General features: G+C 55.4%; 56 protein-coding genes and 5 pseudogenes (2 of these 61 running past the window's edge). 25 read left to right on the top strand and 36 right to left on the bottom strand.

Translation table 11 applies throughout. From position 1 onward, the window contains the following. Window positions 1-275, top strand: a pseudogene (locus NDO75_RS06055) (PIN domain-containing protein) (it extends 142 nt beyond the left edge of the window). Between the two features lie 515 nt (window positions 276-790). Here NDO75_RS06055 and NDO75_RS06060 read toward each other — a convergent pair. From NDO75_RS06060 to NDO75_RS06075, 4 genes and pseudogenes are all read right to left on the bottom strand, one after another. Beyond that, window positions 791-1,363: a hypothetical protein gene (locus tag NDO75_RS06060; RefSeq protein ID WP_310905246.1), complete on the bottom strand. Its 573-nt coding sequence runs from the start codon at window positions 1,361-1,363 to the stop codon at window positions 791-793. Window positions 1,364-1,368: 5 nt separating this feature from the next. Next, window positions 1,369-2,259 (bottom strand): ABC transporter permease subunit, encoded by an 891-nt coding sequence (locus tag NDO75_RS06065; protein ID WP_310905247.1) that lies wholly within the window; start codon window positions 2,257-2,259, stop codon window positions 1,369-1,371. Continuing rightward, complete coding sequence (locus NDO75_RS06070; RefSeq protein ID WP_310905248.1) at window positions 2,256-3,212, bottom strand: ABC transporter ATP-binding protein; 957 nt, start codon at window positions 3,210-3,212, stop codon at window positions 2,256-2,258. Before NDO75_RS06070 ends, NDO75_RS06065 begins: the two co-directional genes overlap by 4 nt. A 66-nt stretch (window positions 3,213-3,278) precedes the next feature. Beyond that, window positions 3,279-3,374, bottom strand: a pseudogene (locus NDO75_RS06075) (integrase core domain-containing protein); the annotation flags it as partial. Between the two features lie 84 nt (window positions 3,375-3,458). Here NDO75_RS06075 and NDO75_RS06080 point away from each other — a divergent pair. Further along, window positions 3,459-3,857 (top strand): annotated as a pseudogene (locus NDO75_RS06080) (transposase); the annotation flags it as partial. A 43-nt stretch (window positions 3,858-3,900) separates the two neighbouring features. On the opposite strand, the pseudogene NDO75_RS27725 reads toward NDO75_RS06080, so the two are convergent. Further along, a pseudogene (locus NDO75_RS27725) lies at window positions 3,901-4,119 on the bottom strand (hypothetical protein); the annotation flags it as partial. After that, window positions 4,116-4,436, bottom strand: coding sequence for a helix-turn-helix domain-containing protein (locus NDO75_RS06085; protein ID WP_310905249.1), 321 nt, complete (start codon window positions 4,434-4,436; stop codon window positions 4,116-4,118). The pseudogene NDO75_RS27725 and the gene NDO75_RS06085, both read right to left, overlap by 4 nt. Window positions 4,437-4,604: 168 nt before the next feature. Between NDO75_RS06085 and NDO75_RS06090 the strand changes: the two genes are divergently transcribed. After that, a complete protein-coding gene (locus NDO75_RS06090; protein WP_310905250.1) occupies window positions 4,605-5,126 on the top strand; it encodes an ArsR family transcriptional regulator in 522 nt (173 codons plus the stop codon). 313 nt (window positions 5,127-5,439) lie between these two features. Next, on the top strand, window positions 5,440-5,832 hold the full coding sequence (locus tag NDO75_RS06095; protein ID WP_310905251.1) for a hypothetical protein: 393 nt from the start codon (window positions 5,440-5,442) through the stop codon (window positions 5,830-5,832). Between the two features lie 997 nt (window positions 5,833-6,829). On the opposite strand, the gene NDO75_RS06100 is transcribed toward NDO75_RS06095, so the two are convergent. Further along, a complete protein-coding gene (locus NDO75_RS06100; RefSeq protein WP_310905252.1) occupies window positions 6,830-7,117 on the bottom strand; it encodes a hypothetical protein in 288 nt (95 codons plus the stop codon). A gap of 352 nt (window positions 7,118-7,469) precedes the next feature. On the opposite strand from NDO75_RS06100, the gene NDO75_RS06105 reads away from it, so the two are divergent. Beyond that, a complete protein-coding gene (locus NDO75_RS06105) occupies window positions 7,470-8,243 on the top strand; it encodes a hypothetical protein (protein WP_310905253.1) in 774 nt (257 codons plus the stop codon). 169 nt (window positions 8,244-8,412) lie between these two features. On the opposite strand, the gene NDO75_RS27730 is transcribed toward NDO75_RS06105, so the two are convergent. The 4 genes from NDO75_RS27730 to NDO75_RS06120 all read right to left on the bottom strand — a co-directional run bounded on the left by NDO75_RS27730 (window position 8,413) and on the right by NDO75_RS06120 (window position 11,928). Further along, window positions 8,413-9,117, bottom strand: coding sequence for a site-specific integrase (locus NDO75_RS27730; protein WP_345784890.1), 705 nt, complete (start codon window positions 9,115-9,117; stop codon window positions 8,413-8,415). A gap of 234 nt (window positions 9,118-9,351) precedes the next feature. Beyond that, complete coding sequence (locus NDO75_RS06110; RefSeq protein WP_310905254.1) at window positions 9,352-10,098, bottom strand: hypothetical protein; 747 nt, start codon at window positions 10,096-10,098, stop codon at window positions 9,352-9,354. 508 nt (window positions 10,099-10,606) lie between these two features. Continuing rightward, window positions 10,607-11,002, bottom strand: a complete 396-nt coding sequence (locus tag NDO75_RS06115; RefSeq protein WP_310905255.1) for a cupin domain-containing protein — start codon at window positions 11,000-11,002, stop codon at window positions 10,607-10,609. A gap of 377 nt (window positions 11,003-11,379) precedes the next feature. Next, window positions 11,380-11,928: a cupin domain-containing protein gene (locus NDO75_RS06120; protein WP_310905256.1), complete on the bottom strand. Its 549-nt coding sequence runs from the start codon at window positions 11,926-11,928 to the stop codon at window positions 11,380-11,382. Between the two features lie 131 nt (window positions 11,929-12,059). Between NDO75_RS06120 and NDO75_RS06125 the strand changes: the two genes are divergently transcribed. The 3 genes from NDO75_RS06125 (at window position 12,060) to NDO75_RS06135 (ending at window position 15,108) form a co-directional block, all read left to right on the top strand. Next, window positions 12,060-12,746 carry a cupin domain-containing protein gene (locus NDO75_RS06125; RefSeq protein ID WP_310905257.1) on the top strand — a complete coding sequence of 229 codons (687 nt, stop codon included), beginning with the start codon at window positions 12,060-12,062 and terminating at the stop codon, window positions 12,744-12,746. Between the two features lie 401 nt (window positions 12,747-13,147). Then, window positions 13,148-13,807: a hypothetical protein gene (locus tag NDO75_RS06130; RefSeq protein WP_310905258.1), complete on the top strand. Its 660-nt coding sequence runs from the start codon at window positions 13,148-13,150 to the stop codon at window positions 13,805-13,807. 416 nt (window positions 13,808-14,223) lie between these two features. Further along, window positions 14,224-15,108 (top strand): type II CAAX endopeptidase family protein, encoded by an 885-nt coding sequence (locus NDO75_RS06135; protein WP_310905259.1) that lies wholly within the window; start codon window positions 14,224-14,226, stop codon window positions 15,106-15,108. Between the two features lie 321 nt (window positions 15,109-15,429). Here the strand turns inward: NDO75_RS06135 and NDO75_RS06140 are convergent, their stop codons facing one another. Beyond that, entirely contained in the window at window positions 15,430-16,179 is a 750-nt protein-coding gene (locus NDO75_RS06140; protein ID WP_310905260.1) for a hypothetical protein, read from the bottom strand. Window positions 16,180-17,034: 855 nt separating this feature from the next. On the opposite strand from NDO75_RS06140, the gene NDO75_RS06145 reads away from it, so the two are divergent. After that, window positions 17,035-18,369, top strand: coding sequence for a permease (locus NDO75_RS06145; RefSeq protein WP_310905261.1), 1,335 nt, complete (start codon window positions 17,035-17,037; stop codon window positions 18,367-18,369). 84 nt (window positions 18,370-18,453) lie between these two features. Here the strand turns inward: NDO75_RS06145 and NDO75_RS06150 are convergent. Both NDO75_RS06150 and NDO75_RS06155 read right to left on the bottom strand, forming a co-directional pair. Continuing rightward, window positions 18,454-18,702 (bottom strand): annotated as a pseudogene (locus tag NDO75_RS06150) (cationic amino acid transporter); the annotation flags it as partial. Window positions 18,703-18,815: 113 nt separating this feature from the next. Next, window positions 18,816-19,595 carry a formate/nitrite transporter family protein gene (locus NDO75_RS06155; protein ID WP_310905262.1) on the bottom strand — a complete coding sequence of 260 codons (780 nt, stop codon included), beginning with the start codon at window positions 19,593-19,595 and terminating at the stop codon, window positions 18,816-18,818. Window positions 19,596-20,111: 516 nt separating this feature from the next. Between NDO75_RS06155 and NDO75_RS06160 the strand changes: the two genes are divergently transcribed. After that, complete coding sequence (locus tag NDO75_RS06160) at window positions 20,112-20,273, top strand: hypothetical protein (RefSeq protein ID WP_310905263.1); 162 nt, start codon at window positions 20,112-20,114, stop codon at window positions 20,271-20,273. Here the strand turns inward: NDO75_RS06160 and NDO75_RS06165 are convergent. Next, window positions 20,237-20,866, bottom strand: a complete 630-nt coding sequence (locus NDO75_RS06165; RefSeq protein WP_310905265.1) for a glycosyltransferase — start codon at window positions 20,864-20,866, stop codon at window positions 20,237-20,239. The genes NDO75_RS06160 and NDO75_RS06165 overlap by 37 nt on opposite strands. 68 nt (window positions 20,867-20,934) lie before the next feature. Beyond that, entirely contained in the window at window positions 20,935-21,330 is a 396-nt protein-coding gene (locus NDO75_RS06170; protein WP_310905266.1) for a hypothetical protein, read from the bottom strand. Between the two features lie 220 nt (window positions 21,331-21,550). Between NDO75_RS06170 and NDO75_RS06175 the strand changes: the two genes are divergently transcribed. After that, window positions 21,551-21,715, top strand: a complete 165-nt coding sequence (locus NDO75_RS06175; protein WP_310905267.1) for a hypothetical protein — start codon at window positions 21,551-21,553, stop codon at window positions 21,713-21,715. Between the two features lie 54 nt (window positions 21,716-21,769). Here the strand turns inward: NDO75_RS06175 and NDO75_RS06180 are convergent, their stop codons facing one another. Next, window positions 21,770-22,507, bottom strand: a complete 738-nt coding sequence (locus tag NDO75_RS06180; protein WP_310905268.1) for a sugar phosphate isomerase/epimerase — start codon at window positions 22,505-22,507, stop codon at window positions 21,770-21,772. 352 nt (window positions 22,508-22,859) lie between these two features. Between NDO75_RS06180 and NDO75_RS06185 the strand changes: the two genes are divergently transcribed. Then, window positions 22,860-23,489, top strand: a complete 630-nt coding sequence (locus tag NDO75_RS06185) for a site-specific integrase (RefSeq protein ID WP_310905269.1) — start codon at window positions 22,860-22,862, stop codon at window positions 23,487-23,489. 28 nt (window positions 23,490-23,517) lie between these two features. Further along, window positions 23,518-23,673 carry a hypothetical protein gene (locus NDO75_RS06190; RefSeq protein ID WP_310905270.1) on the top strand — a complete coding sequence of 52 codons (156 nt, stop codon included), beginning with the start codon at window positions 23,518-23,520 and terminating at the stop codon, window positions 23,671-23,673. A gap of 689 nt (window positions 23,674-24,362) precedes the next feature. Here NDO75_RS06190 and NDO75_RS06195 read toward each other — a convergent pair. Beyond that, window positions 24,363-24,803 carry a hypothetical protein gene (locus tag NDO75_RS06195; protein ID WP_310905271.1) on the bottom strand — a complete coding sequence of 147 codons (441 nt, stop codon included), beginning with the start codon at window positions 24,801-24,803 and terminating at the stop codon, window positions 24,363-24,365. A 320-nt stretch (window positions 24,804-25,123) separates the two neighbouring features. After that, entirely contained in the window at window positions 25,124-26,362 is a 1,239-nt protein-coding gene (locus NDO75_RS06200) for an MFS transporter (protein WP_310905272.1), read from the bottom strand. Window positions 26,363-26,640: 278 nt separating this feature from the next. Here NDO75_RS06200 and NDO75_RS06205 point away from each other — a divergent pair, with 278 nt between their 5' ends. The 3 genes from NDO75_RS06205 to NDO75_RS06215 all read left to right on the top strand — a co-directional run bounded on the left by NDO75_RS06205 (window position 26,641) and on the right by NDO75_RS06215 (window position 29,218). Next, window positions 26,641-27,477, top strand: a complete 837-nt coding sequence (locus NDO75_RS06205; protein ID WP_310905273.1) for a CPBP family intramembrane glutamic endopeptidase — start codon at window positions 26,641-26,643, stop codon at window positions 27,475-27,477. Window positions 27,478-28,141: 664 nt separating this feature from the next. Next, window positions 28,142-28,732, top strand: a complete 591-nt coding sequence (locus NDO75_RS06210; RefSeq protein WP_310905274.1) for an Rrf2 family transcriptional regulator — start codon at window positions 28,142-28,144, stop codon at window positions 28,730-28,732. A gap of 3 nt (window positions 28,733-28,735) precedes the next feature. Continuing rightward, window positions 28,736-29,218 (top strand): hypothetical protein, encoded by a 483-nt coding sequence (locus tag NDO75_RS06215; RefSeq protein WP_310905275.1) that lies wholly within the window; start codon window positions 28,736-28,738, stop codon window positions 29,216-29,218. Between the two features lie 580 nt (window positions 29,219-29,798). Here the strand turns inward: NDO75_RS06215 and NDO75_RS06220 are convergent. After that, entirely contained in the window at window positions 29,799-30,434 is a 636-nt protein-coding gene (locus tag NDO75_RS06220) for a helix-turn-helix domain-containing protein (RefSeq protein ID WP_310905276.1), read from the bottom strand. A 178-nt stretch (window positions 30,435-30,612) separates the two neighbouring features. On the opposite strand from NDO75_RS06220, the gene NDO75_RS06225 reads away from it, so the two are divergent. The 3 genes from NDO75_RS06225 to NDO75_RS06235 are packed head-to-tail and all read left to right on the top strand — an operon-like array spanning window position 30,613 to window position 31,842. Further along, a complete protein-coding gene (locus NDO75_RS06225; protein WP_310905277.1) occupies window positions 30,613-31,191 on the top strand; it encodes a DUF4188 domain-containing protein in 579 nt (192 codons plus the stop codon). Window positions 31,192-31,193: 2 nt separating this feature from the next. Further along, complete coding sequence (locus NDO75_RS06230; RefSeq protein WP_310905278.1) at window positions 31,194-31,619, top strand: DoxX family protein; 426 nt, start codon at window positions 31,194-31,196, stop codon at window positions 31,617-31,619. Between the two features lies 1 nt (window position 31,620). Further along, on the top strand, window positions 31,621-31,842 hold the full coding sequence (locus NDO75_RS06235; protein ID WP_310905279.1) for an SDR family NAD(P)-dependent oxidoreductase: 222 nt from the start codon (window positions 31,621-31,623) through the stop codon (window positions 31,840-31,842). A gap of 411 nt (window positions 31,843-32,253) precedes the next feature. On the opposite strand, the gene NDO75_RS06240 is transcribed toward NDO75_RS06235, so the two are convergent. From NDO75_RS06240 to NDO75_RS06270, 7 genes are all read right to left on the bottom strand, one after another. Continuing rightward, a complete protein-coding gene (locus NDO75_RS06240) occupies window positions 32,254-32,994 on the bottom strand; it encodes a hypothetical protein (RefSeq protein ID WP_310905280.1) in 741 nt (246 codons plus the stop codon). A 49-nt stretch (window positions 32,995-33,043) separates the two neighbouring features. After that, window positions 33,044-33,718, bottom strand: coding sequence for a hypothetical protein (locus NDO75_RS06245; RefSeq protein ID WP_310905281.1), 675 nt, complete (start codon window positions 33,716-33,718; stop codon window positions 33,044-33,046). Next, complete coding sequence (locus NDO75_RS06250; RefSeq protein WP_310905282.1) at window positions 33,715-34,701, bottom strand: hypothetical protein; 987 nt, start codon at window positions 34,699-34,701, stop codon at window positions 33,715-33,717. The genes NDO75_RS06245 and NDO75_RS06250 overlap by 4 nt, the downstream gene beginning before the upstream one ends. Window positions 34,702-34,884: 183 nt before the next feature. Beyond that, on the bottom strand, window positions 34,885-35,796 hold the full coding sequence (locus NDO75_RS06255) for a hypothetical protein (protein ID WP_310905283.1): 912 nt from the start codon (window positions 35,794-35,796) through the stop codon (window positions 34,885-34,887). Beyond that, window positions 35,762-35,944 (bottom strand): hypothetical protein, encoded by a 183-nt coding sequence (locus NDO75_RS06260; RefSeq protein WP_310905284.1) that lies wholly within the window; start codon window positions 35,942-35,944, stop codon window positions 35,762-35,764. The genes NDO75_RS06255 and NDO75_RS06260 overlap by 35 nt, the downstream gene beginning before the upstream one ends. Next, complete coding sequence (locus NDO75_RS06265) at window positions 35,941-36,474, bottom strand: hypothetical protein (RefSeq protein ID WP_310905285.1); 534 nt, start codon at window positions 36,472-36,474, stop codon at window positions 35,941-35,943. Before NDO75_RS06265 ends, NDO75_RS06260 begins: the two co-directional genes overlap by 4 nt. After that, a complete protein-coding gene (locus NDO75_RS06270; protein WP_310905286.1) occupies window positions 36,471-37,469 on the bottom strand; it encodes an RAMP superfamily CRISPR-associated protein in 999 nt (332 codons plus the stop codon). The genes NDO75_RS06265 and NDO75_RS06270 overlap by 4 nt, the downstream gene beginning before the upstream one ends. Window positions 37,470-38,119: 650 nt before the next feature. Here NDO75_RS06270 and NDO75_RS06275 point away from each other — a divergent pair. Beyond that, the gene (locus NDO75_RS06275; protein ID WP_310905287.1) at window positions 38,120-38,350 is read left to right on the top strand and encodes a transcriptional regulator; all 231 of its coding nucleotides are present in this window, start codon (window positions 38,120-38,122) and stop codon (window positions 38,348-38,350) included. Window positions 38,351-38,624: 274 nt separating this feature from the next. Here NDO75_RS06275 and NDO75_RS06280 read toward each other — a convergent pair whose 3' ends face one another. The 5 genes from NDO75_RS06280 to NDO75_RS06300 form a co-directional block, all read right to left on the bottom strand. Continuing rightward, window positions 38,625-39,425, bottom strand: a complete 801-nt coding sequence (locus NDO75_RS06280; protein WP_310905288.1) for a hypothetical protein — start codon at window positions 39,423-39,425, stop codon at window positions 38,625-38,627. 315 nt (window positions 39,426-39,740) lie between these two features. Next, complete coding sequence (locus NDO75_RS06285) at window positions 39,741-40,265, bottom strand: hypothetical protein (protein WP_310905289.1); 525 nt, start codon at window positions 40,263-40,265, stop codon at window positions 39,741-39,743. A gap of 57 nt (window positions 40,266-40,322) precedes the next feature. Then, the gene (locus NDO75_RS06290) at window positions 40,323-41,117 is read right to left on the bottom strand and encodes a site-specific DNA-methyltransferase (RefSeq protein WP_310905290.1); all 795 of its coding nucleotides are present in this window, start codon (window positions 41,115-41,117) and stop codon (window positions 40,323-40,325) included. Next, window positions 41,114-41,785 carry a DNA methyltransferase gene (locus tag NDO75_RS06295; RefSeq protein WP_310905291.1) on the bottom strand — a complete coding sequence of 224 codons (672 nt, stop codon included), beginning with the start codon at window positions 41,783-41,785 and terminating at the stop codon, window positions 41,114-41,116. Before NDO75_RS06295 ends, NDO75_RS06290 begins: the two co-directional genes overlap by 4 nt. Window positions 41,786-41,890: 105 nt before the next feature. Next, a complete protein-coding gene (locus NDO75_RS06300; RefSeq protein WP_310905292.1) occupies window positions 41,891-42,949 on the bottom strand; it encodes a ParB/RepB/Spo0J family partition protein in 1,059 nt (352 codons plus the stop codon). Between the two features lie 140 nt (window positions 42,950-43,089). Between NDO75_RS06300 and NDO75_RS06305 the strand changes: the two genes are divergently transcribed. Continuing rightward, window positions 43,090-43,872, top strand: a complete 783-nt coding sequence (locus tag NDO75_RS06305; RefSeq protein ID WP_310905293.1) for a hypothetical protein — start codon at window positions 43,090-43,092, stop codon at window positions 43,870-43,872. Here NDO75_RS06305 and NDO75_RS06310 read toward each other — a convergent pair. Then, complete coding sequence (locus NDO75_RS06310) at window positions 43,867-44,076, bottom strand: hypothetical protein (RefSeq protein ID WP_310905294.1); 210 nt, start codon at window positions 44,074-44,076, stop codon at window positions 43,867-43,869. The two genes, NDO75_RS06305 and NDO75_RS06310, sit on opposite strands and share 6 nt — an antisense overlap. 472 nt (window positions 44,077-44,548) lie before the next feature. Beyond that, window positions 44,549-45,142 carry a hypothetical protein gene (locus tag NDO75_RS06315; RefSeq protein ID WP_310905295.1) on the bottom strand — a complete coding sequence of 198 codons (594 nt, stop codon included), beginning with the start codon at window positions 45,140-45,142 and terminating at the stop codon, window positions 44,549-44,551. On the opposite strand from NDO75_RS06315, the gene NDO75_RS06320 reads away from it, so the two are divergent. Further along, on the top strand, window positions 45,141-45,890 hold the full coding sequence (locus NDO75_RS06320) for a hypothetical protein (RefSeq protein ID WP_310905296.1): 750 nt from the start codon (window positions 45,141-45,143) through the stop codon (window positions 45,888-45,890). The genes NDO75_RS06315 and NDO75_RS06320 overlap by 2 nt on opposite strands. A 773-nt stretch (window positions 45,891-46,663) precedes the next feature. Here NDO75_RS06320 and NDO75_RS06325 read toward each other — a convergent pair. Both NDO75_RS06325 and NDO75_RS06330 read right to left on the bottom strand, forming a co-directional pair. Further along, window positions 46,664-48,010, bottom strand: a complete 1,347-nt coding sequence (locus NDO75_RS06325) for a hypothetical protein (protein WP_310905297.1) — start codon at window positions 48,008-48,010, stop codon at window positions 46,664-46,666. After that, a complete protein-coding gene (locus NDO75_RS06330) occupies window positions 48,003-51,647 on the bottom strand; it encodes an AAA family ATPase (RefSeq protein ID WP_310905298.1) in 3,645 nt (1,214 codons plus the stop codon). The genes NDO75_RS06325 and NDO75_RS06330 overlap by 8 nt, the downstream gene beginning before the upstream one ends. A gap of 257 nt (window positions 51,648-51,904) precedes the next feature. Here NDO75_RS06330 and NDO75_RS06335 point away from each other — a divergent pair, with 257 nt between their 5' ends. The 3 genes from NDO75_RS06335 to NDO75_RS06345 form a co-directional block, all read left to right on the top strand. Continuing rightward, window positions 51,905-53,137: a hypothetical protein gene (locus tag NDO75_RS06335; protein WP_310905299.1), complete on the top strand. Its 1,233-nt coding sequence runs from the start codon at window positions 51,905-51,907 to the stop codon at window positions 53,135-53,137. A 193-nt stretch (window positions 53,138-53,330) separates the two neighbouring features. After that, a complete protein-coding gene (locus NDO75_RS06340; protein ID WP_310905300.1) occupies window positions 53,331-53,972 on the top strand; it encodes a hypothetical protein in 642 nt (213 codons plus the stop codon). A gap of 488 nt (window positions 53,973-54,460) precedes the next feature. After that, window positions 54,461-55,985 carry the 5' end (the start) of a DUF4011 domain-containing protein gene (locus tag NDO75_RS06345; protein ID WP_310905301.1) on the top strand. The gene runs 3,134 nt beyond the window's last position, so the window shows 1,525 of its 4,659 coding nt (coding positions 1-1,525); it begins with the start codon at window positions 54,461-54,463; the stop codon falls past the right edge of the window.

Below are 55,985 nucleotides of genomic sequence, written 5' to 3' on the forward strand. Positions count from 1 at the left end.
TCGTGGAGAAATCCGGAATGGAACCGGATTGAGTGGCACAATCCATCGAACTCTTGTTCCAGCACATTGAGGTTGTTCCTGCCGACAACTTCTCTCCGGCTATTGAGCGAGCAGACGAGGCAATCGGAGACACTGACCCCGACGATGTACTGTACCTCGCGTGTGCGATCGCCCGCAGTGGGGCCATCTGGAGCGATGATTCTGACTTCGACGAACAGATCCTGGTCGATATGTACTCGACGAGTGACGTGATCAACTCATTTGACACACTCTAACTCGGCGGATCAGTCTCTCACGTTGTCTAAGTGGGAGTGCTCTCAACCTCGCAGACCGATATTAGCCTAGTGGTCAGCAGCTGCGTCGGATTGATCCTCGCCTCATCGAATACCCGATAGTTAGCCAGCAGTCTTATACTGTCACGCTGGCCCCGTTTAGCTGGCGAGGGGAAAGGATCTGGTCGAAGACCCCACCGCCTATCGATCCGCTCCGAGACATACCTCGCCGCTGCCGAGATCGTTCCAACGTGTAGCCAATCGCCATATTGTCACACACGGTCTCGGGTCCCACCCCTGGGACATACTAAGGGATGGGAGGTTGACGCCGACCTCTGTCGGCGTTTTCTGAAACTGAGGTTTATAGACAAAGCCGCGATCAACACCGACGATGTAACTCACCGATCGACAGAAGGACCTCATCATCGCCGTCGCATTGACCGAACTCAGCATCGCTTTCGTGAACCCGATCCCGAACTCGCCGACTGGTCGTGGCAGTTAGCCGCCGATCGACTCGTTTATCGGGAGGAGATCAGATATCCACCGATTCCAGCCGAGAGGACCGCGAGCAGTGACGCTGCAAGACGCAACAGTTGCGGCGTCGATCCAAGCGGGGGTGGTCCCCTCGAAACTTCCATCAGATCGTAGCGCATCACTGTTTTGCGGTGACTCTCAGCCCCTCCATCTCGTGCTTGATGTTCCTGATCGAACGGTTCGTCTGCCGTCGGAAGGGTAGCGTTCTCAGGGCGTTCGATCGCAACGTACCCGGGCCTTGTATCTGGCTTCTCCCGTCGAGTCTGCGACCGCTCCGCACCAGTCATGTAGTCGAATTCGGGCGCTCCCTGTCCCGGCGAGACGCGGTACATTCCATCGTTTTCGAGCGTCCGAACGTACAGTTCTTGCCCTCGATCGGAGAGATTCTCGTACGGAACGATCCTCACGCCCTCTTCTTCGAGTTTTTCCCGGCCGTCGAAGGTAATCGCTCTCGTGTCGTGGGTGAGCACTGCCTGAACGGGAAACAGCGAGGGAACTACGAACAGGGCGATCGCGAGAGCGATGAGCGCCGTTCCGATCGTAGTGCGTCGATCCATCGATCTCATTCCAGATCAGCTCGTTTGAATGACCAATAGCCGACAAGTAGCGGGACTACGAGCCAGAACGCGAGGATGACGAGAGAGAACTCGTCGGTAAGGTACACCGGAAGATTGAGATCGGTTGTCGCCGCTTGCCTGCTCGCACTCTCGGCCACGTTCGCTGCGCTATCGCGGAAGAGTCGCTGTTGCAGCCCATCGGGCAAGACGAGATTGATCGACTTCCGGTACGCCAGAAACGGGCTCGTATACTGAACCCCGTTGTAGAGATCCGGATTGCTCTCCATACCGAGTATGGACGTGTGAATCCCGCGAACCAGAGTTTTGATCTGGATCAGGGGGAAGACGTAGAGGATGACGAGGACGAAATACGCCGTTAGTGAACTGGCGATTGCTCGACTTCGCGTCGCCGCGGCCGCAGACACCGCGATGGCGATGCTCACGAACACCGAGCCGTAGATGATCGTCAACAAGAGCGTCCCGAGAATAACGCCGGCGGGGAACGCGCCGAATTTGGCCAGCAAAATGCTGCTCGCGGCGATGTACATGAAGATAACACCCGATGCGACGATCCCGAGGCGGCTTAGAAGCTTCCCAACGAAGACCTCCCGGCGGGTGTTCGGGAGTGACAACAAGAACTTGATGCCGCCGCCTTCGCGTTCCCCGGCGATGGCCATGTACGTCGCGGCCAGCGCGATGATCGGCAGCAGTACCGCCAGTAGCTGCGTCAACATCCGGAACGAACTCTGGACGGTTTCGATCCCGCTCAATCGGTAGCCCCGAGCGGTAAATCCGAGGAGGACCGCAATCAGCCCGAGGAGGATGGCGGCGGCCCAGAGCGTCCGGGACCGGCGGGCACCTTTGAAGTCCTTTTTTGCGACGGTGAGCGTGCTCATGCGGAGGCCTCTCGAGACGTTCGCTCCGCTTCGTCCGCACCTGATCCATCGCGTCCCCCGCTCGTATACCGGTTGAACAATTCCTCGAGCGAGGTCTCCTCGACGAAGATGTCGACCACGTCGGCTTGATCGTCGACCAATCTAACTACGTCTGCCTTGACGGACGAATCAGAGCAGTAGGCGGTCAGCGTCGTCTCCTCGACGACCACTTCCGCGACGCCGTCCAACGCTTCGACGGTGTTGACAGTCGGCTCTGCCGCGCACTCGAGTTCGATGCTGGACCGGCTGCCTGCTTTCTTTCGAAGTCCATCGAGCGTGTCCATCGCGACGAGTCGGCCGTCGTTCATCACGCCGACCCGATCGCAGACGGCTTCGACCTCCGAGAGCAGGTGACTCGAGAAGAACACGGTCGTTCCGTCGTCGGCCCGGTCGCGGAGAATCGAACGCATCCGCTGGATACCGTTTGGATCGAGACCCGCTGAGGGTTCGTCGAGAATGAGGAGGTCAGGATCGTCGACTAGCGCCATCCCGAAAGCGAGGCGCTGGGCCATCCCCGTAGAATAGCTGGCCGCCGTTCGGTCCGCGTCATCGTGGATGCCGACGGTCTCGAGTATCTCGTCTGGGTTGTCGTCAGCCGCCTTGGTCTCGATGGCCCACTCGACGTATTCGCGCCCGGTCAGGTACTCGTCGAACTCGTATCCTTCCGGGAGGACGCCGATACGCTTCCGAATCGCGTCGATTTCCGTCTGCGTATCCATCCCGAGGACCTCTGCGGAGCCGTCCGTCGGCCTGATGAAGTCAAGCAGCATGTTGATCGTCGTCGACTTCCCCGCGCCGTTGGGGCCGAGAAATCCGAATATCTCTCCGGTGTCGACAGTCAGATCTAGATCTTCGACCGCGACTGTGTCGTCACCGAATTGTTTCGTCAATCCGTTCGTCTGAATGGAGGGCATACTTCGACGTCGATATTATCAGTTTCATGTGTTAAAATCTTTGATAAGCAGTCCAAAGAGCACTGTCTAGTTCAGCACCTCCGTTGGCGTTTGTCCGGTGAGTGATTGGTGTGGTCGTTATGTGTTATAATAGTATACGAACTATTCAAGTCATTCTCTGACGCACGGCCAGTGCTCGATGAGCGGGAGGCCGAACAACGTACTGCACTAGTGGCGTTTCTGGCAATCTTCGTCAGAGAGATCAAGACACACATCGTGTTCGAGGACTTGACCCACATTCGGGAGAACATTCCCGAGGCGACGTGGTAACACGTCTGGGCGTTCCGACGCCTCTACGAGTACGTCGAATACAAGGCCGAAGAACACGGCGTCGAAGCCGTGCAGGTTGACCCGAGCAACACGTCGAAGCGTTGCTCGACGTGTGGATTTACCCACGACGACAATCGGTCGGGCGAGTCGTTCGAGTGTCAGAAGTGCGGGTATGAGAACCACGCCGACTACAATGCTTCCAAGAATATCGGTTTGCAGTATCTCCGTCGTCGGCAAAATGCAGGCGACGGAGGCGCACCCGTAGATGTGCGCTTGAATCGCGGGACGTTGAACGTAAGCGGGGAGTACGTACCCCCTGCCTCGGTTGAGGCATAGAACGGGAGTCCACGCGAAAGCCTCGGGGCTTGACCCCGAGGCGATTTACGTAGCTTTCCCTCGGTAGCCCGCCCGAGACGAAGTCATCGTCAGTGAGCGGGATAGCAACCGTCCGTCGCGTCGTCGTGGCCGCCGCATAGAGTGCTTCCTCGTCGTGGAACGGGTGTGTGCGATCACTTAGGCAAACGTATGGCCGGTAGTCGTGGTCTGCGAGAAGATCGGGGTCTTTTACTACTGCACCGCGCTCGTAGACGTCTGTCATTCCTCGTCGCCGTAGTAGTCGTCCGTCGTCGAAGCGGAGCTGGCATTCGTCTGTGCAGCGTAGGAGGCGAGACGGTCGTCCTCGGCGATGGCCCAGTATCGGCCGCGGTGGCGAACGAGGCCACGCTCCTCAAGACGGGAGAGTGCAGCGCCGACGCTTCCGCGCTTAATGTCGGTCTCTTCGTGGAGTTCCGTCTGCGTGAACGCCTGATCGCTGTGGGCCGCGAGGAATTGCAGCAGTCGATACGGATGCGTCCCTTCCTGGAGATCGAGTGCGTCTACGGGTTCTTCGTCGAACCGGTCGATACTGATTGGCATATGTAATAGAACGCAATATAACGCAATATGCCTGTGGGTGTAGGGGATGAGAAATCCGTTGGTATCGGCGGACAGCGGGAGAGTAGTCGTTCAACCCAGTCAAAAAGGCAGAGGTAAATTATCTTACTCGAAGGTAGCATTATTGCGTTGGATCTATTACTGGATGCCATGACCGACGAGAGTCCGGGTGTTGACGCCTGGACAGAACATACAACAGCGTTCGACCGTGTTCAATCGGTTGCCGCTACAGTCTCCAAACCACGTCCAGTATCGTATATCGCAGATGAGGCCCACGTCACGGAGAATACAGCACGAGACCATCTTGACCGGCTTGTCAACCTGAACGTGCTACTGAAGACAGAACGCGACGATAGCGCACTCTATTCCCCTGACCCACTCCATACACGGATACAAGAACTTCGAGACTTGCTCGACGAGCATGACCGCGACGGACTGATCGATCTAAAGATCGAGTTACAGTCCAAAATCGAAGACTGGGAAGCGGACTATAACGCGGACTCACCCGACGAGTTGCGTACCCGTGCCGCAGAGACGGAGACCGCTTCGCAGACGCGAGATTTCAAGAAAACCGCGAGTAACTGGGAACTCGCACTCTATCGGCTCTCCGTCTTTGAGGACGCGATCGAAAACTACGCAACGTACACCACGGACTTTCGGTCATCCGCGTAGCGCCAACAAATGGCTGACCCATACAATTCATCTGAAGCGTCTCATCGAGCGCTTCGTGCAATCCAGCAAGAGCTCGAACGGCATCCAATCGTTACTGCCGTACAGGGGTTCCCGGATGGCGAGTTCACAGAGCTACGGGCAGCCCTTGCGGTCGAGCGGTGGGAGATCGAACGTGAGAATGCAACAGCGTCCGCGGATCGTCCGGGATGTGGCCACGCACCGAATTCGTTGTTTGCCCGACCGATTTGGGCCTGTGAACACATCTGTAGACTCGCCAATTAACGCTTATCTCGATGGGCTGGGAAGGATCAATATGCTCCGAATGCTACTGTCTGCCATCGGTCTCGTAATGGTGGCGATTCCACGCAGGATCGTTGAAAATGCGGAGACATTAGCGTTCGAGAACCCAGAGGATGCCATACTCCGAGGATGGACCATCCCGATGGCCCGCCTCGAAGGGATCGGGTTCCTCCTCCTCATACGCCGGACGGGATTCCTCTCAGGTGTTGTAGGCGTGGTGATTGGCCTGTTTGGATCAATGGCGGTGGTTGCACCGCGGCGGTACCTGGATTTTGGGTTGTCGCTCGCTTACGAGAACCCAGACGACATCGCCGTGAAATCGTGGGTGCTCCCGGTGACACGGTTGCTCGGAATCACTGCGTTAGTGCTAACTGTCGTGTCGCAGCGCGGTGAGGGTGACAACTGATGCTACGGGGTGGCCATGTCATTGAATGCATGTCCGATATCACCACGTGACCGATCAGAACTTCACCGACCAGAAAGACGTCGGAAACCAATATTCAATCGGCCCATGCTATGAAGTGATGGCAATGTGCATTAGCAATATTGGACTAGACAACAATTGCTGAGGACAGGCTTCACAATTTTGCTCGATACGCGCTATATATTCAGCAGAATCTGTTCGAACTACCGAGTTACTGTCAAGAGCGACTTGCAAGATGTAGAGGATGAGTACAGCACGACGGCTTCGTTTCTTTCGCGCCGAAATCGGTGAACCACCCGCTCAATAGATCCTGCGAACTGAACACTGGCTACAGAAAGTACTTGTTCCTAGATTATTCAATATCTGCTTATGGTTAAGAAGCATCGTAGGTGGGTCAAACTAGCCATCTATCTAGTATCATTCCTATTTCTTTTGCGCCTGATATTGGCTGATCCTGCCCACCATTACGTCTGGAGGTTTGGAAATTGGACGGCAGGAAGTTTACCGGGATGTAGTGGAACAGGCGTACCGGGAATATGTGTCGTGATCGCTTGGCTATTAATCGAAGTGATTTACCCTGTCATCTTCGCAGGGATCGGTATCTTGATTGCTCACAAGGCTTGGGGAAGGATAGACAAATCAAAATGGTCAACTGCTGGAAGTTAGACTCCACTGGTAGACGATACTTGTCTCACCTGTACTTACCGCTGGTTCACGATCTTCTGTCCATCTCTCATCGAATTCTCGGACGCGATTTTTCTCCCTATGATTGCTTGAAACAGGTATCCAATATAGCGGGCGAGTAGCAGGCAGGCTCTCGTTCTTAAGCCCATCACCGACCCATCCGCTGAGAAAAACTCATGTTCCAGTACCTCTCAACACCCCAGAGAAGACACCAAGTCAGTACAGGTACAAGGAGTATCGACAGCGTAAGTGCAGTATTATATACTTCACGCGGTTGATTGATGATTTCTAATATCTAAACTAATCTGACGAATCCGAGGACGAGGATACCAGAGACTATGGAAGTGGGGAGTTTGAATTCAGGGTCGTACACAAACCAAACGCCAAATAGGGTGGTGATAGAACCAAAAAATGAGGCAAATAAGGATATGAATATAACTAGACCTGCCCAACCGCCATAGTTTGGGACCGTAAGCATCGATACAACAGTCTCTGTCCCGAGTCCTACACCATATAGCAGAAGTAAGGCGCCAAGCAGCGCCAATATAATCGGGGGTATGTCATAGCAAGTGAATGAAGCCATGAAGCAATGTTCTGCCAGTCTGGGTAAAGGCTTTATCGTACTAGTTGATACGTACATTCCCTATATTGAGCACAAGAACCGCTTTCAGGTCGTCTGAAATAATGCGACATCAGGTGCCACGTCCGTGTGCGAATAGAGCAAAAGCCTCGCTTATATATCAGAAAACTTTATATCCCGTATAAGATCATGTCCCATGAATCGTAGAAAAGTCCTTTCGGGAATTGCGGGGTCGTCTTTGGCAGTGTTTTCTGGCTGTTCTAAGTCGTCTAATGATAACTCTCTCAAATCTCCCTGTGGTGTACGAGTTTCCCTCTATCGCGTCAGTTTAGAACAAACAGCGAGAAAGATAGCGGTGGCGGAAGCAGAACTGAATAGGACACCCCCGGGCAGAGGGTCCCTTTTTCACCAAGTACTCGAAGGCCAGTCACCGACCATTGAGGTGGCATTTAATCCACCCCTCAGAGAAGAGCACTATTATGAATATTCGGACAAGTTCTACAGGATTACCAAGAACGTGGTGGGTGAAGGGGACGTTTCTGGGCCATCATATGGGGTATCAAGAAAGAAGGCCACTGGATCAGAAGATGATGTGCTACTGTTCACTGACTTACCTCAACACGATCAGTGGCGGATCAATGAAGTCCTGCGTTCTTCTCGACATGATTTGTTCACTGCAGGATATCTTAACGGAGACGATGCTGAGGAGTCGGTGTTCACTGCTGGGACTGACGAACTCTACATCTCATTAGATAGCAACACAGACTATGACATTATTCAGCTAAAACGGATTGATACGCAGACGATAACCGTGAGACAACTCACGTATTCAGCAACACTTGTTGCAGATCGTCCAGACTCATTTGCGAACTATATCTTACAACGACGAGGAATTGAAGTGTCTAATGATAAGATAGAAGAATTAGTTACAGATCTTAAAAAGGACGAGAGTGGAGCACTTCCAATCTGTAATGAGATAGGGAAAAACAAGGAGCATTTAGAGGCGTTAGAGAAGCTTAAGACGGCCAGAAACGAATCTGAAAGACCAAGAAAGTTGACTGGGGAGTACTACCTTCGTCATGAGGGAAACTGGTATCACATGTTTGTGGAGACCCGCACAGATCACTAACATTCAGGCTTATCTTATTCTTCAGAACGGTATCGGTGTTCTCTGTCCTAAACGGTATGTGCTTCACCTATACTGAGCGATCACCATCTTCGCAAATTGAGTCAGGTTTCGTGCGATATTCGCGCTGTGTATGCAGCAGAGGCCACAAGAATCGTGAGTGGGCTGTGAGTTATCGATGATGCGCTTGCCGGAGTGCATCTGCGGTCGCAGTTCCAGAAATCCGGATGTATTTCTGAGCAGTGGCGAGATCGCTCCACCCCATCAATGCCTGTAGTGGGACTGGCGCAACTCCCTGATAGGCGTGATAGCTCGCAGCGGTTGCCCGCAAACAGTGTGGGTAAACACGCCCTCGAAGATCGGCAGCCTCGGCTGCTTCGTTCACCCGCCTATTGATCGTCGAGCGCGAATGTGAAAACGAATCGTAGCGATTGGCGAAGCGTTCGATACACAATTCGAGACGCAACGACAGGTCGAAGGGGATCGCTCGCGCGGAGGAGACCGTCTTTGGGTGCCACCGGACCGCTACTGCCTCATACTCGGTGAGGTCGTCACAGTGGCTCGCTTCCTGGGCTGCTTGGCGACGACAGTACCCACAGGCACACGGCTCCTGCTGTGGAATCTGGAGAAGCTTCCGATCCCAGTCGAACCACGTGGTATGGAGATGTGAAATCTCGCCCCCACGCAGTCCAAGCCGACCTGCTACCAAACAGATGAACCGCGCTTGGAAATCACGGGGACTAGGTAACTCCGAACAGGCTTCGAGTAGCAACTCGAACTCTCGGTCGGAGAGTACATCTTCGTGAGAATGTCGTGTCGTCAACGCTCGTCGATGTCGTTTCGCCCATGTTGATGACTCAGACTGATGCTGTGTCATTACAGCCGGAAGTGTACACGGTTCCCAGAAAATTGTTCAAAAATGATATTGTTCGACGGTACTGAATAAAGAGGATGAGTGCAGCACGACGATCTCGTTTGTTTCACGCCCGACCTACTGAACCAGCCGTTCCGTAGATCTGCCTACTGAGTGGCTGGTTCAATCAGGCTCATTCGAAGCTTCTTGCTTTCTACGACACGCTACCGTATTCCGAAGGCCCAAAATAAACTCCGATCACACGCTTTCCGATCGTGCACTCATTTCTTTTTTACCGCGAGAACGCACTATCTCAACGATTATTGTGCACCATGTTATCACAGGTAGCAGTATTAGACCTAGAGATGCGATATCGCTGAACATCACTAGATACGGGAACGCGAACGCGAAAGCAACGAGAGCTATGCCATAGCCCACAGCAGTAGGCGTCGGTTCGGGTTTCCATCTTCCCCAGTACTGATATATAAGAAAGATCGAAAACACCCCAAGAGAGAGTAGTTTACTGGTGATCTCAAAAACAGGGCTGAGATCCCATGCCTTCTCGCCGCCGAAACCGGCTCGTACGAGATACACCTCTCCGTCGGTGTCCTCTACGATCCCATACGGGTGGTGCTGGTAGCCGATCCCCCCGGAACTACTAGGCTCCTCTGGCGCTTCCTCGTACTCGTCACACATGAGGAGTATGTCCTTACAGACAGGTAGTTTGAAGCTCTGCCGTCCACTGAACGGATGTGGCTCTTGCTCTTTCGCCGTCTTGAAGGCCCTCTGTTGATCCTCCGAGAGTTCTTCGACGGGGACAGCACTCTCTATCGCAGCGTCTCGATCTTCGACCGTATCGTTGAAGTCCTCCGTCGATTCGTGCGCGACGGTGAATGATGGTGAAGGGGCCTGATACGGCGTTGCAAGCGCACCGGGGTATAAAACTGCACCCCAGAGAAGAAGCGGAAGAACGAATATAATTCCTATGAGAATCCGCGACTTCATAATATCTCAACTGGTTCTTATTGATAAGTGCTTTCTGGATCTGGGCGAGAACACCACGGAGAACGAAGATCAGTACTATCTCATTCGCTCCTTTTACAGCGCGGTTTTCGATATCTCCCAGTACAGCCCCTGTGCTGAGCGGTTACACTTTCGTAGATCGGTCAAAATCTCATGCCGCATTCGCGCCTTGTATCTTGCAGAGACCCCACGAATTACCCAGTTGCTGTCAGAAATGATATTAGAAATACAGAGGTTGTATTCTGCAACAGGTACCCCGTCTAAGGAGAGGGACGTATGCAATATGACGGGAGATGTTCAGCAGTAGTAGACCCAGAATTTGTGCCCCTGGGGGCAATGGGCGATGCTATGTTCTCCGAAGGCTGCGACGGACGGGCTCACGACCAACTCTGCGTTTCGATCCAGTACTTGGACATCAGTGAGTTGTTCGCAGTGGGGGCACGTTACCTCTGTAACCTCGGGTTTAGATGTTGAAGTGGTCATAGTCGTTCTACTCGTCACTTCCGCCCATTTTAGCCAGCATGTGATTGATGACCTCTGTGTGTTCATTTTGTGGGCTGAACATGACGATCTCAGAATCCTCGTCGGCCCGGACCGCGTGGCCAGGCGGCCAGTAGAAGAGATCGCCGGCTGAGTCAACCTCTTCAGTGCCGTCCGTGTAGCCAACGGTGAGTGCGCCCTTAAGGACGTACCCCCAGTGGGGGGTCTGACAGAGGTCGTCCTCCAGACCTTCTAATAGCGGGGCGATGTCCGTTCCGGCGTTGAGCGTGAAGTACTCTCCGCTGAGTTCACCGTAGTGACTCGCATCGCCGAACTCCACCTGCTGGCGGGCCACGGCGTCCGGTGTGTCGATCTTGATTGGGATGGTCTCTTTTGCTTGCTTCATTGTTTTACCCGGCTGAGAAGCAGTAAGACCTATCGAGCGGCGGACCCGCCGACTACAATCTCATACCAGGGCACTCCCGCATTGGTTTGCGGAAGAATACGATGATAGACCCTGCTTTTCAGTCATCTAGAAGTAGGCTCTCAGCGTATAAGTACGTATCTTCCATGTAGTCCATTTATTGAACTCCGTTGGTCGCTCCTGTTCGTTTGCTATCCCTAGTAAGTAATTTAAACTCTGTGATGAATACGCGCCCTGTATTCAGCAAGATCTGATCGACCTACCGAACTGCTGTCAAGAGAGGCGTGCTGAATATAGAGCATTGAGTCAGCACACAAGAGAACCGTCACAGAGAGAACATCACCGACGCCGGCCTCAATTCATCTCACTCGGTTAGTCGGGAGCCGGTAGCCGAGCAGGTGTCCAACTCTTGCCAGAATCTTGAATACCCAATGTGGCGGACTGACGATGCGCTGTTCATCTTCGTGTTCGACGACCAGCATGGCGAGCAAGATAGATGATTTGAGGCCGTTCGGCGGCATGGGTACCCCGCGTTCGGTTTTCAACCTGTGGAACCCTCTGAAGAACTCCTCGAACTGCATCGCGGGTCGGTGGATGTTGATCACCTCGGCGGGTCCCGCGTTCCTGAACGCGTGTTCCGTATCCGGTGGGATGACGACTTTCTCGCCGGTTTCGACCGTGGACCACTCCCCTTTGACCTGTACCTCCAGCTCACCAGTGATGACCTCATAACTCTCTTCGGCGGTCGGATGGAGATGTGGCGGTAACTCCCCTGGCTCGTCCAATTCCATGCGAGTCTTGAACCGTTCCCCATCGGTCTCGTCAGCCGTTTCGAGGATCTCCCACCTTCCCGGAAATCCCTCGTGATCGAGGACACGATTTGGTTCCATAGACCCTTGTCTCGTCATACCATACCGATGGTGCACGAATTTCAAATAGATTCGCAAAGTACGGGCCGAGGCCTGAAAGTGAGGATTATCGACGTACTCGATATCTCAACGTCCGAAAGTTGAATACCGAGCCTGTGCCAAATATTAACATGGAAATCATCTCAGTAGGGAGAACACTCGACGAGCAGGGCGAGCCGGTCCCGGGGAGCGGCTTCGAGGTCGATCCAGAGGGAATCGTTGCCGAGACACTCGCTGAGCGGACAGGCCCCCTGATATCCAATCCAGTATCTCAAGAGTGGGTCGCCGATCTTGAACCCCCGGAGAACACGGGTGGCGAGTATCACAGCGCGATCTATTTGAGCGCTGGGGAGGGGCCGCCGGAACATTATCACGTCGGCTACGAGGAGACCTTCGAGGTCCTTTCGGGAGAACTGACGGTCGTCGTCGAAGGCACTCCCCACCGTGTTTCAGCGGGGGAATCACACACTGTCCCGGCCGGTACGGTTCACAAACCGCGCTACGATGGCGATACATTCGCCGCAGCCATCGGCACGGTACGGCCGCCAGGAAAGACGCTCCAGCTCATCAAGACGCTATTCGGTCTCGCCCACGAGGGGAAATTAGACGATTCGGGACAGCCGGGGTTTCTCCAAGGCATGGTGTTGACCAAGGAATTAGCGGACGATTCGGTGTTCGTGTCGCCTCCTCCCACCGTAACCCGACCCCTGGCAACTGCCCTTGCACCGGTTGGCCGCGGGCTCGGCTATCAAACGACGTATTCGACATACGAGGACCCGGAATTTTGGGAACAGCATGTGGAACAACCCCCTTTCTGACGGCTCCGATTCAGCGACCGGACCAGTACGAACAGTCCAATACCAACTTGCCAGAGGACTATTCCCGGCCATTGATTGCTAACTAAGCGCCTTGTATGCAGCACGCTCGCAGAAACTTACCCAGTTTCTGTTAGAAGTCACGTACTGACTACAGAGAATGAGTTCAGCACGACGGCTTTATTTGTTTCGCGCCGAAATCGGTGAATCACCCGAGAACTACACCTGCGGACTGGACAGTTGTTCCCTGAAAGCACTTATAGAACGTGTTAGTAGGCGTGACTATGAAACGGCGCTCCCTCCTCGGTACTTTGGCGACAACATCGTCGTTGGCAGGTTGCACCAGTAGTAGCGAGAGTAGTGAAGAAATCGAGTATAAACGATGCAAGAGCCCATTCATCCCTATGTCGCAAATACCCAATGAGGCTTCTTTGGAGGTGAGGGTTGCGTTAGAAGAAGGTAGTTACGAGGCTGAAGGAGACCTACTCTACCCACAGATTGTCAGTACAGATTCTATACTCTGGCTTGACACGATGCGTAGCCATCCATATTATCAGCATCATGTTACCAAAGACGGAAAAGCGATTTTCCAGACAAAAACATCTCGCTTAACGTTTGAAAAAGTAGTTCCAACACGGCATTCGCCAGCTGAACTCACGGTGAGTAATCAGACAACAGAGTTGATCACTGCCGATATAACTATTTTCGATAAGGGCGGAGAGATCGTCTCTCAGCGAACACTCTCCGCTGATCCTGCTGAAGATTTCAATAAAGCTGATGATCTCAATTCGGAGAGATATATCGGGGAACATGATGCTATAACGTGGCTTCCTACTATGGAAATTGCAGACAAACTTGGAGTCTATGAGGTCTTGGTTGAGACTGGGGATGGACGAACTAAACGAGATACGTTTTCCCTTGACCCCGCTTTCTCCCGTTATTGGCTACAAATAGCTGGAGATGAAATCCTCATGGGTAGCATCAACCAGTATAAATTTTTTAAAGCCTCTCCTACAGATAGGGCACCGTATTGCAAGGCAGAGTGGTACGGCCCTATTCCGTAAGAGAGGGCAGTGATTGTTCTCCAATCCTAATGGATGCGGAGTACTCACAGCACCAACGGCTTCACCTCCACTGAGCGATTCGACTGCTTTCCGGGTGAACGTCGATCTGTGCTGTATTTGCGCTGTGTATTCAGCACGGCTACTGAAACCTATCACTACGTGAGTGTTCCAACAAGGGCCAAATATCTAAACTCTCGTCGAGGAGTTATTCGAGTCAACAAGCCGCTTGCACTCAATTCCTCTCTCAAACTCAATAAACCGATAGCCGCTGTTGATCCTCAAAAATCTTTGAGTTCCAGAATTGACAATGTGTCGGTATAATAACAATCCTTTTCTTAATGGACGCTGGAGGTCGGCTACGGGCATGGAATTCAGAAAAACGGGTTGTCAAATTCTCCAGAGAGCGAGGAGGCCAGATGACTGACGAGGTCCAACAGTTCGGAGTCCGGTCGTGGATAGACCGCCACCGCCTCGTCGCCTTCTTGCTGATCACCTACTCGTTCACGTGGGTGATTCAGGGAATCGTTGCGGCCATGGGGCTCGAGGCGTCGTGGACCCAGTCGATTCTCATCGGATTCGGCGGGTTCGGGCCACCCGTTGGCGCCGCCGTCGTCATTTGGGCCAGCGGTGGCGACCTTCGCAAGTGGATCGGGCAGTTCTTTAAATGGCGTATCGGTGCCAAATGGTGGGTGATCGTGCTTGGACTGCCCTTCATACTGCTTGGCTCGGGAGTCCTCCTGTTCGTAGCGCTCGGCGGCCCCATCGATCTAAACTCGTTTCCGTTCCCGGGAATCTATCTCTTTGTGCTGGTTTGGGGAACCATCTGGGGCGGCGGCCAGGAGGACCTCGGCTGGCGCGGCTTTATGCTCCCACTGCTCCAGGACAAGTACAGTGCACTGGTTTCCAGTCTCATCGTCGGCGTCTCGTGGGCTGCCTGGCACCTCCCCCTGTTCCTCAACGCGGCCACGACACACGGCGCGTGGCCGCTCTCCCAGCAGCTGATCTGGATCGTCTCGATCCTCTCCGGCGCGATCATCTGGACCTGGATGTACAACAGTACTGGCAGCGTTCTGGCCGTCGCCGTAATCCACGCCGGCATCAACGGAATGGGAATCTTCCATCCCGCTGACGTGGAAGCGTTGGCTCCCGGCGGAGTCCCGGACACAGCGTTGAACCTCCTCACTGAGGTGACTGGTGCCGTCCCGCTCCTCCTGTTCGCGGTTCTTCTCGTGGTCGTTTACGGGGGCGAACGGCTCGCAGATGGCGAGATTCCCGGGCCCAAAGTCGTCGGCCTTGATTGATGCTCCCGGACATTTCACCTTCTCGGTGGGTGGGTATCAGATCAACACTACAGGCTCTAGTTCGAGTGTCGAACGAATCGACCTTTGAGGCGTGAGGCGGCCGAAATCGGCCGTCTCAAAACGGTGTTTCTGACGGGGACTCGCGTGGAGACGACCAATGAGTCTCGAACCTATCGACCCCGAACACGCACTCGAACTGTACTTCCTACCAGCCAGCGTGTCTTTTTGAAGAGTCATGCTGAATACAGACCGCGAATGCGGCATAAGATCGTGACCGATCTACGAAAGTGTAGATCACTCAGTACAGGAGACGAACCTAGTTTAGACACCATGCGAGCGGGAGACATCGATGTAATGCCAGTCACCTTCATATCGAACGTATTCTAATGGCTCAGAATCACTATCTTTCTCTCGGTCGGATGCTTCCTTGAGCGATGTGAACATCGTTTTGAGGTCACTTGCAGCGTTCCGCCGTCGCTTGGCCGCTTCTTTATCCTCGGAGGTGTCCTGATCGCAGATAGTTAGATGGCCATCGTTCTCCTTCACTTCATCAAGGAGGATCCGGACTTCGTCACTAGGGTCGAACGATGTGGATCCGCGTCGGTCAAGAACGTACTCGGAAAAGGAACTAACGTCCTCAAAGACGGGCCCAGCGGTGTAGCGGAACCGCTGTGCGGTATCGTCCCCCTTTCCCGTGCGTTTGAGTTCAGCAATACTACCGTTGGCCTCAATAACGGGTTCATCGACGCCTGCTGCGAGAACGGATTCATCTTGATCAGTAGCGTCGAGATAGCCGGCGATGAACGGTATCGAAAATCGCATTCCCCCAAGGTGCTCAATATTGAAGTCGGCCGCCTCGCTGACTCGCCATTGGTCATGACGCGGTAAGTTGGCGAACGATAATGAATCATCAGGTGACAGGTTTTCTGTCTCACTATCACGAGAAAGCACGTACTCAGGGCCAGAGACTCTGCCCTCATCAACTACCTCTTCGTTGATTTTGTAAAATTGTCCGTCCCAATTGAGATACGTGAGCCAACTTAGCGGTCCACGATGAATCGTCTCAACCATTGGTTTGTCTCCCTCAGCCGTTTGGATCGCCAAGTCTGTCATCATCCGAGGCGTGTCATCTAACTCTGATGCGACCTCTGAGGCAATCTCCGCTGCATCGACAGCGTGAAAATCCACATGAATACCGCTACAGCCACTACTACTAGTACAGCCAGCTACCGAACAAATAGCGCCTACAGAAACACACGAGATAAACGACCTTCTATTCATGACAAGAAACTATCTACAACGGTTAAATGCTTTGTGTATAAACCGGGTGATTCCACAGTGGTTCTCTTGGTCTAACTACACCCCGAATAGAGCAAAGAGTAGGCGTATTAGTCAATCATCATCGTCGTCCGAGAACCGTACTCGCTCCGCTCGCGTGCAGACCGGTGTTGGATTCATCCTCTGTACTGAACGATTCGAGTAGTTCGAAATTAGTGTCTCCCCCATCTGCATTCGCGCTATGATCGTCGCGGCGGTAGACTTCGGGGATCAGCAGTACCCGCATGGCGTGGGCACTTCCACGAACACGGGCTTAACGGTCGCACCCGCAAGGACCAAGTTCGGACGACGGATGTGGCTGGAGAATTCCGCCGACAAGTACTTCGAAAAGGAGTGTCGGGCAGTCGCTTTGGATTTCGAACCGTCCGTCGGTCCGTCGTAAAGGCGGCGCCCCGGAAAGTGACGGGGTCGTTCTCGCGACTGAGCGAGGGAGGCTGCGGCTCGAGTCGGTCGGAAAATCGCTCGCCAAGCGGGCGGTGCCGACCGACGGCCCGAACGAGACCGATTTGCGACCCAAAGCGGAGCCGGCGTTCGAGCGTCGGTTCGTTAGTCAGAACTCCGTTAAACGGACGTCGCGTAGGGCCACACATGGATCGAGAGGGGTACCCGATCCTGGTACTCGTCGCGGTCGCAGTGATCGGCATCGGCGTCGTAACGACGTCGAAACCGCTCGCGCAGTTCTTCGTCGAGGGGATGCACGAGTTCGTCACGACGACGGTCGCCATGGCGTGGATCACGTGGTGGGCGCTGGTCGTCGGCTTCGCCATCGCCGGCGGCGTCGAGGCGTGGACGTCGACCGAGGCCGTATCGGACCTGCTCGAGGGACACGGCCCGCGCGAGATCGGCTACGGGTCGCTGTTCGGCTTCGTCTCGTCGTCGTGTTCCTACAGCGCTATCGCCACCGCGAAGAACCTCTTCAAGAAGGGGGCGTCGGCGGCAGCGTCGCTCGGAGCGTTCATGTTTGCCTCGACGAACCTCGTCATCGAGATCGGGGCGGTCATCGTGCTCCTGCTCGGGTGGCAGTTCCTGGCCGCCGACGTGATTGGGGGCCTCCTGCTCATCGGACTGATGGCGCTCGGCTTCGTGTACGTCGTCCCCGACGGCGTTATCGATCGGGCCCGCGAGAACGTCCGCGAGGAGGGCGAGCCGACGGCGCAGGACCCCGTCTGCGGGATGGAAGTGAATCCCGAGGAGACCGACTACTCGACGGAGGTCGACGGTCGAACCTACTACTTCTGCTCGCGGTCGTGCATGGAGAGCTTCGATCCCGAGGAGGCGAACACGACGATCCGCGAGCGGGCCACCTCGCTGTCGGGGTGGGAGGCGCTGGCCGACAAGCAGTGGAAGGAGTGGGGGATGCTCTGGGACGAGATCGCCATCGGGTTCGTCTTCGCCGGCCTCATCGCCGGCTTCATCCCGCGGACGGTGTGGACCTCGATCTTCTCGGGTCCGATCCTCGGGATGCCGACGTACGTCCTCTGGACCTCAGCGCTCGGCGCAATCATCGGCGTCGCCACCTTCGTCTGTTCAGTCGGAAACGTCCCGTTCGGGGCCGTCCTCTTCACGAACGGGCTGCCGTTCGGCAGCGTCCTCGCGTACATTTACGCCGACCTGATCGTCCCGCCGATCGTCGACGCCTACCACGAGTACTACGGGACGACGTTCGCCGCCGTCCTCTCGGCGATGATCTTCGTCTCCGCGGTCGTCGTCGGCGTCGTCGTCCACTTCCTCTTCGGGACGCTGGGCCTGATCCCGCCGCGCTCGAGCGCGACCGTCGCGGAGGTCTCGATCGAACTCAACTACAAGATGGTACTGAACGTGCTTGCCACCGCGCTGTTCGGCGTCCTCTACTGGCTCCACCGCTCGAGTCCGTCTGAGAGCGGCGGCGGTGAGCAGTCGGCTCACGCCCAGACAAGCGACTGAGCCGACGCCGCGGGTCGAGCGTCGTCAGGCGTCGGAGTTCGACGGCGAACTCCCGAACGAGGTGGCCCTCGCACCCCGCCCGACCTACTTCCGGACGATCCCTTTCACGGCCGACTGGACGGGACGGTGCGTTCGGACCATCACGACCTCCCCGTCGAACTGCTCGCCGATGGGTACGAGAATCTCGCCGAAGAGGACGCGACGGCGGATCCCCTCGCCGGCCGCGCCGACGATGATAGTGTCGAACTCGCCCTCGCGGGCGGACTCGAGGCACGTCTCGGCGACGTCGCCGTCGGTCACCACGTGGAAGAGGGTGATGTCGACACCGGCTTGCGGGTAGGCCGATCCGAACCGTTCGGCGAGCCTCGCGTGGGAGCCGCCGGCCGTAGGGACGAGCGCCCGAGTGCTCTAGGCCGGATGCGGCCGGGAGGTCGCTCTTGTTGCGTTCATTCTTCCGCACCCACTACTTGGACGACGTGGGTGAACGTAACGAGGCCGATTCCACCGACGAAGTTCCCTGCGGTCGCGACGACAATCGTTTCGGCCAGCGCTCCGTAGCCGATCGGAGCGTCGAAGAGAAACCCGAAAAAGACGTGGATCGCGGTGACGATCACGTGATCGAACGGCCCGAGGGCCAGCAGAAACCCGACGATATAGGCCATAGTAATGCGGCTCCGAACGCTATTGACGGCTTCCAGAAGGAACGATAGTAAACTTACGAGCGCACCGCCGACGATCGCACTTGCGAACATCCCCCTCATCGGCCGATGAACGATCTCTTCGGCAGTCCGCGCCAGCGCGTGTGCTGACCCAGACGGAAGAACGCCATCAACGGCAAAGACGAACGCGAAGAGGAAACCGCCAATGAGGTTAACGACGAGGGTGACGATCCACAGACGAAGGAGTGACCCGAGCAGCCACGACTCCTCCTGATCGATCGCCTTCGCTGCCGGATCGAAGAAATTCTCGTTAAACAGCTCCGATCGGCCGACGACCAGGAAAATGACGCCAACTCCGAAGGTGAGCGCGCCCGCGATATGTGCGACGTCACCGAAGCGCGGTTCGACCAGTCCGTCGACGACCCCGAGCGCGGCGATGCCGAAGACGATGGTGAATCCCGCAATGAAACTGGTCGCCGTGAGCTCAAGCAGTGACTGCTCGAGCCGTCGTTCACCTTCTTCGACTGCTCGATCGAATATCTCCGTTGGGTCTGGGGCTAGAGGCACGGAGTAGATATAAAGTTACACACATAAAGGCCGACACCATGAGTACTCAACGGCCGTTGAAAGCCGAATGAACGAGGACAACGGAGCATATAAGACTATATTAATTTCTCGCAATCGGACAGCGGAGAAGAAAAGATCGCAGTCCAGCCACTTGCTGGGCTAATTTATCTAGAGACACTGGAACTCGACTAGACTCGATGGCCAGAAACGGCCCCAGTTGACGGACAGGGATAGGAAGGTCCCAACACGATACCCGTCGGTGGCGTACGCCATCGCGATGCTCGAGGGACTTCGACCGCTGTTGGACGGAACGGGATCCGATAGTGTGGCCTCCGTCCGATCGCGGGCTCGCGATCGGCTCTGAACGCGGCGAGCAGACCGCGATGTGCTTCGAATGACCGCGTTTCGAGGCCAGGCCACCGCCGAACGTCTCGAACGAACGGCCGTTCGGGGTAGATGAGGGACGAGCGTATGCATGCTGTATTGATTTTACTCACACTAACGGAGAGGGTGGAAATGGCATACGAACCTCCAGTCGAGTGTCCGCTCTGTCGGGAGACGCTGGAATTGGACCGGACGCTCGAGGATCACCTCGCTGGAACCCACACGCAACGCGAGGTCGCCAGCTATCTCGCGTCCCTTCACGAACGAGTGACGCCCCGGTCGGTTTCGGACTGACCGAGAGCGGCGTCCGCTCGCCGCAGCGCGCCGCGGACCGCCGTATTCGAAACCCCTTCGTTTCGCGTACAGTAACGAGAATTACAGGAGTCTAGTCTGTTCGGCCCACTTACTCCGGTACTCGCCGTTGCCGTTCGACGTCGGTCGACGATGTCGCGCTGGCCGCCGTTATCTGGGATGACCGGGATCGCACCCGCAGCGACGAACTTGGCGACCGCCATCCCGAAGTGTTCGTTGCGCTTCCCGTGGAGTCCGTAGCGGTGCGTACAGAGTAGATCGACGAGCTCCTCGCGCGGGAGTTCACCCTCGAGGGTGACGTAGTCGCGAGCGTCGGCCATCGCCTCGAGTTCGCGGCGGTACTCGGGATCGTAGGAGGGGCCGACGACGTGGTGGTGGACGTCGTGGCCGCGCTCGCGGACGCCGTCGACGATACGGATCGTCTCGGCGACGTTCTTGTAGCGGGCGAGTCGGCCGACAGTGACGAACCCGTCCTCGCGCTCGTCCCACGGACGGGGATCGAATCCCTCGGTGTCGACGGGGGGATGGACGACCTCAGGGTGGACGTCGTAGACGTCCTGAACGACGTTGGCCATCCACCGCGAGTTGGTGAGCAGCGTACTCGCCCGGATCTGGTCGGCGTCGAAACCACCGATGCGATAGCTCAGTCGGTCGTAGAGTAATCGACGAATCCGTCCTCGCCGACGCGCTTCGAGGTGACCAACCGTCCGAACCGCGGCGTGTGGATGTACTGGATCGCGGGCGGGTCGATGCTGAGTTCGTTGTCCGTGCTCACCACGAGATCGAACGCGTCGCGGTGGCGCTCGACGTGGCGATTGAGCAGCGCATTCCGGAGGTTGTACAGTGGGACGTCTACTGACTCGAGGGCGGACGCGACCCATCGGGCTTGCCGAACGGGAACCGGATCGACGGCGGTGTTGAAGTAACGGTTCAACTCGGCGAAGTCGGGCCGCGTCAGCGTGAACAACTCGACGTCGTGGTCCGCTTTGAGGGCCTCGAGGACGGCCATACAGACGCCCTCGCCGCCGCCTTTCGACATCAGGTCGGTGTGTGCTACGGCGACCGAGCCATCTACGCTGGTCGCCCACGGCCACGGGTAAAGCCTCGGGCCAGCGTCCGACGGGTGGGACCGGCGTGCCACGGATCGACACGGAGACCGCCAAGGCATATTTTAATTCAGTCCCATATAGTAATTATTTCGGCAGCCTCTATCGATATCGAAAGCACTACTCCCCACGATAGCGTATCCAAACCGAACGATGAGTCTCACCCACTCTCACCAGACGGGCGATAGCGCCGACGCAATGGCCGCGATCGACCGGACCGGCGAGCGCGCCCGTCTCGTCATTTCGGACGTTACGAGAGACGGGGCGTGGCTTACCGTTCCAGAGGCCGAGGCAGTGACGGTGGATACGTGGCGATAAATCGCAGTACCCTCGGCCGAACGAGAACGACCAATTGTTCCCGAGACCCGACGGTCAGTCCCGTAACCGCGCCAGTGTTCGCGCCCCGTTCTCGAGCGAGGCAGCCGGATCCACGGGTTCATCGTGTTCGTAAATCAGCCACTCGGTGCCGGCGTCGCGTGCCGCCGCCGCACAGGCGTCGATGTCGACCTCCCCGTCGCCGAGTTCGACGGGCTGGCCGTCGGCGACGTCCTTGATATGGACCAGCGGGACGCGCCCCTCGAGTCGCTCGAGCAGCGCGACCGGACCGTATCCCGCCGCGTTCGCCCAGCCCACGTCGAGTTCGATCGACAGGGCGTCGTCGGTCTCGTCGATCAGGAGCTCGAAGGCGCTCCGCTCGTCGCCCTCGAGGGCGACGAACTCGTGGTCGTGGTTGTGATATCCCAGCGCGAGTCCGCGGTCCGCGAGCCGGCCGGCGAGTGTCGAGAGCCGGGTTGCGGTCTCCCGAACGGCCGCCGCATTCTCGAAATAGCTGTCGTCGAGATACGGGACGACGACCCGATCGCAGTCGAGAGCCGCGCAGGTCTCGGCCGCTCCGCCGGGATCGTCCTCGAGCGCGTCGATTCCGATATGGGCGGCTGCGGCCTCGAGGCCGACCTCCTCGAGGACGGTCGCCGCTTCGTCCGGCGACGTCTCCCCGAACCCTGCGAACTCGACGCCGTCGAAGTCGGTCTCGCCGACGCGGCGAAGCAGCGTCGGAAGTCCGTCTTCTAGCTCCCGCAGTGTATACAACTGGATCCCGGTTCGGATCATGTCGTCAACGGTAGCACGCGGGGAGTGAAAGAATGACACCCTGTGTCGACCGCGTACTCGGGAATGTACGGTGGCATCGAGCGGTCCTTGATCGACAACTCGAGACTCCGACCAGTGCGCCTCGTCTAGCGACCGACCGGTCGCCGAGCGGCCGTTGGCCATCGGTTGGAGTTACGTGGTCCAGTGGATTATGTCTACGAGAACAGAGCTAAGTCGCACGGGAATCCCTGATTCTGTTGCGAGTTCGGCTCGGTTAGCCCTTTTTCGATCCCGATTGAGGTCACAAAAGCTAGGTGATTTGCAACCAACCTAGAATCGAATGCGACTCAAACAGTACGACTCTCGAGATGGGATGCGTGTCTGGCTCTCTAACAAAGAGCTTGACACGCTGATCGACTACGCCGAGACTCCCCACCAACGGCTCGCGTTCTTACTGGGTGGACGTGTCGGCCTGCGTCGGTCCGAAATTATTCGAATCACCCCGAACGCACTTGTAAAAAGTCCGACAGGAAAGCACGTTCGCATTTGGGAGGACTATACCAAGCGTGACCATTACCGCGAGCCACCAATACCCGATAACGTCGAAGCGATCGCCGACACGCTGGCGTTCGAGCAAGCCGACGACGAGCCGCTCATCGATGTCGATGGAACGACTGTCTATCGATGGGTACAGAAGGCCGCCAGCAACCTAGAGGGACAAACGGGCGATGAAGGTTGGACGTATCTCGATGTCCACGATCTCCGTCGTACGTGGGGGACATCCCTCCTCGAGCAAGGGGTGCTCCCGTCGGTAGTAATGGCGTGGGGTGGCTGGACCGACTGGGATACCTTCCGAGACCACTGCCTCGGCGAATTCTCTCCAGAAGCGATCAAACGCGAGCGTTCTAAAGTCGACTTTCTGAACGGTAGCGGCCATGGAACCGAGCCAGAAAATCGCCTTTCTACGCTACCTCCTGTCGGATCAGATACCGGGATGAACTAGTTACTGTACCCTGATACGAATGGCCCGTATGATGCCGTTCGACGGGCTTTCGTCACCGCGCGGAGGATATACGCGCTCGATACACGAGCGAGACGAGCGTCGTGAGAAGCGGTACTTCGACTACGACCACCGGACGCCGTATGATAACGCCGAGTCCGTAATGTTTGGATACCTAAAATCCTAACCGCGGCGATCGTCACGGCCGGTATTTCGATAGCGATCAACAGTCGGGAGAGGCGCGCCAATTGCCGTTCGACGACCGTTTCGAGGAGTGCCGTGCAGCGTCGATTTCGACGACCGAGTCTTTGATCTCCTTTAGTTTCGCCGTCGACTCCTCGCCACGGTCGGACGATCCGTCTGGGGTCGCTGAATCCAGTATAATGGGACGAAATACCGTAGTTGGGCATAACGACGAGCGTCTACAGCATGTAGTTGGAGAGTAGTTACGGGGGTGGCGAGCAGACGGCCGCGGCCAGCCGCGAGCGGCTCGCGTAGCCAGCGGCCGTTGATGACCGAGGTACGATTTCCACGGTCGCATGGAAGGGACGGACGCAGAGTGGCGTCAGTCCCTGTCACAGCCTTGGGAAGACTTGAACGCGGTGTCCCAGGTGGTCCAGTGCTGGCACAGTCGGTGGGGATCGTGTGCCGGTGCGATACAGGGTGATCTACCCCGGTAGGTCAATCGGATGAGGCCACATCCGTTTCCTTGGGTAGATCGTGTGAATGTGTGGCAGTGAGACGAATAGGCATTAGCCCGACGAGTTCAAGCAGGCGACGCTGTCTGTGACTTTGCGGGTGACTTCTATTATTGGCCGTGTTCGTTGCTCTCAATCGGATTTAGGGCAATGCCGGAAAGTGAAAACTTGAGATATATTACGCGCGAGTAGGGGTGTGTTCGGGGGTGTCGGCCTTGCTGTTGGCGTAGGCGTTGTAGGCTGAGAGGGCAACCGTGATCAGTCCGCCGGCGGCGGTGCTCGTCGCGAGCAGACCGCTTCCCATCTCGATGACTGCCGGCGAGACGAGCGCCCAGAGCCCGAGCAGTGTGGTCAGCGAGGCGACGCCAACGCTCGCCAGTCGATCCCGCGACAGGCGGACGAAATTATAGCCGGCGAGTAGGAAGATTGCTGTGCCGGTGAGGGTGTCGTTCCAGACCGCCGCCTCCGTGGACTCGAACATGAACGGATAGGCGACGAGCCCCAGACCAGCCAGGGCGACGATCGCGCTCACCCACTGCATCGTGTCCGTGTTGAGGGTGTTACGGCGGTCGATCTCGGTGGTGTGATTCGCTTCCGGATTGGTCGGTGTGTCACTCATAGTTGCCTCTACAACTTGGGAGTCGACTGGCAAGCAAAGGGGCAGTGGCTGCGCTCGCCGGGAACCGTCCTTCAGTCGGTTGTGTTCGCTGATCAGTTCTTTAGCTGTACTGAGTGATCACCACTTTCGCAAATCGGGCCTGATTTCGTGCGACATTCGTGCCCCGTATTCAGCACGACCCGGCTCAACCTATACGAATATTGGTAGAGATCGTGTGCTGAAGACAGAGGGTGGATTCAGCACTGGAATCGCCTTCTATCCATAGCGTCCTGAGTGAGATCTCTTAGGGATCTATAACTGTGGATCAATCATCACGAGTCTTAGTGTCGAACCGATTCTTCGCTGATAGGGGCCTCCCACAGGAGGATGGTCGCTGCCCCGACGACGAGAACAACACCACCGACACCCAGTGCGAATAGCGGAGAGACGACATCGGATATGACGCCACTCCCGAGTTGAAATGGGACAACGGCGAGGCCGCTGACCATCGCCATCGCGCTCAGAACGGTGGCGCGACCGAGTGTCTCTACGTGATCGTTGATGTACTGTCCGGCGAACGATCGTGTGACGTCCGAGACTCCTCGGATTAGGAGGAAAGTCGGAAGGGCGAGCACCGGCAGAAGGTACATTCCGATCAACGCGCCACCAACAGCGAACGGGAGGACGACAAACCACATTCGCAGTCCGATCGTCTCTCTGATTGTCCCCGTATAGTAGTTGAGGACTGCGCCGACGAGACTATACGCTGCATAGAACCATCCCAGCAAGGCTTCGACTTGCGATTGCGGGATGCCGAGGTCGAGAACCACCGTCTCGAAAATCGGCTGGAGAAAGACGAACACGAGGTACGTGACCGCGGCGTATAGAACGTAGTAGTAGAGCAAGAACGCTCGCAGACGACGGCGAGCGAGGACCTCCTTCACGATACGAACTGTTTGGCGGAGACTCAACTCTTCGGTAGCCGCTTCCTTGTACGTCTCTGGTTCGTCGAGCGTGAGCAGTACTACAACCCCGAGACTCGTCACGCCCGCGGCGATGAACCACGGATACGAGAGATCAATGCTTCCAAGATACCCACCAAGAATCGCCGCAACGGCACCGACGGCCAATGCCGCCGACTCTCCGTGTCCTCGAACGCGAGCGAATTCATCTTCTGAAAGGTCGTCGGTGAGAGTATCGTAGAGCCATGCGTCTTCGCTCCCGGACCGGAAATTATAGCCCAGTGACCAGCAGACGTAAAGGCCCGCCAGCGGGAGAAACGAGTTCGACAAACCGATACCGAGGAGGGTCAGAGATATGAGTGATGTCCCGATGAGGAGACTATTACGTCGGCCAACGCGATCACCAACGTAGCCCGTCGGTATCTCCCCGAACAACGTTGTCAGGTTGTAGAGCGCCTCCAGAATCGCAATCTGTGTGAACGAAAGTCCCTGTGCCAGAAAAAAGAGGTACATGATGGGGCGGTAGAACTCGACCGCCTTTGTCGACTTATATATGTAATATTTTAGGATATTTCCGGAGATAGCTCCCCCGAGGCCATCACCTGAACCACTTGCCATACGTGTACTGGCAAACGAAGAGTTGGCTAGTATATCCTGTTATTACGGTACAACCCCTCGAGCACATATCTCGGAATATTTGGCCGGTACACTCGCTCTATCAATCGCTCTGGGATGTCGCCGGTCGATGACTGATGAGTGATCGATGCGCGCACTATAATCAGCACGGCCCTCTTGACAGAGGCAGAGTAGTTGGCCACGGCGCTGCTGAATAGAAAGCACCCATCCTTCAGTGCCTTATCCCAGTTTTATTGTGACGGCTCTCTCACAGGAGAGGTATGAGGCTGAAACGTTGGATGCGACGACACACGCTGGCCGCGTTCGGCCTAGTCACCTACGGGTGGACGTGGGATACAGTTTTCTTCGTGTTCGACTTGTGGGACGTGATTCCGGTGACGCTACCTCGGGTGTGGGGGCCAGCGATCGCAGCCATCGTGGTGATTTGGGCCAGCAAGACCCCGCTCCGCACCTGGGCCCGGCAGCGACTCACCTGGCGCGTCCCGCCGCGCTACCTTCTGGTTGCAGTGTTCATCCCGATCGGTATCACGAACGTCCAGCCGTTTCTCGAGGCTGTCGGTGGTGGGACAGTCGACTACGACCCACCCGCGCCAATCTATGGGATGGCCGCCTTCGTGGTCGCCAACATGGTTCTGTTCGGTGGAACGGAGGAACTCGGCTGGCGTGGGATTGCCCAGCCGCGACTACAACAACGATTGTCAGTGTTCACCTCTGGCCTCATCATCGGCGTAGGGTGGTGGATTTGGCATTTCCCGTTGTTTTTCACAGGTAACCCCAACTACACGTTCCAGGTACTGCCACTGTTGACGTACACGCTGTTTATTCTGGGCGCCTCCGTGGTGCTTGGAGCGTTCGTCAACATCGTCGAAGGGACCCTCCTCCCGGTGATACTGATGCATGCGTCAGTGAACGCGGGGGCGCTATTCGCCGTAGGGGGCGGCTTTCTTGAGGGATCGGCGCTTGTTCCACTGCTGGTCGGGTCCGGCCTGTGGTGGGTGCTGGCTGGGATTCTCCTCGGGGTGTACGGCCGGTCAATGACTCCGAAAACCAACACTAGATCGGTCGCTCCTCCAACTGATGAACACCTAGCCAACTGAACGCGCCTCGGTGTAACGCACCTGCGGTCCTACCTCGTAGAACAACTGCGCTAAGCTCCAGAGAATTGAACCCTTCCCCTGCACAACTCATTCTCTATATTCAGCAGGTAATTTCTGATGCCTATCCGAGAGATGGGCATCTGCTCCGGTAACGCCTTCGTCTGTATTCAGCACGCCACTCTTGCCAGTAGATCAATAGTTCGAACCTGGAAACCTAGAGTAAACAACCGGACCAATAGACGGCATAAATGATATGAAATCGGGGACTGAGGGACTCGCGCGCGATCCGACGATGTTGGCTTCTACAAAATGGATTCCATCGAATTGCCTCGGTTCTCTCCATCTTGAAAATCTGGGGACACCTCTCCAGGGAACTCTCAGGAGAAGATTCTGCGCGGAATCATCAACAAAATTCTAAGATTTTAGGCCGGGATTATCTATTGATTTTGTGAGAGTAGTACCAGATCTACTGACAGTCAGAGTAGCAAGATATAACAGAATAGATGGAACAGGGCTTACTAGTCCTCGGTATTCTTTCAGGAATTCGTAGTTTGTGCTCGGCCCTTGATATAAAGCTACGAATTGAGGCGAGATTACTGCACTTCGATTGAAGGAATATAGTTCCATAGCAAAGGACTATGTTACCCCAATACGAAGTGAGCATGTGACTGGTTCAACTGGCCCCGGAGAGTTCGACGATGTCGACGAGGCGGTTGGCGCGGAATGGGAAGACGAGACCACTCCTTACGAGCGCGTCCGCGAAGTCATTAGTCGCGCCTACACCCCGGTCTCCGCAGACTCCGTCGCTGACACTGCACGCACGTCGCCGAAGACAGCACGAAAACACCTCAACGCCCTCGATGATGAAGGATTCGTCACGACCGATACTGGCGAGAACGGTGGCACGACCTACCGACGCTCACCGGAGTCGCTCGTTGTTGAACAGGCGGCTGATATCAGAGAGCACGTCTCGACGGAGGAGTTGATCGCCCGCGTCTCGGAAATGCGAGAGCGCATTAGCGACTTTCAGGCCGAATACGGCGTCGAATCACCAGAGGAGTTACTCGTCGAACGAACAAACCAAACCCTGTCCGAGGCAGCCACAACCCACGACAATCTCGACCCTGAGACGATCCGGGAGTGGCAGACGACGCGTCGGAACCTCGCGTTTGCCAACGCTGCGCTCTCGATCGCCAACGCTGAACGATTCGTTGGCGAGGAGTCAGGACCGAACGGAAGCGCACTCGCCCAGTAACAGATGGGAGGGGATAGTACGGCGGAGGAAGGGCACTCGCTTAGAGGTCCGATTGACCGGGCAGCTCTTCTCGCCATTCGAGAGGTGTTCAACGCCGACGAGTCGCTAGCGACCGCGGAGTTAGACGATTATCTGGATCCGAAGGTGCTCGAAGTCACATACGATGATGGCCTTTGCAGAGCCGAAACGGCGCGCATCGACGTCCAGTGGACAACACAAAACGACTACAAGTTCCATTATACAGATTCATGCGGCGTGAATCTCCGGTGGGGGAAGCATCCGCACAATAATGATTACGTCAACGTCCATGGGCTCGAACATCACCATCCGCCGCCGGATGCATCCGTCGATCCGAGCGAGGTTGAGGATTCCTGTATTACCCAATCACCGGAGAAACTGGTTACGCGGGCAGTTCTCAAGCTATGGCGAGTCGCCTACCACGCTGAATCGCTCTCTCCGTTGAACGCAGGGAGCAATCCGCCCTAACGATCGAACAAGAGGGAGTTGGTGGACCCCCTCATCTAATTCCACGGGGAGAATTGGAGTGCACAGGACACGCAGAGCTGGTTCTGTGTGATATTATAAACAAAATTATAAGAAACTAGACCGGGATTGTATGCTGATTTTGTGAGTACTGTACCAAGACCACTGACAGTCTTGGTGGCAAAACATAGCAGAATAGAGGACGCCGGCGGCCAATTATTGCGCTGCATATGTGTGGGCGCTGCAGGTTCCGGTTCGACGGTCGAACGAATCGTCCTTTGCGACATGAGGCGGCCGAGCTCGATCGACTCAACCTCGCCGCTTTTGACAACTAATGGATTGGCTTGCACCTCCCATACGGGACACAGCGTGCGAATTTCGCACGGAGTCATTTTGATCTGAGGACAACCAATTCGTATGGTATTGGTCGTGACTGAATAATTTGATTAGTATGGACCGTCGCAAGTCGTTCCGGAATTGACCGCAGTACAGCGTACGGTTGCAGCGACACCCTGAACTGCAAACGGACCGATACTGAACTGAGTTGGTCTAGGTCTACACTCCCGTCGTCGGAATCTTGAAATTAGGATCGGTTATTACGTATCATGAATTGACCAATGATCCGATCCTCGGCCCGACGAATCGTTTCACTAGCGCTCGACTTGTCTACATCAAGTATCTCCGCTAGTTTCTCAAGAGTACATTCTCTCGGCACGTCGAAATACCCTTGACGGTAGGCGACGGTCAAACATCTCTGTTGTCGGTCGGTCAGTAACTGGTCTCGTTCGTCGGTATGGACGAGTGTTAAGAGTTCGTACCGCCGCCCTCGCTCATCAAGTACCGCACGAAATGTGTCGAATTGGTCCTGTGTGGCGGTGAGGTCAAATTCCATCTCGCCGTTTTCGACGATGATTGGGAATTCCGGGGGGAGTGACGATTCCCAGAGAAATCCGTAGAGACCCTTTTCATTGGCTTCGTATTGCCCGATTGCATGCCGGTCATCTTCGTACAGCTGGTCGTACTTTGAAATGTCCTCGTGATTCCGAATCAAATCCGTGACCAGTGCGGGATCAGTGGCCCGCACTTCACCCAGTTCGAGAGCTCGATTGCCCTTCGGGACCCCCGTGAGTAGCCGCAGGGTCGCATCAGGGAAAGATGTCGAGACGTCAGTGACCCAAACCTCGTCAGGAAGGTCCATCCGGAAGCGGGCGTTGATCACTTCTGGGTCACCCCAAGAAAGCTTCCTGGCTGCAGTTCAATCATAGCTGTCGATTGTTGTCTCGGGCTGGGGAAAAACTTCAGCCCGATTCGTGGGAGGTGCAGGGTTCTCGTCAGTGCGCGATGTCCCCAACATGTTGGGCAAACTCTCAACGGGATATCGTCCTTGCTCTTCAATGATGGCAGACGACCACCACGGAACGGCCACCCCGATCGAACAGAAAGTCGCCGCAGACCGCTCCGAGAAATTCGTTGTGTTCCACATTGGCGTCCGAATCAACGCGTTTTGGAAACTCCACCGGTGGCTGCCGATTGTTCTGATCGCACCCCGGATGGTCCGAGAACTCGTCTCTGACCCGGAGTCTGGCCTCCTCGGGAGTCGAACAGTAGTCGGACCGGGAATACGAAACATCGGATTCATCCAATATTGGGACTCGTTCGAGGCCCTTCGTGACTACGCACGAGACAGCGATCGGCTGCACTTCTCCGCCTGGCAGGAGTACTACGAAGACGGAACCAACGAAGACGCCGGAGTTGGCATCTGGCACGAAACCTACGTGATCGATCCCGACGAGTACGAAACAGTCTACAACAACATGCCGCCACACGGGTTAGCGGCCAGCGATGACACGGAGATCGTCCCGGCGTCGGACCAGCGGCACACGGCTGCTGGTCGAATGGGGCGGACTGATGGAACCGATTCACCACCCCAACGAACAGTCGAAGAACACGAGATGGCCACTCTGGAGGAGGCCTAATAATGCAATCGAGTTACTCACTGCCCAAGATAGTCAGTACCGAACTTCCAGTGTTCGCCCGATTCGCTGCCGTCGGGATCACGACGTTCCCGGCGCTCCGGAAGTTCATGCAGTATCCAGAGCGCGTCGCACAGTTCGAAGTCTGGGAGGTTCCATGGCCCGAGATAGCAGTCCTCGTGGCGGGCACCGTCCAGCTTCTCGCCGTGGTGACGATTGCTCTCGGCCTCGGTGGACGGTTCGGCGCAAATGTGCTCGCGTTCGTCATGGTCGTGGCGATGTCCACAGCCGGACCGAATCTGCTCAACGGAACTGTGTTCGTCTCGTCAGTGGTGATCCTCCTTCTGGGGACCGGTCGGTACTCCGTGTGGGACCCAGCAATGACAGAGATAATCCGAGTTGCGCAACGAATCCCGAGCAGAGGTGCGTGAGATGTCCGAGAGCGTTCTCGTCACCGATACCTCGTCCGGTATCGGAAGGGCCACGGCACGTGCGTTTCTCGACGATGGGTGGACGGTCTATGCGACAGCCCGTCAGGTCGAGGATATCGCAAACTTGGACCGCGAAGGCTGTGAAGCGGTCAGACTCGACGTGACAGATACGACGTCCATTTCGGAAGTACTTGATGATATATCAGGCGGAAGGGTCCCTTGATTGCCTCGTCAACAATGCTTGGGTACGGTCAGTTTGGTGTCATCGAAGACGTCACACCTGAGCAGTTGCAGGCACAGTTTGAGGTAAATCTGTTCGGCATTCATCGTTTGATGAGGGCGGTCCTCCCACGTCTGCGTGAGCGAGGCGGCGGCACCATCGTAACCGTCTCTCGTGTTGCAGGATGGTTTCCGCTCCCTGCCAAAGAGGCGTACAGTGCGTCTCAATCATCTATAGAAGTCAGGTCTCTTTGCCAGTGTGAACTTCAATAGAGCCATCAATATGAATGGGTATTCCGCAACCCGAGACTGATAGCGGAAGCTGCTGGAGTTCGCTTAGTGTGGTGAATTTACCGGTTGTCGAGGCGAATGCCACGGGGCTTGACCTCGAGGCGGTTCACGGCGGGCGAGGATGTCACAATTCATCAACACTGGAATTCCGATGGCGGACAGGACCGAGCCGAGTGACTTGTCCTTCCTCGACAAGGCGTTTGAGTCCATCTCTCGTCGGATAGTCCCACGGAGCGTCCTCGAGCGATTGATTCGGCGCGACCGCTCGAAAGTGCCTGCCGTACTTCCCGGTAATGAGTCGGCGTTGACAGCCAGCGAGATCAAATAGGCCGAGATCAAACCCACCGCCGGACTGTCCGATACGCGCAGCCCCGCTCCGATATCCGAGAATTTTTCGTGGCCGAAACTCGTTCATCCCTTCGACTGGGAACTCGTAACTCTTGTACGTGATCGGCTCACCGATCTCCAGGACTCCGTTCTGCGGATCGTACACACCGAAGGAACACGGTTCCTGCAACTCAGGGGTTAGTGCCTGCCGCACGTCCTGTATTTGCTCTCTGTGATCAATATGGAACACCCAGTAAATCACGAACCCTAACCGTAACGCTTCCCGGGTCTTCGCCCTGTAGTCTTGGTTGGAGCCAGCAACGAACTCGAACCACCGGTTCACCAACTCACCGAGCACGAAGCAATCCGGCACTCGATCCGCAACTTTCCGCTCGAACCGATACTCTCCCTGAAACCACGGCTCGATCTCCTTGCATTTCCGGCGATACAACTCTACTTTCCCCCACAGATGTTCCTCTGATTCCTTGCCTGCTGTTTGGAATTGATCGTCACTCCCCTCATTCTCGAACGGCTTCATGCGTTGCTCACCTGTTGTCGATTCTGGTCTCGCTGTATCGTCTCTCGAGTCATGCGTCGTGAATCCTCGCCGTCAGCGACTTCAGGTCGTAATCCGATTTGCTGCAGTACCGCTGTGTCAGGTCGCCGAGCGCAGCTGTCCGGCATACGTCGGCGATGTTGTGGACGACGAGGTCGGCAAGCCGGCCGTCCTCGAACGCCGCTACCGCTTGTGCGCTGTCATCGAACGGATCCAGCTCATTGAGTGCACCGTCACACAGCGTGCCGTAGGCGCCGACCAGATCCGCGTTGCGCTCGCCGTCGATGCTCGTGTTGAACCGGCGATCGATCACCGGCAACAGGTCTGCATACGGCAAGCTCTGGAACGGCCACGCGACGCCAGTCGCCGCCAACCTGGTCCGGAGGAAGGGCAAATCGAAGCCGTCCTTCCAGCGTTCGGCATTGTACCCAACAAGCAGGTAGTCGCCGTCTGCAAGCCGAGCAGTCGCAAAGTCGCCGACCGCCTCGAGTAACGCTGTTTCCGAGTCGTGTGTCGAACACTGGATGTGATGGTCGGTTCGGTCTCGGACGGTCTGTTCGAGAGCGGTCTCGTCGACATCATGGGTCCCAGTCTGGACGAACACGCGACAGCCAAGCGGGAGTGCGAAGCCAGCGACCGTGATCTCGTCGTCGACGTCGAACCCAGTCGTCTCGAGATCGAACGCGACGAACTCCAGGGCCGTCATCTGATACCCTCCTGCGTCTGTGTCTGTGTCGCTCTCTGTGCTGGTGCCCACTGCGTCAGGCCGCCATCGCGTTCCGACACGCGATCGTCGTCGGCCGGCCGCAGGCGGAACTCACCGTAGCCGTATCTGGAATGCGTGCCGACACGCAACACCCCGTTTTTCGCCGTCTGGACGGGTTCGTCGCCAGCATATTCGACGACCTGGCCGTGATCGACCGTCTCGAGCGGATAGACGTCGCCATCGTCGACGAGTTGCTCGTCTCGCCGACGCAGATCCTGACCTGGGCGCTCATCGATCGGGTCCCACCACCACGGGATCGGCTGGTCGTCCGCGTTCGGATACGCACTCGATAGGACGTACGGCGCAACCAACTCGAGGACGTAGTCGTCGGCATCGTCGAGTCGCCCGTAGTCGAGTTCGTCGAGATCGATGCACTGTGTATCCGCGACGGAGAGTTCGCCGAAGCCGTAGTTGCGGCTACCGCCGACGCGGAGGCCAGCCAGCGTCTCCTCGGCCAGCGGGAGGTGTGCATCGGCGTTCCCGGCCGTGTGCAGGTAGCAGTGGACGTACCAGGTGACTGTGCGCTTGTAGTTTCTCGACGCCGGTGGCCGCCCGAACCGACAGCGCGGCGCGATCGCCAGCCGGCCGCCGTGGCTGTGGAGGGCGTGTGTATTGTGCGCCTCGCGTGGCCGACCATCCAGGAGCCAGCGCTGGGCCGGGTCTCGGTAGACGAAGAGGTCGTCGTAGCGTTCGACCGGGCGCAGCGTCTTCCCCATGTAGCCGCCGCCCGACCACGAATGCGAGTCGGGATACTGGCCGTACTCGCAGGGCGCAAAGATGCCGTGGCTGACCTGGAGTGTTCGGCGCAGCGCCGGCTCGACACGCCGGGCGAGGGCGTTGTACAGGGCGTGGCCCGTGATGTAGTAGGGATGGCCCAGATAGTCCGTCTCGAGTTCGAACACTACCTGCTGGATCATCGTCATCGATGCTGGCCACCTCCGCTCGATCGGCAAGTAGTCGTGGTCGATCGCGGTCGTGTCTGCGCTGGGCGGCCATCGCTATCGGGGCACACCCCGTTTCCAGTGTTTTTCGTCAGCCCTGCGACGGCCGTGGCCCACACCCCGGTTCCAGTGTTTCTGGTCGCCGGCTGGCGGTTCCGCGTTCGGTCACCCCTCATGGCGACCACCTCGTTGCCGCTGCCGGTCGGTTGGTGAGTTCTGGCGCTGGCGCTGGCCGTGCGTAGTGACGAACGCCTCGACGTACTGCAACGCCGTCGACCACGACCGGATCCGCCGCAGTTGTGCATCCAGCAGTCGCCAGCGCCGTCTGCCATCCGTGTCGAACGGGTGGCCAGACAGGCGCGCCCAGCTGTCCGCGAACGACCTCGTTGGGTGTGCGCCGAGTCGGGCTGCCGGGCGATCGCCCGGGTCGGCCGTGATGTGGAGTGCAATCGCTGGCGTCCACAAGACCGTGCGGTGGTTCAGTTCGGTATCGATCACATCGGTCGTCGCCCCCGTCGGACTTGCGTCCACGTCGGGCTCGGTCGCCACCAGCCACAGATCCGCGAACGCGTGGCCGGCGCGGTAGTTCTCGAGGAGGGCTGCCGTCAGCAGCGTGTGATATTTGAGCGACGTGTAGGGGTAGTAGATCGCCTCGTTGAACCGGGCGGGCACAGGACTGGTCAGCCACGTCGCGTGCAGTTCTTCGGGGTCCGTCGGTGTGATCAGCTCCCGGATCCCAGTGGTTGAGGCGGGGATCCCTTCGGTGGCTGCCGGCTCGCCGGTCAGCAACGACAGCCGGGCCGGCGAGAGGTGGTTATCGACCGTCTGTTCTGGATCACCGTCTGGTCGACTCAGCAGGGCCGCGTCCCGGTCTGCGCCCAGCGGGACCGGTTCGTTCACGGGGACGCCAGCGAGTTCGTCCGTGGCGGCGTTGTGGGCCCGGCCGCGCAGCTTGTGGACGTCGTGTCTGTAGACGGCGACCATCGGTGCGGCCTCCGTTTCGGTGTCGATCTCGGACTCGGTCTTGGCCGGTGGGGCAGTGTCACTCTCGGATGGCGAAGATGCGGGTGGCGTCATCGTCCATCCCACCTCGGCACTGGGTTCTCCCGTCGCGCAGGTGGGCGTGGCTCGCCTGCCGTTCGGACCAAGCGGGATCGGGATGGCGCACACCACCGTCGCGGCTGTAGCTGTCGCTCGGGCGTGATTGCGTCGTACATTCGCTCACACCTCCTCCGAGTCCTCTTCGTCGGCTTCGTTTTCGGTCTCGTCCTCGGCCGCTTGCGCATGTCGCTGTGAATCGCTGGCTGTTCGCTCCGTTGCAGTTCGGAGGTCGGTTGCCACCGGTTGCAGCTCATCTAGCGCAGCGTTCTCGGCACTCTGCTCGCGTTCGGTTGGCTGGCCAGCAGCGTGCGTTCCCGACGGCTGTGTGTCGTGGTGTGCGCCAGCTTTCTCGTCGGATTTAGTGCTACGACTCGCATCCGCCTGCGCCGCCGCGGATCGAAGCGACTCCACCGGCGGCACCGGCTCGTCGAGTTCCTCTTGTGGTGGTTGTGGCGGTCGCAGTCGCTCCAACCTCGCCTCGAGGTCGTCTGACTCTGCTTCCGGGTCCGACTCTGTACCTGCATCTGCACTGGATGCTGACGGCTCTGCACTCTCCGTCTGGGGATCCGAAGCCGCGTCGGCAGCAGTGTCGCTGTGCTCCTCACTGGTCGCATCTCCGTCAACGGGGTCGTCCGCTGGCGGCTGGGCAGTCATCGGGATCCCTCCGTTCGGTCGTCGGCGAGTCGCTCCGCGAGCGTGCTCGGGTCAGTCAGGTCCAGGTCGTCGTCGCGGCTCGTGATGCGTGCCTGCAGCGCGCGGACGAACTCCTGACGGTATTCTGCTTCCCAGCGCTCATCTTTCTCGTCCATCGCGTTCGTCGCGTCCTGCGCGCGATTGTACACCCGTCGGATCTCCCGATCCGTGTACAGCGGGTTGATGACTTGGGCGTCGACGATGCCCGCTCCAAAATTGCGCGCGCCGCCGAGTTGCAGGTCGTAATTGTCGTTGTGTGCGTGCAGGTAGTTGATTGCCTCGACGAGCAGGCCGACGTACTCCGGTTTCTGCTCGCGGAGCGTGAGTCGCCACGTCCCCTCGAGGTTGCCGACGACGTCGCGTTCGGCTTGGCGCAAGGGTTGGCCCTCGTCGTCTGCGTTGCGCGAGCGCACCTGTGTGTTGAGTTGGCGGTAGTGGGCTTCGGCTTCGCCTTTGAGGACATCTACCTGTCTTCGAATGGGTGAGAAGCGGATCGGCCGCCGGATCACCCGGCCTGCGCGGTCGTTGAAGCCACCGAACAGGTCGAAGATGACACAGCCCGTGTCGTGGGCGTCGGTACAGGATCCCTTCTCGTGGTAGCCCTGTTCCAAGTCGCGCTCGTAGACGTCGTTCAACATGTAGTCGCCGTCGGCGTTACCTGGGTGGCAGGCCGTCGTCCCCGCGGTCTGGAGGACGCGTTCACAGCCATGGCGCAACCAGCCGCTCAGTGTGAACGGCGAGATCTGGCCCTGAATTTGGTTCATCGGGTCATCTGCTTCGTAGCGGTCCGCTGAGGCATGGTGGCGATCGGTGATGACGCCATCGCCCGGTGCCAGCAGGCCGATCTCGAGCCCGACGTAGATATCGGGCAGCGTCAGTTCGTCGGCGTCTGGCAGGTCCAGTTCGATATCGAGGTGAGACGCATCGAAGCCGGCTGTGGTGTCGGTGCCCGTCATGTTAGTTACCCCCGTCGTGGGCGTCGACACCGTCAGTAGCCGATTCGTGCGTCGTTGGGCCGGCTTGGAGCTGCGGTCGCGCGTCAGTTGGTAGTGCGTGTGCCGACCGCGTGCTGGCCGGGCTTACGGCGCGGCACTCTGGAGCCAGTAGGACGAGCCACGACGACTGGGTGGCCACGTCATAGCAGCGCCCGATGCGGCCGTCGACGACCAGCTCGCGCACGCCTAAGGTGTAGTATTCTAGGTCGTAGTGATCGGTACAGGTTATGGCGCCGAGTTGGTACGTCGGGGTGCCGGCTGGCCGGAAGGCGTACGCGGTGATAGCGGCGCCTTCCCGGAGTTTCTGCCCGCATTCTTGGCAGACTGCGGCCCCTTCCCCGAGTGCGAAATTATTTATTTGTGATATGTCTTCAATCAGCTGATCAGCGACACCTTCTTGATCTGATGGTGTTGATCCTTCCATGGGTTCTCGGTCAGCAGTTGGAGAACCCGGTCCGGGTGTTAGGGCACCCGGGCGTTCTCTCAATAAAACGCCCAATGGACCGACTTCCCACCCATTAGTCGAACGTCTAATGGTATAAACCTTTGGCTGTTCGACTAATGGATCGGCTCCCAGCAGTCATTAGTGATGTGGCAGCAATATCGCCGATATGGACGACAGGGATCGTGACGAAGAAAGTGGGAAATTTACTGAGGAATATCCTCAGGAGGATTTTATTCATGCTCTTGAAGAACTCGGATCTACCGGAACGACCGACGTTTCGGATTTTGTCGGCTGTGATCGTCGGACTGCATATCTTAAACTCCAATCACTAGAAGAAGAAGGTAAAGTCACTAGTCAAAAAGTTGGGAACGCTCTTCTATGGAAGTTAGCAAAATAAATTAATCAACAGACGACGTCAGATTCCTTTTAAATAATACCTTCTCAACTTGCGGGAGTTCATTACACAGGCTTCCTCTGTCATGAGATTCGCTAGTAATAATACAATATTAGAACGCTGGTCTCATTACAGTCCAAACATACTCTGGGATCTTTGTATATCGGTTCTCTCTGCGACTCAAGGAAAAGATGGCATACTAGCTGGTCGCTATCGTCGTTGGGTGTATAAAACCGGTGTGAATCCTCTTTTTCACCCAACGCACTAACACGAGGGGTCAAACGTCCTCTGGGTCAAAGTCATCCGGTACTTTCCGGTATTCCTCGAGCGTATCATGAATGGGATGATCGGCCTTCATCCAGATTAGGTTAATCGCGATGAAGGACGTGCGCTGATTTGCTTGGTTTCCTACGAATATCCAATGCCGGTAGTCGTCATCGCGAAGGTTATAGAACGGTTCAAGTTCGTCTTCGTTTTGAAGATGGTTTTTCGCCTTCGCAAGATACGCACCCCACTCTAACAGCGTTTTATTGTGGTACCCTTGCTTGGTTTCACACCCACCACATGTGAATTCGATGCGGATCTCATGACCGAAGTCATCCCGGCTGTCGGGTCGCCACTCACCCATATCTTCGAACAGTTGGGATTGTACAGTGTTGTCGTCTTTCTCCCATGAGCGGAATTCGAAACCATCGATGGATTCTGGTCGAATGATGCCCAGACTGCGGCGCGCGTCATTGATATCTTTCACGCAGTCGTCTTCTAAATGATATAGGAGTGTTGCTCGACGCTCACGCGGGAATTCGCCTGTTTTCGTGACGCACGATTCTTGATCTGGCCGAGCTAATTTCCAACTTTCTACACGGGTATCTTGTGGGTTTCGTCGTACCTCAACATCGATAACATCCCACCGATTAAATAAGTCGGATTGAGGGTCGATCGGGTATAGACGGATGAATCCTCGGTGCTCTGACCATGCACCCGTACATACGGTTTGTCTCCCTCCACTGATGGTTTCAGGCGCTGCACGACCTAAAATCACTACGTCTTCTAAAGTGGTCGCCTCGGTAGATGTCATCAGACTCTCGTAATTTGGTTAACAACCCTTAAATGAGTTCTGTGTAGGTTTTATCCTTGTACCCCTCAGCAGCAAAATGTGTTATAGTAGTAGATTCCTGTTCAATGTCCAGTAATATTCAATATTCTACGAGAAAGCCCATTTTGGGCAGCCAAAGTTTCTTTCCGAGGAACGTACAAACACACTGCATGGGAGATCGAGCCTGCTACCGAGAATACTGTCCGACCTGTGATGCCGAAATCACGATCGTAGACGAAGAATGCCCGGACTGTGGGTACGAATTGGAAATTCAATAACCGAAGTCAGCGCTTCTGACTACTCCACTTGGACTGTTGTAACCCAATCGTCATCAGATCCGCCACCGTTGCCCATCGCTTCGAGCGGGAGTGCTTGGCCGAGCTCCCCATTACCAACATCTAGGTTGAGAGCCCGAACGATCTCCTGGTACTGCTCCGGTTCATGGTACTCTGTGAACGCCACTACTCCGTCTCGTGCAGTCACAACATCGCTACCCTCCTTTACACGTTCTAACTCTAGTTCAACTGTCCCTCTCGCCTGTTCTGCATACCAATCCGCTATCGCCTCTACCGCATCATCACCCAACCCCAATTCGTTGCATCCCTCACGAATCGCATCCTGATCCAGTTCAGTAGCGACAACGAGTTCACCGACTTCTGCGACTCGAAGAGCAGATGAATCTACATTTTCAACAGCCACGTACTGGCCAGAACCACCGACATGATATATCGACTGTTCTGTACTCTGATCCGCAACTACCTGCGACCAATGCGGAGGGGCTTCATCGAAACGTTTCCCCTCATGGATGCGGTCGTCTCCCATACAGACTCTACGGCGGCGAGCAAGTAAAAACTAAGCAGCAACCATCGGGATGTGATCTCAGTCCTGGGAATACGCCGGTAATGTTGATTGCTGCAAATCGACCAATCGAGACGAGATCACAGACTCAAACTCCTGATTAATTTCGTACCCAATACATCGTCTGTTTTCAGATAACGCTGCATATGCTGTCGTTCCGCTCCCGAAGAAGGGATCGAGTACGGTATCGCCTGGTTCAGTGGACACCTCCACTATTCGCTTCGCGAGAGAGGTTGGGAACGGTGCTTTATGCAGTACGTTCTGGCCGAGGCTTCCACGCTTAACTGGGTGCCGCCAAATCGTGCCCAGAACATCTGCCGTGATCTTCGCTGGATCTTCATCACCCATGTTATCCGTGATTTCCGGGTATAACGAATAACTCTCTGACTTCGATAGAAATACAATATACTCCTTCTTATTCACGACAGTCCTATCATTGATTCCTGCAATAGCTGTCGGCTTGTACCAGACAATCATATTTTGCAGCAGGAACCCACAATCACGTGCACGCTCAGCAACGTGATACGGCAACAACTTCGTGTCTCCCCGCTCAATGAAGGAATCAACAACAACCCACATTGTACCATCGTCGCAGAGGCACTGATAGCACTCATCGATAACCTGCTCTAACCGATCTAAGTACCGCTCATAGGACTCATCAGTAGTTCCAATCTGCTCGTCATGCCCATAGTCTTTTAAGTCCCAATACGGTGGGGAGGTGATAACGGATTGGACGCTCCCTGGTTCAACAGCAGAGAGATCTTCGCTACTACCCCAATGGACCTCTAAACCAGTGAAATCAGATAGCGATGTCATCGTTGTTCTTTAACAAGTTCATCTAACGATAGGTGCCTACACTCACGCTCTTCCTCGATAAGTTCGACAATTGAGCCGTCGAATCCAGCTACATGCACAGTTTCCTTCTCTCGAGACCCAGCACGAACACACCGCATTACCGCTTCAGGACGGGGCAAGGATTCGGTCCGATCAACTGTTGCATCAGCAGTTTCCGTTCGATCCTCAGCTAACCACACGTTCCCGGGATCTTTCCCATCTGGGTTATACCGTCGCACCTGATGATCATGGTACGCGCTTTGCCCCTTGGCTCGTTCACCCCACTCGTTACCTTCGTAGGCGTGATCAACCCGAATTGGATCTTTGTTAAAGTAGTATTCACTCTTATCCTTCACCAAGAATAGGATTTCTTCGTAGGTATTCGCGAAGTTTCGAAAAGAAGTTGGATCAGTGTGCCGACTGATCACGTTCTTTAGAGTAAAGGGGGATCGTTCTCTGATACCATCTGCAACGGCCATTGCGACTGGCCAGTACTCGCTGCTGAAATCTTCGGAAGGTGCGAATATCCATAGACTCTCGGATTGATTCATCTCCTCGTAGAGGTGTTCACACGCAGCAGAGATGTCGGAGACAAGCCGAGTGAGATTGGGAGCAACATCGGTTTTCTTCTCTAGATCCACAAGATACATTCGCTACATCCGAATCTGACTCCCTGGTACTTCAATATTCAATATCTGGTGCTGCTTGCCCCAATTGAAAAACAATTAATGGATGAAACGAGCTAGGAACCGCTCTTAGATGTCCTGCCGGTGGCGGAAGTAGTCTTCTTCGATGAGTTCGTTTGCGAGGTGGTGGCGGTGGCAGTAGTGGTGCTGATCGCCTTCGGGTTCTGGGAACTCCTCGATACACATGAGGGCGGGTTTCCCAGCGTCTTTCAGGAAGTCAGCAAACTCTTCTAGCTTATCTTCCTCACTGCGGATGTGCCAGTTGTACCAGTCACGGAAACAGTTGTGACCGATTGCTTGTTCCTTGTATGGTTCGACCATCAGCTGCGGGACGCCAAAGTCCGGTCGGTGGACGTAATCGATCTCGTCGATGTTTTCGAACTGGTTTTCAAGAACGTCAGTGTTGAAATTGGGCTTGTACATCGACTCGCCAGACGCGCGAACGTCCACAAGCACTTCGACGTCTTTCGCCTTTAGTTCGTCTACGAGTTCATCGAAGTCCTTTCCGCTGTATCCAACAGTAACCACCGTATCGTTCTGGAAGCGGTCAAGTTGATTACGAGCCTCGTCACGGCTCCACCCTTCTTCCTGCATCATCTCAACGAACCGCATCTGATCGTCTTTCGGAAGTGTCGCAACAACCAGTCCTTTACGAGCTGCGAGATCGCCGGATTTCACTAACTCATAGACCGGATCGGCAAGATCCATCACGAGCGTGATCTTGTCCTGCACCGTACGAGGCGACATGCCCGTGATTTCTCCGATCTCCTCTTCGTCAAGACCATACTCGTTGTAGAGTTCTTTACAGAGTTCACCAACCTCCTCATCTTTCATCTCCTTCTGCATTCGGTTGGTTTTGATTGCGAGACCACGAGCATCGGCATCTGCCAGATCCTTCACGATCGCGTCTATCTCTGCCCAATCAAGATCTCTCGCAGCACTCAGTCGGTGAGCGCCTGAAACTACTTCGTATTCCGCGTTCCTCGTCCCATTCAGCGGCCGCACAATGATTGGGTTCCACTGACCATCTTCTTTGAAACTCTCCCGAATCTCTGCGACGTGCTCCTCATCTAACTCCTCACGAATCTGGAAATCCGGAAGTTTGACACTCTCGACGCTGACCTTCATAGGTGAATCAATTCAGTCAGATGGTTTAAATCCTTACATGCTGGCTTCGTGCAGAGCGGAAGTGAAAGTGTAATTCTGAATTCGATATGTCGTTTACACCATGGCACTTTATATGGTCGCTCTGATAAGTAATAGAGGCAATGGGAACCGACTCGAAGTCAGGTGACATTACCACAGATGTCATCGACGATTTAGTGGTCTTGGGGAGGGCAGGGCCGGAGCTCATCAGTGATGGTCGGCACACTGTTTGCCTTGGTGGCTGGTCTGATACAAAGGGGTTTGTGCGAATATACCCGACACATCGGTACACGACTCATGCGAAACGCTGGAACGTGATCAAAGTCCCTGTCGAACAAGATCCGTCACACGATTGGCGAGACGAAAGCTGGAAAATTCAGGGGTCAAAGCGCGATTGGGACAATCTGTATAAGAAAGTCGAACAGATGGAACGACTCGACCGTCAGAAGCGGATCGAGTTGACAAAACGCATTCCGAAGTCTTGCGCGAACCGCCTCAACGACGAGAAAAAGAGCATGGGGTTGGTCGAGCCTGCGGAAATCCATGATGCGTATCTTGAACCAATCGACAATCCAGAGCCTATCGCCACTGATCTCACTGGTGCCGAACTCCGATCGAAGAAGTCCTACCCGCACAAACTTCGGATTGAGTACACCTGTAAGGACTGTGTGGCGAAGGGAACTCACGATCAGCACACTATTGAGTGGGGAGTCTACCGGTTCTGGGATCAGGAGCCGGACAATCCAGAACAGGTGATTGATAACCTTCGGTTATTCGATGATGACTACAGGAACTATTTCTTTATAGGAAATTTAAAGAATCAGCCTAGAGCATTTGTGGTTATTAGTATAATTCGCTGGAAGAAGGGCGACGTACAACAAAAGACGATGGATCAGTTTCTATAGCCAATCCTTCTCGCAGAATGGATGGTCAGGATTGTCGTTACAGAACTCTCTTAGCGAGTTAATCCCGTCAGCTGTTGCTTTTGCTTCCTTGTTGTTCCATGGGAGTACTCCACAACTTTCGGAGTGGGAGAAGTCGTATTCCTGTTCAGTTGACGGCGTGGTTTTCTCGTACGTGAAGTGCAGTTCAAAGCTGTTGTCGAACATGCAGGTTCACTACCTGCTAAGGCTCTATAGTCATTCTGCCGATAAAACCGTTCATTTTAATTAAAAGGAGTACGCCTCGCACAGCGGCTTCCAATATGGGAGACCCAAACGATTCGATACACACAGAACACTTGGAACGTTCAGAACACGCAGATGTTCCGATTATTCGTGATCAATCCGTGGGTGCGAACATCACATACAACAGGATGAACACGATCGCTAGAGCTGTTGGGTTGAGCTCGGGGACACCACGGACGGTGTCGAAATAGTGCCATACAGTAGATTTTATCCTGTTGGAGTTGAACCGCAGCGAAATAGCCCTATTTTCAGGACTGTGGAGTAAGCCATCTGACTGCCTATAGCTTGTCGAAATTTTGCCTCCGTCGCTCTATCTTCTCTCATTTTGAGCGTCTTCCGTAGAGGTTTTCGAGGTGGGTCGGACAGACCATTAATAGGCCCTTCTTTCCGCGTTTTAACTATTAGCAGATAGAACTGCCTTTGCAGGCTTTGTGTCTCTGTTCGAAAAGTGATAAAATATCATACTCTTTTCATCTGATGTGCGTGTATATATGACTTCGTAAGGCGGTTCATCGATTTCTTCTAGATTTCTTAAATCATATTCGTGCGAATTAAGTCCGTCTTGTAATCTACGCCAGAATTTCTCTCCTTTATCTGGAGAGGCTGTTAAAAACCCGATTCTATCTCCATTTGAAGAAATTCCCTTGCGTGTTACTCCATCTACTTTCTGGGCCTTTTCCGCTAGTACTTCTGCGTGTGAGGTATGATTGTCAGCATTTTCTATGAAGTGGAAACGCGTTTCATCGGTCACCTCCAGATCGATGAATATCCACGTGTCGTCTTGCTGTGTTATAGATTCACTTTTGATTTCTGCTTCTATGACGTTTCCTGGTTCCAGCTCCTCTATTTTGGATTGAAGTGTCGTACTATACTGTTCATGTTGTCGATTCACGTAGACAGGGAGCTCGCCGCCTGCAAGGTCATTAAGTTGTATGTCATCATTATCAAAATTGAAAACCCGGAATCTACTTTCAATTATCTTTGACATGGGTGACAGAGATTCTCTTTCCCAACAATTTATTTTTGTTGATATCAAACCGTCTGCTATGCCCAACGGTGAGACTGTCTTCGATAAGGTTAGAAATCATGAAGGAAGAGAGATACTTGATGAGAAATTAAAATTCATATGGCGATTTAGAACATTGTCAAATGATTATAAAGATTTGCGGGAAATTTCTGAGGCAGATGTTCCACATGCTACGGAAAGAGCCCAGCAACTAGAAACTCAAGGATATGTGTTTGAAGTTGAACGACGACTCCATCATTATCTTTCGGGTCTTTACACTCTTCATCAACAACAACTCACCCTTCAAAACGGCGTAGGAAAATCATTTAGACAAGACCTCCAGGATGTAAAGGATGAATATCTAAGCAAGAAGATATCTAGAACGGTTATTGGCTTGCGTCACTATGTTCAACATGAAAATACACTTCCTTTGCAGGCGAGAGTGTCCAGATTAGAAGATTCTGCATCTTTAGTTATAATGGTGGACGACCTCCATCGAAAGGATGCCGACCGAGATTTCGAACAGCACTTTGGTCATATTGAGAAACCCTATTTAGATCCAGTAGAATGGATATTAAACGACTGGCCAAATGTCGAAAGATTCTTTAAAAATACACTTGAAGTCATGGAAGAGCAGACGCAAGAAGAAATGGAAGAACTCCATACATTCCGAGAAGAAATTGATGAATTATATGAGGAGGTGGCGGACAAATATAGAAGACTAGACTAAATATAGTATAAATATTAACCCCATCAATATACTCCGATTCGGTTAAAGGTTATTCAGATTCTGTCTCCGTTGTTCCATCTTCTCTAGTTCACTTCTCCTATTGTAGTGTTGCTCTAGTACGCCTGGAGAGACATCGGCTCGGACGCTGACGTGCTCGACCTGCCAGTCCTGGCTCAACCAATGCATGAGTGCACCTCGTCGTAAAGCGTGCGTGCTGACGCTGCTGGGGCACTTACTCGCGCCGCCTCTGGTCTCTGCTGCATCACATGACTCAGGGTCTGTATCATGAGGGCACTCCTTGCCAAGGAAGCAGGGTCGCGTCACAGCGTAGCAGTACTTCTGCAAGGTTACAGGGTGGACCCGACCTTGCGCTGTGGCTAGGAGTGGTTCGCGTCCGTAGTCATCTGTGACATCTGGTCGTTGGAGAGATATCCAGTCGTCCAGAATAGTACAGAGGTCTTTACGGTGTATCTGTATATGGTCGGTGCTTGAGCTTGAGGTAACGGTCTTCAGGGTGGTAGTCGTCAACGTCCAGGGAGTGAGCCGCTCCTCGTCTCATTCCGCTGTGCCAGATGAGTTCAACAGCGGTATGGAGAATACTCGCGTACTCGTATTTCCGTAAATACTGGATGATTCTTTGGGCACGGTCTGCATCGAGCATAACGTCACGACTGGCCTCTTTTTGAGGTAGAATATGGCTGAACTGGTAAAATAATCCTGCGCAAGCCTATCATATTCTGAATTAGAGGCCTCATTGTAGACCACTCTGGTGATTATACGATATTCCGCAGAACCGACGCTAACTCATCCTCCAACTCAGAAGCCTGCAGAATAGCAATCTCACGATCTGCCTGTTCCTCTACAGTCGCCGTCTCTCGATCAAGATCCTGCACAACCAACATCCCATTCCATCCAGATCCGAAGTACTCTCCACCATCACCCCCAAACACAAATTCGTCGTTCACCCGCAAAAACGCGAGATACTCAAGCGTCTCCTTGATCCCCTGACGAACCGTCTCTTCTCGCGTACTGTTTTTCACCTCGACGATCAGATACTCGTGTTCGTTCTCGTCTTCCGAGATAATCTCGAGGACGATCACGTCGGGCCGGCCGGTGTGATTCTGATACTCTTTCCCGAAGTAGTTGCCGGCGATCTCCTGAGCGGTAACTTGCACCTTATCCGTCCGAGACAACTCCTCGTTCTCGTCGTCAGGAACGGCGACAAACGATAACTCACGGTCTCGGGCCGAGTTATCGTGGTAGAGTACGATCTCTTTCTCTCCCGCAAACCGCGCGAGTTCTTGCCGATCCGTGGCGATCGTCTTAAACTCTGGCTGCGTCTCCCGCATCTCCTCGAGGGTCGCCACGAACCGGAAGAGAACGTACAACTCGAACAACGTGTCCTGGTCATCCGGGGCGATAGCAGTCTCCTCAAGCAACGCCCGAATCGCGGCCGGCTCACCTCGGAACAACCGCTCCCGAGAGCGAAGCAATGACGCCGCCTGCCGATACACCTTATGCCGCGAATTCGCAGCCGTCGTTAGCATCCGCTCGGTTGGCTCGTAGGTATCGGGCTCGCGAATCCGCCGGACATGCACGTTCCGTTCGACGATACGCTGTAATTCATCAACCAAATCCTCACTTCCCTTCCACGTCTCACTGACCCATTCGTAATCTCCTCGAAGGTATTCCTCGGCCTCTCGAACGGTTTGATGGACGACGGAGATCAGCCGTTTCAAAACAATATTCTCAGGGATGTCATAGTCCTCGGATCGGTTCTCACAAACGAAGAGCGACCGGTCGCGTGGATGCTCTGCATACCGCTTCTTGATAGTCTTGCCCCAGTTGATGCGTCCATCCACTGTCCCTCGCCGCGTTCGAGACGTCGTCTGGGTCTCAGTGCGGATACTGCGAAGATGCGCCGGCAGTTCTCTGAAGAAGTCGACGACGTCATCCTGGAGGATAAAGTGGAGATCCAGAAGCAACTCGTACTCCTCGAACCGCTCGTCTAACTGCTCGGGCTTGATCGATCGGGCAAGCTCTTGCTCCGGAAAGGAGCCGTGCATCGCGTAGGCGAGGATGTCCTCAGTGAGCTGCCCGAGGAGGTCGTCCTTATTCATTCGTAGCCAGGGTCACTTGGAGCATCTCTCGGGCTGCTGCTTCGAGCAACTCAGCCTCGGTCTCGTCGACGGCTGCGAGCTTCCGAACGATCTTCTCTCGTTTCGGAACGCCCTCTAACTGCGGGAAAATGTAGCTGATGACTGCCTGAGTGAGATGATACTCAAGGTCGGCTTCCGGATGGTGGTTCACGTACCGGAGGACGTCTTCGATGATTGCCGGGCCGATCGCTCGCTCGTCTACCGCCTGGTTGGTCGCTTGCCACACTCGGCCGACTGCCCAGGCCTTCGGTCGGGATACCTCGAGGTCCCACGTCTCAGCGTACTCGAGGACGACGTCTTCGACTGTTCGCTCGCCATCAGTGCCGTCTGGCAGGTCAGGTGCGGGTACTCGGACGAACGCAAATCGTCGCATGAACGCGTAACTCATCTCGTACAATGACGTCTTGTCGTAGGCGTTCATCGTCGCGAAGATCCGCCACGAGTTGGGAACGACGTACTGGTGTACTTCCGCTGCCCCCACAACCTCGTCGTAGCTGGTCAACTCGACTTCCCGGCCCTCGATTGTGTACGGTAGTTGGACCGATTGCCCAGATAAGAGCGTAAAGAGTTGGCCGAACGCCTTGTCGATATCTGCCCGGTTGAGCTCGTCGATGACGATGAGTTCGTTCGACTGGGTACCGGTCTCGATGTCCTTGAGACGATTGAGAACGATCCCAGGCGTGAAGGTAAGGTCGCCACCGTTGTCACCGGATTCGTTCGGCATATACCCGCCAACGGTATCGAACGTCGACCAGTCGGCGGTCGCCGTCGTCATCTCGAAATCCGTATAGAGGGATGGCCGCTGCTCGACGAGGTATTCGCAGACGCGTTCAGCAATCTCCGTTTTCCCTGTTCCCGGCGGTCCAGTCAGTAACACGTGTTTGCCGGACTGCAGTGCTGTCGCGATCTGCTCGAGGATTTGCTCACCGCGTCCGTCTTCGAAGTGAAGTTCCTCGAGGATGTCTGCTGGGAGCGTGCACTCGAGGGGTTGGTGTGGATTGATCGGCGAGACGTCTCGCAGATCGTTGGCCATCGCCTCGATTAACACGGTGGGACGCTCGTAATCGACCGCACCGTCATCGGCCCGGAAGGTTCCATACATCGATTGCGCGGGAAACTCTTTCCCAGAGACGCCCGCACAGAGCTGATTGGCCTTCTCAATCGACACGCAATTTGCCGTCAATGCAGTCAGTTCTTGGTCTACTTGTGTCGTCTCTTTGGCGGTGATTCCTTGGCTGAAATCGATGGCGTCGATATCACTAGTGAGGAAGAGCCGATCGAAGCTGGCGATCATCGAGAAGTCCGCTCCTCCTTCGAGTTCCTCCCACCACCACGGCTCGGATTTCTCCGTCGTTTCGCCGAAAATCACGGCACCGATGACACCACTGGGTTGAGAGCCATACTCCTCGTTGCCAGGCTCAGCCCGTGAGTGGAGTATCCCTACGTCACCCTTCTCGAGTTGCTCCCAGCGATTGCGATGTTCTGGCTCGAACGAGAGCGACCTGTATTCGATGGCCGTGAGCCAGTAATCAGGCGGCGCGGTAAACTTGTAGACAGTCGGCTCCGCCTCCTGGAGATGCGTCGTAAGCGGGTGGTCTGGTTCATCCGCTGGTTGATCGTGATCTGGATCGGCCACCTCGTACGCGTCGTTGAGGATACTGTTGAATTGGGGCTGGTTGAGCATTCCGCCAGCACTCTCTAATTCGTTCTGGCGCAAGCGAATCCATCCCAAGAGAAGGGTCTGGGCTGCAGACAACGAATCGAGTGTTCCAGTCCCGAGTTCTGTAGCCTTGTCCGCTAAATCTGCTTCCAGCGTTCGGTATACCGTTTGAAGCTGCGCGAACTTCGCAGCGGTCGAGGGAGGTACCGTGTCACCTGGTCTGAACCCCTCGAGCGCCTCGGACCACTCTTCGATGAAGGAGTCACCGATCCGCGTTTGGAACCACGTTTTGTTCTCATCAAAGAGGCGATTGCGAATATCCTCGAGGGTCGCGTCCAATGACTCGTATTCTCCGGCAGTCTCTCCCGGATAGAGCTGTTCGCCCTGAATCTCCTCGATGAACTGGTTGACAGACTCGTACTCGTCGTAGAACTGTGAGCCACGCCGGTCGAAATTGATCGCACTGAACGTATCATTGGGCCATCCCTTGAAGCCGAGCAGTTCCCAGAACTGCTCTCGATCGAGTTCGGCCTCGTAGATCGGCTGGAGGAACATGATATGCGGGAAGATCTGGTCGGTCACATCACCCCAGCCGACTGCGTCAGTGAACTGGGCTGCTGCATCGTCATCTAACACTGTGGCAGAGGCGATCCGAGCAAGGAGCGTATATGATCCGCCATGCCGTCCCTCTCGATCAGCGAACAGGAGGTAATCGCCCTCATCAGCCGGTTCGTCTTCTTGGTTGCCCCATACGCGAAGCCCGGTCTCGTCGATTGGCAGTTCGTGGATGTCGGAGATTTGGTCACGGGGAACGTCTTCAAGAATGGTCCGCTCGAAATTCGTCCGGATCGGCCCATCGCCTGTCTTGATTGGGACTTGGTACACCGAGGGATCAGCAAATTGTTGCAGGTTCGAATTCGCTCCCGTCTGGATGGAGGAAGAATCAGCACTGTCTCGAGTGGTATGTCCAGCCGGGAGTTCCTCGTCTCGAATGGGGGCCAAGAGAAAGCGGATTGCACTTCGTGTGTTGCCCTCCGAATCAGGGAGTTCCTCATAAAAGTGGCCAGCATAGAGGTACTGACCGATGTAGCGCACGCCGCCGTCTTCCATCACGAAAAAATGCAACTCTCGGCCGTCCTCGAGATGATCTCTAATAGCCCGGTTGCCCCGAACCATCTCCATGTCGCCGACTTGGCCTTCGCCAGTGTAGACAACGGTACCATCTGAGCGGAGTTCGTCTTGATAGCCGTGGTCTTCGCCGGTGCCACCGCTGAAGAGAAAGACGACTGGTTCGTCCCTCGAGGGAGCGATTCCTCCCTGGATGCTGCCACCATACTTCGCGTGCAATTCGCGGCGTTCATAGACAGCGTCGGACTCCAACTCGACAGTTGAAACCCCATGTAGTTGCTCGGCGACTGTTTCGCCGGCCGCTGTGAGGTGGTTCTGATCATCAGTTCGGTCAACGTAGCCGGCCATCTGTAGCCATTCACGGTGGCGGCTCGCGACACCGGGCGTTTGCATCTGACACTCCTCGAAGGTTTCCACGAGCACCTCCATGAGGTCCTCATCGGTTTTCGGTTCAGCGCTGAGTGCAGCGAGGATCGTGTCGAAGCCTTTGACGGTGGTTCGAAGGGCATTGTAGAGTATGACTGGGTCTTGCTCTTCGAAGTAGCACCGTCCAATTCGAGTACAGCTGTACGCATTATTCTCGCTTTCGATTAGGTCTAATTGCTCGAGAAATTGTAGGCGTCGTTCGATCGCATCGGGATTTTCAGCATTCGTCTTGGAGACGATCCAGTCTATGACGTTGTCTCGAGGAACGCCCTGTGAGTCTTCGCTACCTGCCTCGAGAAACGAGAGTAACTCAGCCAAGATGTCGGCTCGGTCGTCAAGATCGCCATAGAACCGTGCAGTAGACATCCGACGATCGTCCGTCATTCTTCTATAACACGTCACAGCAACTTACCATAAATCCTGTTTACTGGTTGCTGTGGAATCCCATCTTATCTGAAGCAGAGCAAGATTAGTTGCGATATATGGAATTTCGATAGCTTCTCTGTTCAGGCGACGGCCAAATCCTTGATCGTGCTTGCGAGCAAGTGTCGTTGCCCGACGGGGCCGTTGATCCTGAATACGTTGCTCGGCATAACGCGACGCTCGAGTGGGTGTGAGTGGAGCACGAACCGAGAGATAGGATGGTTGGAGTTGCGTGCTTTATACTTGGCATACATTCAAACGGAACCAGCATCAAATGGGTGACCAAGATGGATGAACCGGCTGTTTTCGGGCACGTTGTCGACGAACTGGAGTCCCGCGGCTACCAACCGCTTGTCCATGTGCCCGGCGCACACGAACAGACGTATGCGGACGTGCTGGACCGGTGTGAATCACATCAGATCACGATCGGTGGTCGGTATCCGGACGTCCTTGGGTTCACGAATGCGGACCGCGTGTTCGCCGTCGAAGTGAAGGGGTCGAGCGGGTTGCTCCGTGGGATCGGGCAGGCGCTCACGTACCAGCAGGGCGCGCACGTGTCGTATCTTGCAGCTGCTGAGGATGTCGTCACACAACACACCGATTTGCTTCGGTCGAAAGGAGTGGGTGTGATCGGCGCTGGTGAGAGTGGTGTGACACGCTGGTCGAGTCCACCGACCTCTGAATCCCACGAACAGGTCGTCGATATTGAGGGGCAGCTCTCCGTTCGGCTTCGTCGGAGCGATATTAGCGGCGATATTGCGAGTCTGTCACTTGCCCAGCCACTAAACTATCTCGCTCCGGTCGTCGCAATTGAGCAACACGGCCCGTTGGCCGGCGACGAACTCGTGGATGTGCTTGCAGACGAGTACGAGTTCGGCGCTGGGAAAAGCGCACGGCAGAGTGCGCTGTCGCTCGGACTCCTCCAACGCGACGATCGGTATACCCTCACTGATCAGGGGGAACTCGCAGCAACGGTGCTTCGCGGCGCCGGGATTTCGACGCTGCAGGAACTTGATGAAGTGAAAGGCGAAGTTGGCCGATCGACGGTTGTCGAGGAACACCAGTCGCTTGCAATCCTGCTACAGAACTGTTATGAGCGGCATCCGGAGTTCCGGTTGTTGCTGGATGCGCTTCGAAAAGAGGGGCCGTCGATCCACTTCCCGGATCTGCTTCGCCGGTTGGTACACGAGTACCCGAACGTCTTCCTGAACACGTTCTGTACGCGGGCAAGCCGGACGCGAGCACGCGAGTTAATCGAGGCGGGCCAGATATCCCGCATCTACGAGGAGGAGGCGATCTGGAAGGATGTCATCCGAACCAACGTGTTGTTCAATTTCGTCCAGCAGCTCAAACACATCGGGGTACTCGCTGCAGAGACACGGAGTCACAGCGGGAAAATCAGTGACTATGATCCTGATTCGAAACCGTGGCTGCTGCGAGAGGTAAGGTGAGTTTGGTACTGTCGGGGCAGTCCTGATTGAGTTCTATGTGAAGTAACTGAGGGCCGATTCGTACTGAAGTATTTTAGCGAGTTGATCAAATCTACAGGCTTGAGGATCAACCCGTGGCAAGTCCACTACCATTTCGGTCCTTCGGATTGCCGACCGCCTCAAGGGGTTCATCGATCATACCTATGGAGAGCTAGTGATCCAGAGCGACTACGCAGCGCAGGCGATGCTCAAGCGCGTGCGTTCGGCCGAAGAGCCGTTCCGGCGGTCGGTCGGATCGACAGTCATGCAAGTCGCCGATAACGCACAGAACGTCCAGACGGACGTGCTCGACCGATTCGTGAATAACTACGACGTCGGGATCGTCGAGACCCGCAACGACTGTCGTGCCTTGTTGAAGCCGCGCTATGTTGCCGCAGACAAAGACGACGCGAAAAACCTCGAGAGAGAGGCCTATACTGCAATCGTCGAACGATATGGGAACGCTCGTGGCTTCCACATGCGTGTCGAACTGGCTGATGGATCGTTCAAGCGGTTCCGCAAGCTCGATCTGGGATGGGCCGGCTCTGACTGGGATCCCGACTCAGCCCGCCGAAAGCGTGAGCGCCAACTCGCGGACCAAGCAGGTGCCGACAACCGCGACATCGATCCCGAAGAGATCGATCTCGAGGGGGCGTGGGACCAGTTCGCCGATCGCGACGACCGGGTCAACTACTCGACGCTCCGGATAATCATTTCGACGGTCGCGGACGACGTTGACCGCGCTCTCGAGACTCTTCGGGACCGTGGTGAGATCATTACCGAACAAGGCCGGGGCTTCGGGCTGGCTCCCTGGTAGCGCTGCCACGATTAGTGGTAATACTCTCGTTCTGACTTATTTTCTCTCATTTTCGAGAGTATTATTCTGTTAGCCGAGGATCCAGCACCTGCTGGGAGGGCTAATCTGTTTCCCACTGGTAGTCATCCTTATTGAGCCGATCTCGGAATCGGACCTCGCGGGTCGAATTCCGGGTTAGAGGGTGTGGCTAAGGCCAAGGGGTCAAACCAACCGCTACACCTTCGGAGAGAGGAGGGACCTAGAGAAGCTCGTTGGTCAGAAAATAACGGATCGGAACGACTCGTCTCCGGTGTGTCCACACAGACGTTCGGTTGCATAATAACCGTTTAGATCTACTCGGTTCGCATCAAATAAACACTAATAATACCTATCTAATACTGAATCTATTTCGAGATGATCATATTTATAACCGATCAGTTCCAGTCACTACTCAGTCTAATGGTAATGCAGGTGACTGTTATTCTGCAGCTAGTGGATGTGGTGTAAATATGGGTGGGAGCCAGCTTGATAAGAAGATAGACAGTTGGAAAGAACAGTTGCTCGACCTGACACGTCGAAACAACATGGTCGACTTCAGCGCGACCAAAACGAAGTCGCTCCCGACGCAGGCGACGAGTTGGCGGACGGTAGTTGGGCGATTAGCCGATAACGATACCCTCTACGTCTACCGGCCACGTGTTCTCTCGGATTCGGACGAAACCGACATCGAACTCGTCCCCGAATCCTCGGATGAGACCGAACTTATTCCGACTCGTGAGCCGGACGAAGTCGAAAATTCCCTCTATAATATCTCGCTTAACCAGCGGAAACACCTACAGGAGAAGGGTGTAGACTCGCTTTATCTTGCGCTCGGGATGTTCGAGTGGTTTAGTGTCGATTACAGCGATACGAAACTACGGTCTCCTCTATTTCTCGCTTCTGTCTCAATCGATCGAGAGACCGTATCTGATCCGAATCGCCACGACTACGTCATCACGTCCGACGACGAGGTGATCATCAATCCGGCCTTACGGAAGAAATTGGCGAGCGAGTTCGGGATTTCGTTACCCAACAACGAAACGTTCGGACTTGACGATCTCGTCGATACGGCCGCCGAGATTGAATCAATTATCGATGGGAGAGATCGATGGCAAATCACCGACGACATTGTCCTCGGAATCTTCGATTTCGCCAAGTTGAGCCTCTACAACGACCTCGAGGAGAATCGTAAAGCAATAAAATCGAATCCGATTATTCGGGCGCTCAATGGTGATCAATCCGTTCTTAATACCGATATCGGTAACGTCCCTACTGCGGACACGCTCGACAAACAAGTTGATCCGGTCGATACGTACCAAGTTCTCGAGGCGGATTCGAGCCAACAAGAAGCCATCGAGGCGGCGAAGTCTGGCGTCAGTTTCGTACTCCAAGGCCCACCCGGGACGGGGAAGAGCCAGACGATCGCAAACATTCTCGCGGAGAAACTCGCTGCCGGAGAGCGAGTTTTGTTTGTCAGTGAGAAGCAAGCAGCGCTCGATGTCGTTAAGAGCCGAATGGAGGAGGTCGGACTCGGGCGGTTCTGTCTGTCCGCACACGGTCAAAAGGCGACCAAAGACGATATTCTGAGTAGTTTAGAAACGGAACTTAACGCCTCGACGGTCAAAGAGCCACGCGAGAGAGCCCAACAGCTCGGGAAACTCAGGAAACGACGCGAGGAACTCAACGAGTACGGGGACCTAATACACCGAGACATCGGCGCTAGATCGGTTACCCCCTATGAAGCACATGGTGTACTCTCAACTGTCGACGACGCCCCACGTACGTCGTGGTCACTCGATGATCCGCTTGCAGTTACAGACGCCGAATACGATCAGACAATCGATCAGCTGGAGCAACTTGAGGAATTTGAAACGGAGATCGAAGAATATGATTCGCATCCTTGGCGTCATACGACGATCACGAACTGGCAGGTCGACACCGCTGATCGGATGCGTGAGTCGATCAAATCCCAGCGACAGGTTCTAGACGATATTG

Origin of the sequence: Natrinema sp. 1APR25-10V2, from assembly GCF_031626495.1 — an archaeon.
Classification (GTDB): Archaea; Halobacteriota; Halobacteria; order Halobacteriales; family Natrialbaceae; genus Natrinema.

What these genes read in the sequence shown, in the direction of transcription:
- NDO75_RS06145 (WP_310905261.1), top strand. Translation starts at nt 17,035, where the DNA reads ATGGATCGAGAGGGGTACCCGATCCTGGTACTCGTCGCGGTCGCAGTG.
- NDO75_RS06185 (WP_310905269.1), top strand. Translation starts at nt 22,860, where the DNA reads ATGCGTGTCTGGCTCTCTAACAAAGAGCTTGACACGCTGATCGACTAC.
- NDO75_RS06295 (WP_310905291.1), bottom strand. Translation starts at nt 41,785, where the DNA reads ATGTATCTTGTGGATCTAGAGAAGAAAACCGATGTTGCTCCCAATCTC.
- NDO75_RS06060 (WP_310905246.1), bottom strand. Translation starts at nt 1,363, where the DNA reads ATGGATCGACGCACTACGATCGGAACGGCGCTCATCGCTCTCGCGATC.
- NDO75_RS06065 (WP_310905247.1), bottom strand. Translation starts at nt 2,259, where the DNA reads ATGAGCACGCTCACCGTCGCAAAAAAGGACTTCAAAGGTGCCCGCCGG.
- NDO75_RS06320 (WP_310905296.1), top strand. Translation starts at nt 45,141, where the DNA reads ATGGGTGACAGAGATTCTCTTTCCCAACAATTTATTTTTGTTGATATC.
- NDO75_RS06240 (WP_310905280.1), bottom strand. Translation starts at nt 32,994, where the DNA reads ATGAAGCCGTTCGAGAATGAGGGGAGTGACGATCAATTCCAAACAGCA.
- NDO75_RS06265 (WP_310905285.1), bottom strand. Translation starts at nt 36,474, where the DNA reads ATGACTGCCCAGCCGCCAGCGGACGACCCCGTTGACGGAGATGCGACC.
- NDO75_RS27730 (WP_345784890.1), bottom strand. Translation starts at nt 9,117, where the DNA reads ATGACACAGCATCAGTCTGAGTCATCAACATGGGCGAAACGACATCGA.
- NDO75_RS06200 (WP_310905272.1), bottom strand. Translation starts at nt 26,362, where the DNA reads ATGGCAAGTGGTTCAGGTGATGGCCTCGGGGGAGCTATCTCCGGAAAT.
- NDO75_RS06140 (WP_310905260.1), bottom strand. Translation starts at nt 16,179, where the DNA reads ATGGTTGAGACGATTCATCGTGGACCGCTAAGTTGGCTCACGTATCTC.
- NDO75_RS06110 (WP_310905254.1), bottom strand. Translation starts at nt 10,098, where the DNA reads ATGAAGTCGCGGATTCTCATAGGAATTATATTCGTTCTTCCGCTTCTT.
- NDO75_RS06225 (WP_310905277.1), top strand. Translation starts at nt 30,613, where the DNA reads ATGGCAGACGACCACCACGGAACGGCCACCCCGATCGAACAGAAAGTC.
- NDO75_RS06245 (WP_310905281.1), bottom strand. Translation starts at nt 33,718, where the DNA reads ATGACGGCCCTGGAGTTCGTCGCGTTCGATCTCGAGACGACTGGGTTC.
- NDO75_RS06255 (WP_310905283.1), bottom strand. Translation starts at nt 35,796, where the DNA reads ATGACGCCACCCGCATCTTCGCCATCCGAGAGTGACACTGCCCCACCG.
- NDO75_RS06195 (WP_310905271.1), bottom strand. Translation starts at nt 24,803, where the DNA reads ATGAGTGACACACCGACCAATCCGGAAGCGAATCACACCACCGAGATC.
- NDO75_RS06330 (WP_310905298.1), bottom strand. Translation starts at nt 51,647, where the DNA reads ATGACGGACGATCGTCGGATGTCTACTGCACGGTTCTATGGCGATCTT.
- NDO75_RS06285 (WP_310905289.1), bottom strand. Translation starts at nt 40,265, where the DNA reads ATGGGAGACGACCGCATCCATGAGGGGAAACGTTTCGATGAAGCCCCT.
- NDO75_RS06215 (WP_310905275.1), top strand. Translation starts at nt 28,736, where the DNA reads ATGGGAGGGGATAGTACGGCGGAGGAAGGGCACTCGCTTAGAGGTCCG.
- NDO75_RS06120 (WP_310905256.1), bottom strand. Translation starts at nt 11,928, where the DNA reads ATGACGAGACAAGGGTCTATGGAACCAAATCGTGTCCTCGATCACGAG.
- NDO75_RS06135 (WP_310905259.1), top strand. Translation starts at nt 14,224, where the DNA reads ATGACTGACGAGGTCCAACAGTTCGGAGTCCGGTCGTGGATAGACCGC.
- NDO75_RS06090 (WP_310905250.1), top strand. Translation starts at nt 4,605, where the DNA reads ATGACCGACGAGAGTCCGGGTGTTGACGCCTGGACAGAACATACAACA.
- NDO75_RS06315 (WP_310905295.1), bottom strand. Translation starts at nt 45,142, where the DNA reads ATGTCAAAGATAATTGAAAGTAGATTCCGGGTTTTCAATTTTGATAAT.
- NDO75_RS06100 (WP_310905252.1), bottom strand. Translation starts at nt 7,117, where the DNA reads ATGGCTTCATTCACTTGCTATGACATACCCCCGATTATATTGGCGCTG.
- NDO75_RS06160 (WP_310905263.1), top strand. Translation starts at nt 20,112, where the DNA reads ATGGCATACGAACCTCCAGTCGAGTGTCCGCTCTGTCGGGAGACGCTG.
- NDO75_RS06235 (WP_310905279.1), top strand. Translation starts at nt 31,621, where the DNA reads ATGTCCGAGAGCGTTCTCGTCACCGATACCTCGTCCGGTATCGGAAGG.
- NDO75_RS06125 (WP_310905257.1), top strand. Translation starts at nt 12,060, where the DNA reads ATGGAAATCATCTCAGTAGGGAGAACACTCGACGAGCAGGGCGAGCCG.
- NDO75_RS06095 (WP_310905251.1), top strand. Translation starts at nt 5,440, where the DNA reads ATGCTCCGAATGCTACTGTCTGCCATCGGTCTCGTAATGGTGGCGATT.
- NDO75_RS06280 (WP_310905288.1), bottom strand. Translation starts at nt 39,425, where the DNA reads ATGACATCTACCGAGGCGACCACTTTAGAAGACGTAGTGATTTTAGGT.
- NDO75_RS06170 (WP_310905266.1), bottom strand. Translation starts at nt 21,330, where the DNA reads ATGTCGAAAGGCGGCGGCGAGGGCGTCTGTATGGCCGTCCTCGAGGCC.
- NDO75_RS06250 (WP_310905282.1), bottom strand. Translation starts at nt 34,701, where the DNA reads ATGACGATGATCCAGCAGGTAGTGTTCGAACTCGAGACGGACTATCTG.
- NDO75_RS06305 (WP_310905293.1), top strand. Translation starts at nt 43,090, where the DNA reads ATGGGAACCGACTCGAAGTCAGGTGACATTACCACAGATGTCATCGAC.
- NDO75_RS06165 (WP_310905265.1), bottom strand. Translation starts at nt 20,866, where the DNA reads ATGGCCAACGTCGTTCAGGACGTCTACGACGTCCACCCTGAGGTCGTC.
- NDO75_RS06085 (WP_310905249.1), bottom strand. Translation starts at nt 4,436, where the DNA reads ATGCCAATCAGTATCGACCGGTTCGACGAAGAACCCGTAGACGCACTC.
- NDO75_RS06115 (WP_310905255.1), bottom strand. Translation starts at nt 11,002, where the DNA reads ATGAAGCAAGCAAAAGAGACCATCCCAATCAAGATCGACACACCGGAC.
- NDO75_RS06205 (WP_310905273.1), top strand. Translation starts at nt 26,641, where the DNA reads ATGAGGCTGAAACGTTGGATGCGACGACACACGCTGGCCGCGTTCGGC.
- NDO75_RS06180 (WP_310905268.1), bottom strand. Translation starts at nt 22,507, where the DNA reads ATGATCCGAACCGGGATCCAGTTGTATACACTGCGGGAGCTAGAAGAC.
- NDO75_RS06070 (WP_310905248.1), bottom strand. Translation starts at nt 3,212, where the DNA reads ATGCCCTCCATTCAGACGAACGGATTGACGAAACAATTCGGTGACGAC.
- NDO75_RS06310 (WP_310905294.1), bottom strand. Translation starts at nt 44,076, where the DNA reads ATGTTCGACAACAGCTTTGAACTGCACTTCACGTACGAGAAAACCACG.
- NDO75_RS06335 (WP_310905299.1), top strand. Translation starts at nt 51,905, where the DNA reads ATGGTTGGAGTTGCGTGCTTTATACTTGGCATACATTCAAACGGAACC.
- NDO75_RS06275 (WP_310905287.1), top strand. Translation starts at nt 38,120, where the DNA reads ATGGACGACAGGGATCGTGACGAAGAAAGTGGGAAATTTACTGAGGAA.
- NDO75_RS06270 (WP_310905286.1), bottom strand. Translation starts at nt 37,469, where the DNA reads ATGACGGGCACCGACACCACAGCCGGCTTCGATGCGTCTCACCTCGAT.
- NDO75_RS06175 (WP_310905267.1), top strand. Translation starts at nt 21,551, where the DNA reads ATGAGTCTCACCCACTCTCACCAGACGGGCGATAGCGCCGACGCAATG.
- NDO75_RS06290 (WP_310905290.1), bottom strand. Translation starts at nt 41,117, where the DNA reads ATGACATCGCTATCTGATTTCACTGGTTTAGAGGTCCATTGGGGTAGT.
- NDO75_RS06300 (WP_310905292.1), bottom strand. Translation starts at nt 42,949, where the DNA reads ATGAAGGTCAGCGTCGAGAGTGTCAAACTTCCGGATTTCCAGATTCGT.
- NDO75_RS06130 (WP_310905258.1), top strand. Translation starts at nt 13,148, where the DNA reads ATGTCGCAAATACCCAATGAGGCTTCTTTGGAGGTGAGGGTTGCGTTA.
- NDO75_RS06325 (WP_310905297.1), bottom strand. Translation starts at nt 48,010, where the DNA reads ATGAATAAGGACGACCTCCTCGGGCAGCTCACTGAGGACATCCTCGCC.
- NDO75_RS06230 (WP_310905278.1), top strand. Translation starts at nt 31,194, where the DNA reads ATGCAATCGAGTTACTCACTGCCCAAGATAGTCAGTACCGAACTTCCA.
- NDO75_RS06190 (WP_310905270.1), top strand. Translation starts at nt 23,518, where the DNA reads ATGATGCCGTTCGACGGGCTTTCGTCACCGCGCGGAGGATATACGCGC.